The sequence below is a fragment of the Paenibacillus nitricinens genome (assembly GCF_052056485.1).
In the GTDB taxonomy this organism is placed as follows: Bacteria; Bacillota; Bacilli; order Paenibacillales; family Paenibacillaceae; genus Paenibacillus_AQ; species Paenibacillus_AQ nitricinens.
Window position 1 is genome coordinate 5,709,482 of the sequence record NZ_CP183948.1, and the last position, 57,671, is coordinate 5,767,152.

Annotated in this window: 55 protein-coding genes, 1 riboswitch and 1 other annotated feature (2 of these 57 running past the window's edge); of the genes, 23 read left to right on the plus strand and 32 right to left on the minus strand. The window is 44.4% G+C overall.

All coding sequences use genetic code 11. The features are described from left to right. On the plus strand, nucleotides 1-844 hold the 3' portion of the coding sequence (locus tag ACN6KS_RS25425) for an NAD(P)/FAD-dependent oxidoreductase (protein WP_094877850.1). It extends 131 nt beyond the left edge of the window; only the last 844 of its 975 coding nucleotides appear in the window; the start codon falls outside the window, past its left edge; it ends in the stop codon at nucleotides 842-844. 131 nt (nucleotides 845-975) lie between these two features. Here the strand turns inward: ACN6KS_RS25425 and ACN6KS_RS25430 are convergent, their stop codons facing one another. Both ACN6KS_RS25430 and ACN6KS_RS25435 read right to left on the minus strand, forming a co-directional pair. Next, on the minus strand, nucleotides 976-1,119 hold the full coding sequence (locus ACN6KS_RS25430; RefSeq protein ID WP_036685584.1) for a sporulation histidine kinase inhibitor Sda: 144 nt from the start codon (nucleotides 1,117-1,119) through the stop codon (nucleotides 976-978). 314 nt (nucleotides 1,120-1,433) lie between these two features. Next, nucleotides 1,434-2,096 carry a YheC/YheD family protein gene (locus ACN6KS_RS25435; RefSeq protein WP_042191569.1) on the minus strand — a complete coding sequence of 221 codons (663 nt, stop codon included), beginning with the start codon at nucleotides 2,094-2,096 and terminating at the stop codon, nucleotides 1,434-1,436. A gap of 332 nt (nucleotides 2,097-2,428) precedes the next feature. Here ACN6KS_RS25435 and ACN6KS_RS25440 point away from each other — a divergent pair, with 332 nt between their 5' ends. Further along, nucleotides 2,429-2,638, plus strand: coding sequence for a hypothetical protein (locus ACN6KS_RS25440; protein ID WP_094873338.1), 210 nt, complete (start codon nucleotides 2,429-2,431; stop codon nucleotides 2,636-2,638). Between the two features lie 67 nt (nucleotides 2,639-2,705). Here the strand turns inward: ACN6KS_RS25440 and ACN6KS_RS25445 are convergent, their stop codons facing one another. Then, complete coding sequence (locus ACN6KS_RS25445; protein WP_234539744.1) at nucleotides 2,706-3,158, minus strand: GNAT family N-acetyltransferase; 453 nt, start codon at nucleotides 3,156-3,158, stop codon at nucleotides 2,706-2,708. A gap of 102 nt (nucleotides 3,159-3,260) precedes the next feature. Next, nucleotides 3,261-3,620 carry a HesB/IscA family protein gene (locus tag ACN6KS_RS25450; RefSeq protein WP_042191575.1) on the minus strand — a complete coding sequence of 120 codons (360 nt, stop codon included), beginning with the start codon at nucleotides 3,618-3,620 and terminating at the stop codon, nucleotides 3,261-3,263. 374 nt (nucleotides 3,621-3,994) lie between these two features. Between ACN6KS_RS25450 and mqnE the strand changes: the two genes are divergently transcribed. Next, entirely contained in the window at nucleotides 3,995-5,101 is a 1,107-nt protein-coding gene (gene mqnE / locus ACN6KS_RS25455) for an aminofutalosine synthase MqnE (RefSeq protein WP_094873334.1), read from the plus strand. A 49-nt stretch (nucleotides 5,102-5,150) separates the two neighbouring features. Further along, the gene (locus ACN6KS_RS25460) at nucleotides 5,151-6,212 is read left to right on the plus strand and encodes an NAD(P)/FAD-dependent oxidoreductase (protein WP_094873332.1); all 1,062 of its coding nucleotides are present in this window, start codon (nucleotides 5,151-5,153) and stop codon (nucleotides 6,210-6,212) included. 68 nt (nucleotides 6,213-6,280) lie between these two features. Here ACN6KS_RS25460 and ACN6KS_RS25465 read toward each other — a convergent pair whose 3' ends face one another. Beyond that, a complete protein-coding gene (locus ACN6KS_RS25465; RefSeq protein ID WP_094873330.1) occupies nucleotides 6,281-6,535 on the minus strand; it encodes a YuzB family protein in 255 nt (84 codons plus the stop codon). Nucleotides 6,536-6,616: 81 nt separating this feature from the next. Between ACN6KS_RS25465 and ACN6KS_RS25470 the strand changes: the two genes are divergently transcribed. Next, the gene (locus ACN6KS_RS25470) at nucleotides 6,617-6,865 is read left to right on the plus strand and encodes a NifU family protein (protein ID WP_042130899.1); all 249 of its coding nucleotides are present in this window, start codon (nucleotides 6,617-6,619) and stop codon (nucleotides 6,863-6,865) included. Between the two features lie 154 nt (nucleotides 6,866-7,019). On the opposite strand, the gene ACN6KS_RS25475 is transcribed toward ACN6KS_RS25470, so the two are convergent. The 13 genes from ACN6KS_RS25475 to ACN6KS_RS25535 all read right to left on the minus strand — a co-directional run bounded on the left by ACN6KS_RS25475 (nucleotide 7,020) and on the right by ACN6KS_RS25535 (nucleotide 21,405). After that, complete coding sequence (locus ACN6KS_RS25475) at nucleotides 7,020-7,868, minus strand: MetQ/NlpA family ABC transporter substrate-binding protein (RefSeq protein ID WP_094873326.1); 849 nt, start codon at nucleotides 7,866-7,868, stop codon at nucleotides 7,020-7,022. 58 nt (nucleotides 7,869-7,926) lie between these two features. Then, nucleotides 7,927-8,586 (minus strand): methionine ABC transporter permease, encoded by a 660-nt coding sequence (locus ACN6KS_RS25480; protein WP_341135679.1) that lies wholly within the window; start codon nucleotides 8,584-8,586, stop codon nucleotides 7,927-7,929. Next, nucleotides 8,586-9,602 carry a methionine ABC transporter ATP-binding protein gene (locus ACN6KS_RS25485; protein WP_094877838.1) on the minus strand — a complete coding sequence of 339 codons (1,017 nt, stop codon included), beginning with the start codon at nucleotides 9,600-9,602 and terminating at the stop codon, nucleotides 8,586-8,588. The genes ACN6KS_RS25480 and ACN6KS_RS25485 overlap by 1 nt, the downstream gene beginning before the upstream one ends. A 100-nt stretch (nucleotides 9,603-9,702) precedes the next feature. Beyond that, a riboswitch (SAM riboswitch) is annotated at nucleotides 9,703-9,842 on the minus strand. Between the two features lie 101 nt (nucleotides 9,843-9,943). Further along, nucleotides 9,944-10,678, minus strand: coding sequence for a Cthe_2314 family HEPN domain-containing protein (locus tag ACN6KS_RS25490; protein ID WP_440960758.1), 735 nt, complete (start codon nucleotides 10,676-10,678; stop codon nucleotides 9,944-9,946). 109 nt (nucleotides 10,679-10,787) lie between these two features. Further along, nucleotides 10,788-11,765, minus strand: a complete 978-nt coding sequence (locus ACN6KS_RS25495) for a COX15/CtaA family protein (RefSeq protein ID WP_280787895.1) — start codon at nucleotides 11,763-11,765, stop codon at nucleotides 10,788-10,790. Nucleotides 11,766-11,855: 90 nt separating this feature from the next. Continuing rightward, nucleotides 11,856-12,200, minus strand: coding sequence for a thioredoxin family protein (locus ACN6KS_RS25500; RefSeq protein ID WP_042130904.1), 345 nt, complete (start codon nucleotides 12,198-12,200; stop codon nucleotides 11,856-11,858). A gap of 78 nt (nucleotides 12,201-12,278) precedes the next feature. Further along, nucleotides 12,279-13,907, minus strand: a complete 1,629-nt coding sequence (locus ACN6KS_RS25505) for a putative polysaccharide biosynthesis protein (RefSeq protein WP_440960759.1) — start codon at nucleotides 13,905-13,907, stop codon at nucleotides 12,279-12,281. Nucleotides 13,908-13,934: 27 nt separating this feature from the next. After that, nucleotides 13,935-14,420, minus strand: coding sequence for a DUF456 domain-containing protein (locus tag ACN6KS_RS25510; protein ID WP_076285251.1), 486 nt, complete (start codon nucleotides 14,418-14,420; stop codon nucleotides 13,935-13,937). Between the two features lie 36 nt (nucleotides 14,421-14,456). Then, entirely contained in the window at nucleotides 14,457-15,212 is a 756-nt protein-coding gene (locus ACN6KS_RS25515) for a Cof-type HAD-IIB family hydrolase (RefSeq protein WP_094873314.1), read from the minus strand. 77 nt (nucleotides 15,213-15,289) lie between these two features. Then, on the minus strand, nucleotides 15,290-17,395 hold the full coding sequence (locus ACN6KS_RS25520) for a peptidoglycan D,D-transpeptidase FtsI family protein (protein ID WP_094873312.1): 2,106 nt from the start codon (nucleotides 17,393-17,395) through the stop codon (nucleotides 15,290-15,292). Between the two features lie 26 nt (nucleotides 17,396-17,421). Next, on the minus strand, nucleotides 17,422-19,497 hold the full coding sequence (locus tag ACN6KS_RS25525) for a peptidoglycan D,D-transpeptidase FtsI family protein (RefSeq protein ID WP_440960760.1): 2,076 nt from the start codon (nucleotides 19,495-19,497) through the stop codon (nucleotides 17,422-17,424). A 263-nt stretch (nucleotides 19,498-19,760) separates the two neighbouring features. After that, nucleotides 19,761-20,906 (minus strand): transglutaminase domain-containing protein, encoded by a 1,146-nt coding sequence (locus ACN6KS_RS25530; RefSeq protein WP_440960761.1) that lies wholly within the window; start codon nucleotides 20,904-20,906, stop codon nucleotides 19,761-19,763. A gap of 61 nt (nucleotides 20,907-20,967) precedes the next feature. Then, nucleotides 20,968-21,405 (minus strand): hypothetical protein, encoded by a 438-nt coding sequence (locus tag ACN6KS_RS25535; RefSeq protein ID WP_042191604.1) that lies wholly within the window; start codon nucleotides 21,403-21,405, stop codon nucleotides 20,968-20,970. A gap of 270 nt (nucleotides 21,406-21,675) precedes the next feature. On the opposite strand from ACN6KS_RS25535, the gene ACN6KS_RS25540 reads away from it, so the two are divergent. Next, entirely contained in the window at nucleotides 21,676-22,863 is a 1,188-nt protein-coding gene (locus ACN6KS_RS25540) for an MFS transporter (RefSeq protein WP_440960762.1), read from the plus strand. Nucleotides 22,864-22,994: 131 nt separating this feature from the next. Beyond that, nucleotides 22,995-23,342, plus strand: coding sequence for a DNA primase (locus ACN6KS_RS25545; RefSeq protein WP_076285257.1), 348 nt, complete (start codon nucleotides 22,995-22,997; stop codon nucleotides 23,340-23,342). Between the two features lie 122 nt (nucleotides 23,343-23,464). Here the strand turns inward: ACN6KS_RS25545 and ACN6KS_RS25550 are convergent, their stop codons facing one another. Then, nucleotides 23,465-24,088 carry an SCO family protein gene (locus tag ACN6KS_RS25550; RefSeq protein ID WP_440960763.1) on the minus strand — a complete coding sequence of 208 codons (624 nt, stop codon included), beginning with the start codon at nucleotides 24,086-24,088 and terminating at the stop codon, nucleotides 23,465-23,467. Nucleotides 24,089-24,105: 17 nt separating this feature from the next. Beyond that, nucleotides 24,106-25,038: a heme o synthase gene (cyoE, locus tag ACN6KS_RS25555; RefSeq protein WP_094873303.1), complete on the minus strand. Its 933-nt coding sequence runs from the start codon at nucleotides 25,036-25,038 to the stop codon at nucleotides 24,106-24,108. A gap of 241 nt (nucleotides 25,039-25,279) precedes the next feature. On the opposite strand from cyoE, the gene ACN6KS_RS25560 reads away from it, so the two are divergent. Both ACN6KS_RS25560 and ACN6KS_RS25565 read left to right on the plus strand, forming a co-directional pair. After that, a complete protein-coding gene (locus ACN6KS_RS25560; RefSeq protein WP_094873301.1) occupies nucleotides 25,280-26,281 on the plus strand; it encodes a metal-dependent hydrolase in 1,002 nt (333 codons plus the stop codon). Nucleotides 26,282-26,389: 108 nt separating this feature from the next. Beyond that, nucleotides 26,390-26,578 carry a hypothetical protein gene (locus tag ACN6KS_RS25565; protein WP_042130914.1) on the plus strand — a complete coding sequence of 63 codons (189 nt, stop codon included), beginning with the start codon at nucleotides 26,390-26,392 and terminating at the stop codon, nucleotides 26,576-26,578. Between the two features lies 1 nt (nucleotide 26,579). Here the strand turns inward: ACN6KS_RS25565 and trpS are convergent, their stop codons facing one another. Next, complete coding sequence (gene trpS / locus ACN6KS_RS25570; RefSeq protein WP_094873300.1) at nucleotides 26,580-27,566, minus strand: tryptophan--tRNA ligase; 987 nt, start codon at nucleotides 27,564-27,566, stop codon at nucleotides 26,580-26,582. 61 nt (nucleotides 27,567-27,627) lie between these two features. Further along, nucleotides 27,628-27,867 (minus strand) — a binding site (T-box leader). A gap of 134 nt (nucleotides 27,868-28,001) precedes the next feature. Here trpS and ACN6KS_RS25575 point away from each other — a divergent pair. Then, nucleotides 28,002-28,976 (plus strand): aldose 1-epimerase, encoded by a 975-nt coding sequence (locus ACN6KS_RS25575; protein ID WP_094873299.1) that lies wholly within the window; start codon nucleotides 28,002-28,004, stop codon nucleotides 28,974-28,976. A gap of 202 nt (nucleotides 28,977-29,178) precedes the next feature. After that, nucleotides 29,179-29,409, plus strand: coding sequence for an alpha/beta-type small acid-soluble spore protein (locus tag ACN6KS_RS25580; protein ID WP_042130917.1), 231 nt, complete (start codon nucleotides 29,179-29,181; stop codon nucleotides 29,407-29,409). A gap of 139 nt (nucleotides 29,410-29,548) precedes the next feature. Here the strand turns inward: ACN6KS_RS25580 and ACN6KS_RS25585 are convergent, their stop codons facing one another. Then, a complete protein-coding gene (locus ACN6KS_RS25585; protein ID WP_094873297.1) occupies nucleotides 29,549-29,959 on the minus strand; it encodes an O-methyltransferase in 411 nt (136 codons plus the stop codon). A 426-nt stretch (nucleotides 29,960-30,385) separates the two neighbouring features. Next, on the minus strand, nucleotides 30,386-32,185 hold the full coding sequence (locus tag ACN6KS_RS25590; RefSeq protein ID WP_440960764.1) for a M3 family oligoendopeptidase: 1,800 nt from the start codon (nucleotides 32,183-32,185) through the stop codon (nucleotides 30,386-30,388). A 118-nt stretch (nucleotides 32,186-32,303) separates the two neighbouring features. On the opposite strand from ACN6KS_RS25590, the gene ACN6KS_RS25595 reads away from it, so the two are divergent. Both ACN6KS_RS25595 and ACN6KS_RS25600 read left to right on the plus strand, forming a co-directional pair. Then, complete coding sequence (locus ACN6KS_RS25595; RefSeq protein ID WP_042130920.1) at nucleotides 32,304-32,495, plus strand: YycC family protein; 192 nt, start codon at nucleotides 32,304-32,306, stop codon at nucleotides 32,493-32,495. Next, nucleotides 32,492-32,722, plus strand: a complete 231-nt coding sequence (locus tag ACN6KS_RS25600; protein ID WP_042130921.1) for a hypothetical protein — start codon at nucleotides 32,492-32,494, stop codon at nucleotides 32,720-32,722. Before ACN6KS_RS25595 ends, ACN6KS_RS25600 begins: the two co-directional genes overlap by 4 nt. Before the next feature lie 92 nt (nucleotides 32,723-32,814). Here ACN6KS_RS25600 and ACN6KS_RS25605 read toward each other — a convergent pair whose 3' ends face one another. Both ACN6KS_RS25605 and ACN6KS_RS25610 read right to left on the minus strand, forming a co-directional pair. Continuing rightward, nucleotides 32,815-33,525, minus strand: coding sequence for a DUF2225 domain-containing protein (locus tag ACN6KS_RS25605; RefSeq protein WP_094873295.1), 711 nt, complete (start codon nucleotides 33,523-33,525; stop codon nucleotides 32,815-32,817). Nucleotides 33,526-33,561: 36 nt separating this feature from the next. Beyond that, nucleotides 33,562-33,945, minus strand: coding sequence for a globin domain-containing protein (locus tag ACN6KS_RS25610; protein WP_042130923.1), 384 nt, complete (start codon nucleotides 33,943-33,945; stop codon nucleotides 33,562-33,564). A gap of 412 nt (nucleotides 33,946-34,357) precedes the next feature. On the opposite strand from ACN6KS_RS25610, the gene ylbJ reads away from it, so the two are divergent. The 4 genes from ylbJ to ACN6KS_RS25630 all read left to right on the plus strand — a co-directional run bounded on the left by ylbJ (nucleotide 34,358) and on the right by ACN6KS_RS25630 (nucleotide 39,299). Further along, nucleotides 34,358-35,620 (plus strand): sporulation integral membrane protein YlbJ, encoded by a 1,263-nt coding sequence (gene ylbJ / locus ACN6KS_RS25615; protein WP_440960765.1) that lies wholly within the window; start codon nucleotides 34,358-34,360, stop codon nucleotides 35,618-35,620. 76 nt (nucleotides 35,621-35,696) lie between these two features. After that, the gene (locus ACN6KS_RS25620; protein WP_042191633.1) at nucleotides 35,697-36,500 is read left to right on the plus strand and encodes an NAD kinase; all 804 of its coding nucleotides are present in this window, start codon (nucleotides 35,697-35,699) and stop codon (nucleotides 36,498-36,500) included. A gap of 157 nt (nucleotides 36,501-36,657) precedes the next feature. Then, nucleotides 36,658-37,839: a copper amine oxidase N-terminal domain-containing protein gene (locus ACN6KS_RS25625; RefSeq protein ID WP_179283728.1), complete on the plus strand. Its 1,182-nt coding sequence runs from the start codon at nucleotides 36,658-36,660 to the stop codon at nucleotides 37,837-37,839. A gap of 20 nt (nucleotides 37,840-37,859) precedes the next feature. Then, a complete protein-coding gene (locus ACN6KS_RS25630) occupies nucleotides 37,860-39,299 on the plus strand; it encodes a S41 family peptidase (RefSeq protein WP_094873290.1) in 1,440 nt (479 codons plus the stop codon). A gap of 123 nt (nucleotides 39,300-39,422) precedes the next feature. Here the strand turns inward: ACN6KS_RS25630 and ACN6KS_RS25635 are convergent, their stop codons facing one another. Together ACN6KS_RS25635 and lipA are read right to left on the minus strand one after the other, a co-directional pair. Then, the gene (locus tag ACN6KS_RS25635; RefSeq protein WP_280787903.1) at nucleotides 39,423-40,100 is read right to left on the minus strand and encodes a YutD family protein; all 678 of its coding nucleotides are present in this window, start codon (nucleotides 40,098-40,100) and stop codon (nucleotides 39,423-39,425) included. Nucleotides 40,101-40,415: 315 nt separating this feature from the next. After that, entirely contained in the window at nucleotides 40,416-41,321 is a 906-nt protein-coding gene (gene lipA / locus ACN6KS_RS25640; protein ID WP_094874781.1) for a lipoyl synthase, read from the minus strand. Between the two features lie 294 nt (nucleotides 41,322-41,615). Here lipA and ACN6KS_RS25645 point away from each other — a divergent pair, with 294 nt between their 5' ends. Next, on the plus strand, nucleotides 41,616-42,674 hold the full coding sequence (locus ACN6KS_RS25645; protein WP_440962445.1) for a M23 family metallopeptidase: 1,059 nt from the start codon (nucleotides 41,616-41,618) through the stop codon (nucleotides 42,672-42,674). Between the two features lie 46 nt (nucleotides 42,675-42,720). Here the strand turns inward: ACN6KS_RS25645 and ACN6KS_RS25650 are convergent, their stop codons facing one another. Next, nucleotides 42,721-44,421, minus strand: a complete 1,701-nt coding sequence (locus ACN6KS_RS25650; RefSeq protein ID WP_440960766.1) for an alpha amylase N-terminal ig-like domain-containing protein — start codon at nucleotides 44,419-44,421, stop codon at nucleotides 42,721-42,723. A 121-nt stretch (nucleotides 44,422-44,542) separates the two neighbouring features. On the opposite strand from ACN6KS_RS25650, the gene ACN6KS_RS25655 reads away from it, so the two are divergent. Next, entirely contained in the window at nucleotides 44,543-45,574 is a 1,032-nt protein-coding gene (locus ACN6KS_RS25655) for a LacI family DNA-binding transcriptional regulator (protein WP_094878967.1), read from the plus strand. Nucleotides 45,575-45,692: 118 nt separating this feature from the next. On the opposite strand, the gene ACN6KS_RS25660 is transcribed toward ACN6KS_RS25655, so the two are convergent. The 4 genes from ACN6KS_RS25660 to ACN6KS_RS25675 all read right to left on the minus strand — a co-directional run bounded on the left by ACN6KS_RS25660 (nucleotide 45,693) and on the right by ACN6KS_RS25675 (nucleotide 50,896). Continuing rightward, complete coding sequence (locus tag ACN6KS_RS25660; RefSeq protein ID WP_440960767.1) at nucleotides 45,693-48,680, minus strand: carbohydrate binding domain-containing protein; 2,988 nt, start codon at nucleotides 48,678-48,680, stop codon at nucleotides 45,693-45,695. Between the two features lie 263 nt (nucleotides 48,681-48,943). Next, on the minus strand, nucleotides 48,944-49,609 hold the full coding sequence (locus tag ACN6KS_RS25665; RefSeq protein ID WP_042191649.1) for an alpha/beta hydrolase: 666 nt from the start codon (nucleotides 49,607-49,609) through the stop codon (nucleotides 48,944-48,946). Nucleotides 49,610-49,760: 151 nt separating this feature from the next. Then, entirely contained in the window at nucleotides 49,761-50,342 is a 582-nt protein-coding gene (locus tag ACN6KS_RS25670; RefSeq protein WP_094874793.1) for a hypothetical protein, read from the minus strand. 17 nt (nucleotides 50,343-50,359) lie between these two features. Further along, complete coding sequence (locus ACN6KS_RS25675) at nucleotides 50,360-50,896, minus strand: hypothetical protein (RefSeq protein WP_440960768.1); 537 nt, start codon at nucleotides 50,894-50,896, stop codon at nucleotides 50,360-50,362. A gap of 576 nt (nucleotides 50,897-51,472) precedes the next feature. Here ACN6KS_RS25675 and ACN6KS_RS25680 point away from each other — a divergent pair. The 4 genes from ACN6KS_RS25680 to ACN6KS_RS25695 form a co-directional block, all read left to right on the plus strand. Next, complete coding sequence (locus tag ACN6KS_RS25680) at nucleotides 51,473-53,335, plus strand: beta strand repeat-containing protein (RefSeq protein WP_440960769.1); 1,863 nt, start codon at nucleotides 51,473-51,475, stop codon at nucleotides 53,333-53,335. Between the two features lie 153 nt (nucleotides 53,336-53,488). Continuing rightward, entirely contained in the window at nucleotides 53,489-55,534 is a 2,046-nt protein-coding gene (locus ACN6KS_RS25685) for a glycosyltransferase (RefSeq protein ID WP_440960770.1), read from the plus strand. Then, the gene (locus tag ACN6KS_RS25690; protein WP_341135697.1) at nucleotides 55,531-56,952 is read left to right on the plus strand and encodes a tetratricopeptide repeat-containing glycosyltransferase family 2 protein; all 1,422 of its coding nucleotides are present in this window, start codon (nucleotides 55,531-55,533) and stop codon (nucleotides 56,950-56,952) included. The genes ACN6KS_RS25685 and ACN6KS_RS25690 overlap by 4 nt, the downstream gene beginning before the upstream one ends. A gap of 14 nt (nucleotides 56,953-56,966) precedes the next feature. Beyond that, nucleotides 56,967-57,671 carry the start of a glycosyltransferase gene (locus tag ACN6KS_RS25695; protein ID WP_440960771.1) on the plus strand. Its footprint extends 1,245 nt past the window's final position, so 705 of the gene's 1,950 nt are visible here — the first part of the coding sequence; it begins with the start codon at nucleotides 56,967-56,969; its stop codon lies beyond the right edge, outside the window.

Genomic DNA, 57,671 nt, shown 5'->3' on the forward strand with positions numbered 1-57,671 from the left:
TCCTGAAAAATACATTTATGATGTAGCAGGTTTCCCAAAAGTAACTGCACAAGAACTGGTTGACAACCTGACACGGCAAATGGATATGTTTCAATCGAATATCCGGCTGGAGGAGAAAGTAATTTCTGTTCAGAAACGGGACGAACGCCATTTTGTAGTTACAACTGATGTAGCAGAATATCACAGTAAAGCTATTATCATTACAGCTGGCGTAGGCGCTTTTGAACCTCGTCGTTTAGAACTGCCAGACGCAGGACGGTTTGAAAAAGCCAACCTTCATTATTTTGTAAATGATTTAAATGCCTTTAAAGATAAAAAAGTTCTGATTAGCGGTGGTGGAGATTCCGCAGTAGACTGGGCACTAATGCTGGAACCGATCGCGGAGCAAGTAACCCTAATTCACCGCCGGGATAAATTCCGTGCGCATGAGCACAGCGTAGAGAATTTGATGGCTTCCAAAGTTAACGTAATTACACCTACTGAAATTACAGAACTGCATGGTGACGAGTTTATTACTAAGGTTACCTTATCCCATATCAAGACCAAGGAAACACAAGAAATCGAAGTCGACAGTGTAATCGTCAATTTCGGATTTGTTTCCTCTCTGGGACCCATTGCAGAGTGGGGTATCGATATTGAAGGAAACTCCATTGTCGTTGACTCACGTATGGAAACGAGTATTCCGGGAATCTTTGCAGCCGGCGATATCACCACATATCCAGGTAAGCTGAAGCTAATTGCTGTTGGATTCGGCGAAGCCCCAACGGCTGTGAATAACGCAAAAGTCTACATCGATCCGGAAGCCAAGCTTTCACCAGGACACAGTAGTAATATGAAACTCTAATTCTATCTACTACAATAAAAAAGGGTATTCTGACAGGCCTATCAATACCAGCCTATCAGGATACCCTTTTATGTTTGTGACTCGCGGTTTATTTATATGTAGCCTGCTACAAAGGTATACTTTGCGCTGTTTTAATGAAGAACCGCATGAACTGGAGAGTGTAAGTTTCGTTTGCGAATCTCAACGAGTAGAAGAGCGATGAAATCATGCTCTAGTTGCAGTTCTATCGCTCTATGGTAAGAGTCTAGAAGCATCTCATCGGACAATTCAACCATAACGTTCATCTACCTTTCCTGTATTTGGATCTGAATCTATCATATCAAACTATCATTTTTCGAACAAGCGTTCGCGTTATCCACAAGTACATGTGGAAATCCTGTGTATAATATGTGCGTAAGCGTTATAAAGGTGATAACTGCACAGTGGAATATGGGGATAATAGTTATACACAGGACTGAACCACTTGCATACAGCTAAAAATATATTTTTATTGTAAATAAATTACAATATAATTTACCCCAAAAGAACGCAACTAAACGCAATTTTATCTTACTACTCTATTATCGTCAATTCTAAAATTTTTGTTAATTTACTGAGGTCTTGTATTAACCTCCAGAATCCATATTTTACCTGAATAATCCACGGCGTAATCAAAACCCAGTTCGCCTATTCCCGGGAAATGCCGCTCCATCAGTTCGATACATACTAGCGTAAGCCTGCGCATTTCTGCTTTCTTCGCTGAGGCTTTAATTCGAGGCAACGATCTGCGAAGCCCTTCTCGACAAGAAAGCATCGTGCCTCCTTTACATAAATTAGTTACGAAAAGGCCAGGCCGGGCCAATCTTCCCACCATAGAGCGAAACTCCCAAACACCACCATTTCTCACTACTTTGACCCGATAATCAATAGGACGCCCACCAATTCTGGCGAGAGAAATCCCCTGTTGAATCAAATATTTACGTCTAACCTTGACGAAATGAAGCGCTCGTCTCATGGATCTAAAGTCCTTGTAAATTCGGGTTCTGTCCATATAAGTAAATCCATAACCTCGGCTATCCCGAAACACTTTAATTACACCGTAGCCTCCACCGCCAACTATTGGTTTAATAACAACATTTCCGTATCTCCGGAGCATGGCTAACAGTGAGTCAGCCGAATACACCCTCGTCATTGGTATATAATGAGAAACCCTCGCGTCACTGAGCAATGCTTCTGTCTTCAACCATTTGCTAGCCAGTTGTCTTCCCGACATCGTCCTTTCCCTCCTTTCACATTCCAGCCTACCCTATACATTACTCAGAAAAGGCCCCGCCCTCTTGTATGATTGTCCGTGTAGGAAGAAGCTCTTAGCAAAAAGGGCATAGAGCTTGTATCGACAACATTCTCAACCCCGCAGGGTATCATTGCAGATTTTGTAGAACCTTATCTCTGAACATTCGACATCTAAATCACAATGGATGAGTTCACTATAACTAGAATAATCTTCAAAATCGTTGTATTATTAATAGCGGTTACATTTTCAATTTCTACTATTATAATAATGAATTAAAGGCTTGCTAAAAAACAGCGCGGGGAGGGCTCGGAATGGCTCAGTTTTTTGAGGTATTATATTGGGTGGCCATGCTTGGGATGTCCATCGTATTGGCTGGAACGACTATACTGATCTGCGCTATCGGCTTAAAATTCATTAAAGACAGACGCAGAGCACTGGGTGCTGGCTGTATTGCCTTTTCCCTTGGAGCCGCAGCGCTCATCGTGTTTATGATTAATTACAAGTTTATTATTCCAGCCTAATTGTACGCAGGAACAAGCAAAAGCCCTCTCGAGGAATTCCATCGGAGGGCTTTTGCTTGTATGTCACTCATATATCTAACGAAAGACGAATCATATCCACTACCTTGATCCCATTTTCAACAATCTCTTCACTGTAGTGTCTGATAAAAAAGTCTCTATCGATTCCGGTAATTCTAAATCCACATTTCTGATAAAGAGCCAGTTGTCCTACACTAGAATTCCCCGTACCCACTTCTATTGTCTTCGCACCAAGTAATCTCGCATTCTGAATCGCATGATAGACCAACTGCTTACCTATCCCTTTACTTTGCTGATTCTCATCAACGGCTATATTCACTAGCTCCACTGTCTCAGGCCTCGTTTGTAGCAAAACATAGACACCTATAATGCAATTCTCCACTTCAGCTACAAAACATTGCCCTCTTTTTAAATACGCTTCAACAAGACTTAGGGAAGGATCGGCTAATAACAACAAATGTAAGGGAGGTTGTTCTTCTGCGTTTAATTTCCTAATTAGCATGCTTTGAGCTCCTTGTGATGACTTTTGTCATTGAGAATAAAAAAAAGCCTCCAAGCCCGTGTTGTAGAAATCAACATGGGGCTTGAAGGCGTAACGTCGCGATTAGCAAGGCTCTTCGTTCGGTTTCCCCGCATCCGTAGCTGTACGGAAGCTTGAGCCGCAGCCGCAGGTTGCCGTAGCGTTCGGGTTATTGATGGTGAAGCCGCCCGTCATGCCGGATTCTTCAAAATCGATTTCGAGACCATCCAGGTAACGAAGATTCTCTTTCTCCACGACAACCTTCATCTCTTGAATGTCCATATATACGTCCTGATCGGTTTCATTATCATCAAAGCCCATAGCGTAAGAGAATCCACTGCAACCGCCGGGCGTTACTCCAATACGGAGGAACATGTTCGGCACTTCTTGTTCAGCAAGCATCGCCTTTAATTGTTCTGCTGCCTTTTCGCTAATATTAATCATGATCATATCCTCCTATAGATTAGACTGACTTCACAAGAAAAAAACTTATGTTTAAGAGGCCATCCGGCCAAAAGTTACTTTCTTAAAAATATATACTTAATAAACTCAGTATAACCGACTATTCCATTCCCCTCAAGTCACAACTGCCTTATGCTTGACCTATCACACCAAATTAAGCCATCCATATCCAGCTGTTGATCCCCTTATAAGAGAGGTTTATAATAAGGAAGGCAAACATAAGTAAAAATTCGGAAATTTGTCACGGAGGCTAAACCTCTGATTTATTTTCATGAATGAACAGCTACCGTCTGGGTAAGTCTGGGAATTATCTGCGGGCAATGGACCCCGTAAAACTTTCAGGAGGAATTTATTATATGTCTACTCTCTTCACCCCCCAAACAGACGCCCGAATGATGAACATTATTGAAAAAGTTCGCGGCGGCGAAAGATTGAATTTAGAAGATGGCGTTTATTTATATCAAAGTAACGACCTGCTAACGATTGGCCAGTTAGCAAATGAAGTCAATGTCGCAAAGAACAACAACAGGGTATATTTTATCGAAAACATGAGTCTATATTTCACCAATGTTTGCGAATCTCACTGTGCATTCTGCAATTTCCGCAAAGATGATGGAGAAGAGGGTGCATATACCCTTTCTGGTCAGGAAATGGTGCAATATGTCGAACAGCATATTCATCCTGGTGTGCGCGAATTCCATATCGTAGGCGGTCATAATGACAAGGTTCCTTTCCAGTATTACGTGGATTCTTTAAAAGCCCTGAATGAACGTTTCCCTGAGGTAACCTTAAAAGCATACACTGCAGCCGAAATCGATTTTTTCACCCGAATTAGCGGATTGAGTATTCGTGAAGTACTGGAGCAGCTACGTGCAGCAGGACTTAAGACGCTTACTGGTGGTGGCGCAGAAATATTATCTGATCAATACCGTAAAAAAATGCGTGTAGATAAGGCTAATGTGGAAGAATATCTGGAAGTTCACCGGACAGCACATCAGCTTGGCATGAAGACACATACAACTATGCTCTACGGCTCGATTGAATCTCATGAAGATCGTATCCGGCACATGATGCAGATCCGCGATCTACAGGATGAAACCAATGGCTTTATGGTATTCATTCCATTATCTATGCAGCCTAAGAACAAGAATGCAGGGATTATGCGCCGCAACTCCGCTTATGAGGATCTGAAGACGATTGCGATCAGCAGATTGATGCTGGATAATTTCGACCACATCAAAGCGTACTTTATTAATATCGGTCCTCAGCTTACTCAAGTTGCACTGAACTTCGGTGCTTCTGACGTACATGGTACTATTCTTAAAGAACGCATTAGCCATGCGGCTGGTGCCTTAACACCTGAAGGCCTCACTCGCGATGAATTGATCTGGTTAGTAAAAGGTGCTGGACGAATTCCAGTAGAACGTGACACGTTCTACAATGCGATAAAGGTATACGAATAAAAGACTACCTAGATCCGTTACCCTATATTGGAAAGGAAGTTCGGTCAGCATGAGAACACTACTCGTTCTGGGCGGCGGCTATGGCGGCTTGGCCCTAATTCAAGAATTGCTCAATAATCACCTTCCTCAGGATATTGAAATTATCTTAATTGACCGAATGCCTTATCAAGGAATCAAAACGGAATATTATGCGCTTGCCGCGGGTACAGTAACTGACTATCACTTGCGGATCCAGTTTCCGGTTCATCCCCGTCTCACTATCCGTTACGGTGAGGTGAGTTCCATTGATTTGGAGAGTAGAATCATTACAATGGAGCCTGATGAGACTGTGTCTTATGACATACTTGCCATTGCACTAGGTTGTACCGACAATTACCATAACATCCCTGGAGCTGATCAATATACTTGCAGTATCCAGACCTTTGCAGGAACACGCGAAACTTACCAACGTTTAAACGATGTGAAGCCTTATGGAACAATTAACATTGTAGGCGGTGGACTAAGTGGAGTGGAATTGGCGGCAGAGCTTCGGGAGAGCCGGCCAGATCTTAATATTGCTATTCTGGATCGTGGTGAACGTGTCTTATCTGCCTTCCCTGCGAAGCTGTCACAGTACGTGGAGGAATGGTTTCACCACCACCAAGTACAGACACTTGGACGTGTCTCAGTATCCCATGTAGAGAAAGATGCGCTTTTTAACGGTACAGAGGAAATTCTTTCAGATGTTACGGTATGGACCGCAGGGATTCAACCGGTGAAGGTTGTTCAGGAATTAACAGTCCCGAAGGATCGCGGAGGACGGATCATTTTGGATGAATATTATCGTGTACCTGATTATCCAGAAGTGTATGTAATTGGCGACTGTGCCAGCCTGCCATTCGCTCCAAGCGCACAAGCAGCAGGAGCGCAGGGTGAGCAGGTTGCTCAGGTTATTCAAGCCATGTGGCGCGGCGAGACCCCTAAGCTTCATCCTATTCGTCTAAAGGGTACTTTAGGTTCACTAGGCAAGAAAGCTGGATTTGGTCTGATGGGCCAACGCTCCGTCAAAGGACGGGTTCCCCGTATCCTTAAGAGCGGGGTGCTCTGGATGTCAAAACGCACTTTAGGATAAACCTAAGGGCTGCTCTTTTCCGTTATAAATACGAAAAAGAGCAGCCCTTTATTTTCCACAAAAAGCATTTAATCAAGGTCCATATTGAACCAAGCCTCTAGCTCTTTGATTTTAGCATCAATTTTCTCTTCGAGCTCAGCAACCGTATCTGCTGCAACGATGTCTCCTTCAACCATTGCAAATGGAGTTAAATAACATTCCCCACAATTGTTCAGGCATCCGTATTCGATCACATCGTAATCTGGATTTCCTTCCAGCTTTTGCATTAGCTTGTCTGTTCCGTGACCCATGTTACTGGCACAAAATTCAATAATTGGTCTCATGATGATCTCCCTATTCCGCCTAACCATTTTATTTTTTAACTTTTTGTACTATAATGAACTTACGAAAGGAGTGATTGAGAAATGAGTGAGAATGCACAAAGCACCGAAATGTATGATGAAGTATTGGAAGTGCTTGATAAACTTCGTCCGTTCCTACAGCGCGATGGCGGTGACGTTGAACTAGTCGATGTAGAAGACGGCATTGTGAAGTTGAAACTTATGGGTGCCTGCGGCAGCTGCCCAAGCTCCACGATCACCTTGAAAGCCGGGATTGAACGCGCCCTTCTTGAAGAAGTAGAAGGCGTACAAGAAGTTATGCAAGTATTCTAATCCCATTCAATATCATTCCCGATCCTCCTCTTCAGGAGATCGGGATTTTCTTATTATAGAGGATTTACACTTTCCCTACAACATACAGCATAAAACCCGCATGCCATTAGGCAGCGGATTTTATGCTGTTTAGAGAATAAGTTATCTTTCTGTCTTAAAATGCTGGAATGATCGAGCCTTTATACTGCTCTTCAATGAATGCCTTCGCTTCCGGAGAATTCAGAGCAGCGACCAGCTTTTTGATTGCATCAGAATCTTTATTGTCAGGACGAGCTACCAGGATGTTAGCATAGGGGGAATCCGTACCTTCGATGAACAAAGCATCTTTAGTTGGCACTAGGTCAGCTTCCAGCGCATAGTTAGTGTTAATCAAGGCAAGATCCACTTCATCTAATTGACGGCCTAACATTGCTGCATCTAGCTCGATAATTTTAAGGTTTTTCTTATTTTCAGTAATATCCGCTTGAGTAGCTGTGATGTTGGTATCATCTTTTAATTTAATCAGTCCATTTTTGGCAAGCAGGATCAGTGCACGACCACCGTTTGTAGCATCATTAGGGATGGCTACTTTCGCACCATCAGCCAGCTCGTCGATGGATTTGATTTTCTTGGAATATGCACCAAAAGGTTCAACATGAACAGCTGTAACCGAAACTAGATCCGAACCGTTCTTTTGATTCTGGTCATCCAGGTAAGGCTGATGTTGGAAGAAGTTAGCATCCAGATTCTTCTCTGAAAGCTGAACGTTTGGTTGAACATAGTCAGTGAATTCTTTGATTTCCAATGTAATTCCTTGCGCTTCAAGCAATGGCTTAATAGCTTTTAAGATCTCAGCGTGTGGAACAGGTGAAGCACCAACCACCAATTTCACTGGTTCTGTAGTTGCAGCACCGTTTTCAGGTGCATTAGTGGCAGCCGAGTTAGAAGCATTATTGTTATTGCCGCAAGCAGCTAGCACCACAACCAATGTCAGACTAAAAAAAGTAAGTAGTAATTTTTTCATTTTAAATCCCCCTCTTATCCTTGGTATTTGTATGAATAAGGCTATATATAGACGTACCTTATTTCCGTGTAAAATGTCTTACTAGTCGATCACCGGCCATCTGTAGCAGTTGCACCAGTATGACCATCAAGACTACAGCGATAATCATAACTTCCTTCTCATAACGGTAATATCCATAACGGATCGCTAGATCACCTAGACCGCCGCCGCCTATCATCCCGGACATGGCCGTATAAGAGACCAGTGTAACCAGTGTGATCGTAACCCCGGCGAGCAGACCTGGACGAGCCTCTGGCAAAAGAACACGCATAACGATTTGATTCGTCGATGCCCCCATACCTTGTGCGGCTTCGATCACTCCGCGGTCTACCTCTCTTAGTGCCGTCTCTACCAGACGGGCAAAAAACGGAGCAGCACCAATCACAAGCGGTGGAATCGTGCCCAGTACACCAATGGCGGTACCAACAACGGCTTTACTAAAAGGAATCAATGCCACCATCAAAATGATAAATGGTACGGATCGTAGAATGTTTACAATGAACGATAAGACCGAGTAAGTTACTCTGATTACTATACTATTCGATCTTCCCCATAAATACAATAGAATTCCGAGTGGTAAACCAAGAATAATTGTGAATATTCCGGAAAATAGTAACATTTCCAAAGTAGCAACGGTAGCATCCATCATTTCTTGCCAGTTTAAATCTGCGAAATTCATTACGAAATCACCTCCACTTCAAGCCCTTGAGCGGTTAGTTCAGCTATCGTCACAGCAATCGCTTCAGCGGGTCCTTCGAACCGAACAATCATTTGCCCATAAGGTACGTCTTTAATCGTTGAGATGGTACCATGCAGAATGGCAAAGCTAACACCTGTCTCACGTACTACATTGGAAAGGGCAGAGCCGTAGGTCTTCTCTCCGAAAAAAGTAATTTTGACGGCCTGAGAGTTGTCCCCAGCAGCAGCGTCAAGCGCCGTACGAAGGGGGCCCTCATTCTGTGATTCACTGCGAATGAAATCGCGGGTGACCTCATGCTGCGGCTTCAGGAATACCTCCGTCACTTTACCCTGCTCAACGATACCACCACCATGAATGACCGCAACACGGTCGCAGATGCTCTGAATCACGTGCATTTCGTGAGTGATCAGCACAATGGTCAGATGGAATCGTTTATTAATATCGAGCAATAGCTTAAGAATAGAGTCTGTCGTTTGTGGGTCAAGCGCAGAGGTTGCCTCGTCACACAGCAGCACATCAGGGTCGCTGGCAAGTGCCCGTGCGATGCCGACCCGTTGCTTTTGCCCTCCTGATAATTGAGAGGGATACTTATCCTTGTGATCTTCAAGCCCCACTAGGGCAAGCAAGTCTTTTACTTTTGCATCAATACCTGTTCTCGAAACGCCTGTGAGTCGCAGAGGAAAAGCAATATTATCGTACACCGTCGCTGAAGATAGCAGATTGAAATGTTGAAAAATCATCCCAATTTTGCGCCGCTGTTCCTGCAGCTGAGCTTGGCTAAGACTGGTTAGCTCTACACCATCAACCCAAACCTCTCCTTCTGTCGGACGTTCCAACAGATTAATGCAACGGATCAATGTACTTTTCCCCGCGCCAGAATGGCCAATGACTCCGAATATTTCACCTTTTTCGATAGACAGATTCAATCCGGAAAGTGCTGTAGCCGCATGGCTGCCTTTTCCAAATACCTTTGTTATTCCTTTTAGATTAATCAACGCTCGTCGCCCCCTTTATATTTCACTTATTCCATACAAAAAAACCTCCGACGATCGATGCAGATCGCAAGAGGCTCTGTGTGTTTATTTAGACAATGCCTTCTCATCTGCCAACGACCACAAACCTTGCGTCATTGTAGGAATTAGCACCATGACATTTGTATATAACGCTAATCGCGTTGTATACAAATCGGTTGCCGGGCTTCATCGGGCCTATCCCTCCGCCACTCTCGATAAGATATAGAGTATGAAATTTTTATGTTTGAATTCGTACAGACTTTAATGCAAGCATAAGTATAGTAAGTTTCTTGTTTTTTGTCAAAAGGAAATATCTTGAACGCTTAGGATTGTATGCTCTTTGCCTTGCTGATTTCCTTACGCATTTGTTCATTGCTGTAGCTGAATGCCGCGATTAATGTTTTACAGTTCATTTCAAGGGACTGCTTTAAATCCTCAAGATGGCTATCTAAATCCTCAAGCTGAATTTTGTCATGCAAGCCTTGATGTCGCTGCCATAAATCATCCTGCATTTCGGAATTCATATAATGAATTTCAGCATTTCTGCGCTTGCGTAGATTCTCCAGTGGATCACGATAAGAGTTCTTGATCTGTTCGAGTTGATCCGCTAACGCAGGATGCACATTCAATAACTGAAGTTGACGCAGCACTGTAAAATAAGAAAAATGCGTTTTTAATTTGGAGGTTTTGAGGTCATAAAAATGATTCAGCACCGTTCCAAGCTTGTCCAGAAGAGAGAATACACGAATAAATCCATCTTTATAAAAATAAACATAACGCGCATAATCGCCTTGTTCCACTGGTGACATATCGTCCATATAACCAGCGATTACCGATTTCCGGTAAAAAGCGGCCGCGAACCAGCTTTGCTCCAATTCATCCAGTGACGAGATCAGTCCACGTGTCCAAATCTCCAGCTTGCGGTATTCATGGTCATTATCCTCATGAGCGTTCATTTCCTTGCGCAGTAAGGCTGCAAATGTGGCCATGTTCTCCATCGCGTCAGCCAATACACCGCTGTTCTTTCGAGGCGGCTCTCCAAGTATAACCCGCAGCATAACCCAGTCCTCCTAAAGTTTTATCCAGCACCACGATATACCGATTTCCACTTTATTATTCCGCAGGTAAAGCGACTCTATCCACGGTGGGAACTTTCTACTAAGGGCGTTACAACGGTGTCATTGGATTTGCTCTATTTTTTTCAACAACAACATTTCTCGCGCGATTCAGCTGCCAGACTCTTACACTCATATAACATAGAACACCAAACAAACAGGCAATCAACAAAATATGAGCCAAGGCGGCAAATATGTACAATCTTTCATTATCAAGCGTGTAAACAACAGCAGCTCCACTAAACACCTGCATCAAGCATAGCAGAACAGCAGCTACGCCAAGAGCTCTTAGCTCTGGGTAATCCTTATGTTTCCAAAAAGCTAAATGACCAAGCACCGCAGTAAGAATGAATAAGATCAAAGCCGCAATCCGATGCGTAAAAACAATACCTACTCCCCCGGAAAGCTCGGGAACCCATTCACCGTTACATAGCGGCCAGCCCGAACATCCACCACGTGAATCCGTATGACTAACAAAGGCTCCAATATAAACAACAACATAGGAATATAAGGCCGTTAAGCAGGTTAAATTGCGGAAAGCCTTGCTGACGGGTTTCTTCTGTAGCTCCACCTTAGGATCGTACTCACCTGCTTCATGTCTCCTTTTAGCTCCGAGAGCCAGCATCAGAGAACTTGAAAAAGCGATTAAGGAGAAGCCCATATGCAGTGCCATCACAGCAGCTGATTGGGATTTAATTACTGCAAGCGCTCCCATACCACCTTGAACAATTACAAACAGTAAAGTCATGAATGCATATGCTAACAAGTCCTTCCGATTTCGGGCATAACGCCAAAAAGCAAACATCGAGGCAAGTGACAATAACCCAGCCAAGCCGCTAAACAAGCGATGGGTGTATTCAATCATCGAACCTACAGTATAAGCCGGAATTAATTTCCCATGACAGAGCGGCCATTCATTTCCGCATTCCAATCCCGATCCAGTCTTCGTTACTACCGCTCCCCCTAGTACAGCGAGGAACATGATAAGGCAAGTAAGATAACTAAGCCATTTCAACTGATTTGTCGTCAAAAAATATCACCCGCAGTTTTTAGGAATGAAGAAGCATCTTAAAAAACCACCGCTTTTGCTCAAACAGGCGAAAGCGGTGGTTTTCCGGAATTACTGTTGAAGGCTTTGATGCACTTGAACCGCTTTATCCAGGAAATTCTCAATTTCCTCGCGGGATTTACGTAATTTATTAACGAATCTAACCAATTCACGTCCATCGGAATACGCTACAAAGCTTGGAATACCCATAATATTTTGTTCCTGACTAACGTCACCTACAGCATCAACGTCAACCTCAACCAGCGTTAGACGATCTGCATAGGCTTGCTCTACCTCAGGAATAAAGGGATCGATAAATTTACAATCCGAGCACCAGTCCGCCTTGAAGATGGCTACAGTTAATCGAGGAGATTGAATGGCTACTTGAAATTCACCAGGAGAACTAATTTTGTCCATTGTTAATTCAGTCCTTTCTTCCATATCTGTCAAATTTCTATTCTTTAAGTGAAGCAAAATGTCATGCAGAAGTCAAACTTATTCTCGCATACGAACACGCGCAGGCTGTAATTTCATCAGCGGATTCAACAATTTTTGCAATGCACGCGGATAACTGGAGATTTCCTGTTTAGTAAGCACACCCAGTACAATTAGCATGACCAGATAAATAATAACAACTGCTGCCCCTACAACAAGACAAGTGATCAGAAACGCCAGACGTGCAGGCATTAGATCTGTTAACAGAATTCCAGCTTGGTTCAAACCAAAACCAATAACACCGGACACCAGAACTGCAATTGCGAAGCCGCCCCACCGTTTACCCATAATTTCGAAAGGTACAATGGATTTCAGCATCCGTAAGTTAAGAATAGTAATGACTACGAAACAAAGTGCTGTTGCGCCGATAATCCCGTAGATCCCAAATACCTTACTTAGTAAGAAGCTCGCGGCTAATTTAACAATAATACCCACTAGCACATAATACATTGAAATACGTGATTTGCCCATACCGAGCAAGATGGAGTTCGTTGTCATCATGGTGATCTGAAAGATCGTTCCAATCGTAAGCATCGCCACAATTCCGCTTCCGTCCAAGCTGCTGAACAGTAACCCATTCACAGAATAAGCCGCTGCCACAAGCGCCAATACAATTGGCATCCCTGTCAGGATAGAAATCCGCAAAGCAAGTGTAATTTGCTTCTTCAAGTGTCCCTCATCACGACGGGCATAGGCAGCTGATATGATCGGAATCAGCGAGGTACCTAGCGCAATGGCTAGTACCGGTGGAATTCCGGCCACACTTTGTGCACGCGTGGTTAGTATACCCAAAGCTGCTGTTGCACTCTCTCTCCCCATCTGATCGATAAGCAGTGGAACAGCCAAAGAAGTATCAATCACATTCACTACGGGAATCGTAAGTGAAGAGAGCACGATCGGAATTGATAGTGTGAAAATATCCTTGTAAATTCCCCAAATCGGCAATTTTTGAGTGGTATTGTAATTTAATCCTTGCTGTTTATCCTCTCGGCGCAGCTTGATTGCAAAATAAATCATGACACCAAATGCTGCAATACTACCAATTACGCTACCAAAGGATGCTCCTGCTGCTATAGTTGTATTGTTATATCCCTGCTGTAATAGAATATAAGCTAATAAAATAGCGACTAGTACGCGAGCAAACTGCTCTACAATCTGTGAAATACCACCGGCCATCATATTGTTGCGCCCTTGAAAATAACCGCGCATCATGGCAATTGCCGGAAAAAGTAAAAGTGCAGGTGCAATAGCCCTAACTGCCATCGCTGACTCAGGTACGTCAGCAATATGTGTCGCATAGAACGGAGCGCCGAAGTACAGCAAGGCAGTCATGATTACCCCTGCTGCTACTGAAAATATTAATGCTGCATGATATACTTGTCTCGCTTCTTCAGGACGATTCAGAGCGTACCGCTCGGAGACCATTTTACTGAGCGTACTTGGAATACCTGCTGTAGCCACGGTGAGCAGCATTAAATAGATATTGTTCGATACCCCAAATGATGCTCTCCCCACATCATCAAAAATATGATCCAGCGGCACCCGCTGAACAAGCCCGAGTACCCTTGCCACCAAAGCTGCAGCAGCAAGGATAAGCGTGCCTTTTACGAAAGACTCTTTCTTGGACAAACCATTTCCCCTTCTTCACTGTTAAAATTAAAACCGGACGACCCATATAAAAAAGAGGACGACCATAATAATTTGTAGCACAATTTTGACAACAGTACTACTAAACAACCCAAGTATGGATCCTACACTTACTTTGGCAGCTTTAGCTGGTGAAGAACCCACGATCAATTCTCCTATAAAGGCACCCAGAAACGGACCAATAATAAGTCCGAAGGCTGGGATTACAAAAGGACCAATGATTAGCCCAATCGTACTCCCGATAATCGATGAACGTGAGCCGCCAAATTTCTTAACGCCCCACGCCCCTACAACGTAATCAGCAATAAATAGAACTACAACGATCAGCGTTTGAATGATCCAGAACCAAACACCAAAAGGCTCGAAAGAAAAGAACCAGCCATATACGAAAAAAGCAAGATAAATCGCAAGTGCACCCGGCAGTATAGGATACACTGCCCCGGCTAGCCCTACGGCAAATAAAGCAATAATAAGAATCCAACCCAGGATCGTCAATACTTAACCTCCTAATAGCAAATATGCTCTATGGATTCACTTCGCAATAGCTTCATTAAAAATATATTTTTGAATGACTTCTGCAATTCCATCATTATTATTAGAAGCCACCACAGCGTCAGCCTCTTCTTTAACCGTCTCCTGAGCGTTGCCCATGGCAACCCCAAGCCCTGACTGCTGAATCGCTGCAAGGTCGTTGAGACTATCACCAACCGCTATAACTTGGGACATGTCTAGTCCTAGGAGCTTACAGACTTCCATGATTCCGGCTGCTTTATTCACTCCAAGAGGGTTAATCTCCAGGTTATGCGGAGAGGAGTTCGTAATCTCCAGCCCACCCATATCTTGAAGACGAAGCAGCAGCTTATGACGAAGCTCATCATCTTCGGTGTGATAACCGAATTTAAGCCATTCTCTGCCCGTTACATCCCCATCCCAGTTATCCTGTTTGTGGACCTTTTCCGTAGAATAGGCCCAGAACCAGATGTCATCTTCTTTAGCAAGTTCATACATTTGTTGTACCAGCATAGGGTCCATCAAGGATCGCCGATAAATTTCGTGCGGTGCTCGCCATACCTCACTACCGTTCACAGTAATCATAGGTGTTTCTAGTCCAAGCTGCTCAGCATATGGAAATGCACTTGTAAAAGCCCGGCCTGTCGATAGACAGACATGAACGCCTGCGTCGACCGCCTTTTGAAGCCATTTCACCGTTGTAGGTGTAATAATCTGTTCATCATTCAGTAGGGTTCCATCCATATCCAAAGCAAGCAGGCGGTATTTGGCAGTCATTGCCACCCCTCCATTCTTTTATGCTCTCAATAGAGCAGCTGTTTATTTTTTAATCATTATTCACCTTAGAGTCGAAGTTACTGAGTACCTGTAGTCGTTCCTTCATTCGCAGGATCATTCGTATTATTACCGGACTGTAGACTCTTCTTCGGAACGCCATCAAGTCCATATTCCCAATCATAAGCATCAAAAATTTTGCGTGCGACCGGCGCAGCACTCTGGGAACCAAAGCCCCCTTCTGGAATAACTACGGCTACGGCCAGCTTAGGATTATTTCGTGGGGCATAGGCAATAAATACACCGTTATCGCGAATTTGACCCTTTGCCACTTGTTGCGATGTTCCCGTCTTACGAGCAAAATCATAAGGGAAATTAGAAAAAGCACTCACTTCACTTCGCATACCCTGTTGGATTTCTTTCCAGTAGGATTTATCGAAGGCGGTTACCTCATCTAGCACTTCACGACCGAACTCCTTAATTACTTTTCCGTCAGCATCTGTAATCTTGCTAACTAGCTGAGGTTTGATCCGCTGTCCTTCATTAGCAAGTGTAGCTACGTATTGCGCAAGCTGCAACACTGTATAACTACCTTGTTGCCCGAAAGAAGCATATACAAGTGCCGCTTGGGCACTACCTGCCGCCTCTATATTGGTATAGTTAATCTGTCCTAAGAATTCATTGGGCAGACCACTTCCCGTGGATACACCAAGACCAAACTCTTTCATATACCTATCCCAGATATCTACGCCTTTGCTTTTGTATTTGTCATACAATCGTTTACCGATCATATCAACCATGAACGCATTCGACGATTTCTCAATCGCTCTTGCAGGGTCCATAGAACCGTACACATGTCCTCCAGAGTTTCTTACCTTGGTTTCATGACCAGCTTTACCAAAAGTCGCGAAACCTCTATCTGAATAGTAAGTTGAAGGTGTAAAGAGGCCTTCATTCAGACCGACGAGAACGCTTAAAGGTTTAATCGTTGAACCTAATAGCAATACAGACCTAAGCCCATTCCCTGAAGTTCCTGAAGAAATCGGATTAATGGTTCCGTTCTGGTAGTTATTCATAATACTGTTCCAGACATCTGTTGATAAGGAGCCTGATGTCCAAATGTTCGTATCGTAGTCCGGCATACTTGCCATACTGACGATATTCCCCGTATCAACTTCCATCGCTACAGCATAACCAGTTAAAGCATTAGGATGCGTTTTTCCCTGTACAGGATTGGAATGCAGCCACTTAATCTGATCCATAATCGCCTGCTCTGTCTTCATCTGAATGCTCTTATTAATGGTTGTCCAGACGTCATTACCTTTTACAGGAGGAACTACACGTTCGACTTTTTCTGCCATGTTCTGTGGATTGACGGAGATTTCCTGATAGCCGTTTTGTCCCCGAAGCTCTCTCTGATACTGCAGCTCCAGGCCGTCAAATCCGACAAATTCGTCGTCTTTATAAGTTAGTCCTGGCTCCGGATTGTTCTTCATTGCATTTAAGATATTCTTATAAATATTAAGGCTGTTTGCTGATTTAAAAGGCTTGATATAACCTACCGTCTGTACGGCAACCGTATCTTTGTCGTAATGACGAATGCTTTCCTCGACAATCTCAAGGCCTGGGTATTCATCCTTATGTTCCATGAAATAGGCTACTTCCTGAGTCGTTAGATCAGCCTTAATTCGCCGTGCCATAAAGCCTAGTGATTTCCGGAAATATAAATCCAGTGCCTCAATAACATCTTTTTCTGTCATTTTCTCAGCTTTTGGATCACCGTATTTATTGAAATCAGCTACCAGCTTAGCCGCCAATGCATCTGATTTAGCTTTCGCTTCAGGGGTCAGAGTAGTTTTACCGGAAATTTTATCTGTTTGCTTGGCGGTAAACTCCTTATTAAGCGTAATATACAGCGATTGAACCGGCGTAGAGTACGCTAACTTCTCACCTTCAGCAGCATAAATTACACCTCTCATGGAAGCTAGCGGTACATTTTTGGTATCTCTGCTTGTCTCCACTTCAGTTAAAGTGGGTCCTTCCACGAATTGCAACACAGCCAGGCGTATAATAATTACGCAAAATATAACAAACGTGCTAAAGAAAAACACGTTGAGTCGCAGGCCTATGGAACTTTTACTGTTGGTCTCATCTGGAGGTGAGGCCTGCTTACGGAAAAAACTCACAGTTTATTTCTCTCCTTTTTCTCTAATTATTCTTGAACGGGGCCTGACGCAGGAGCAACATTCTTTTTCGGCACACCATCGAGCCCGTACTCCCAATCATAGGCGTCAAAAATTTTACGAGCCACCGGAGCAGCGCTGTTGGAGCCAAAGCCCCCTTCTGGTATAACAACCGCTACGGCCAGCTTCGGATTATCTCGCGGAGCAAAAGCAATAAATACCCCATTATCGCGGTTAATATTTTTTCTATCTGTTTTTTCAGAGGTACCTGTCTTACGTGCAAAATCATAAGGAAAATCATCAAAAGCACTAACTTTACTGCTCATCCCCTGTTTGATCTCTTTCCAGTAGGATTTGTCAAATGTTACTGTATTAAGCACTTCTCGTTTAAATTCCTTAACCAACTTCCCTTGTGCATCCGTGATCTTACTAACAAGTTGAGGCTTAATACGCACCCCTTCATTAGCAAGCGTAGAAGCATACTGGGCAAGCTGCAATGTAGTATAACTGCCCTGTTGGCCAAAAGAAGCATAGATAAGTGCGGCCTGCGAGCTGCCTGCGGCCTTAAGATCAGTATAGTTAATCTGGCCCGGTGATTCGCCTGGGAGACCACTTTTCGTTGATACTCCCAGCCCGAATTCTTTCATATATCTGTCCCAGACCTCTATGCCTTTATCCCCCGGATATTTCTTGTAAAGCTGCTTACCCACCATATCAATCATAAATACGTTAGAAGAGTCTCTAATAGCTTTAGCTGGATCTAGTGGACCATATACGTGACCCGATGAATTTCGTACGGATGATTTATTATCCTTACCGAAATAAGTAATGCCCACATCTGAATAGGTTGTTGAGGTATTAAAAAAACCTTCATTTAAACCAATTAACACACTTAATGGTTTGATCGTAGATCCCATAAACACAAGTGAACTAAAATCATGACCTGATCTACCAGATGAATTCGAAGTAATCGTACCATTTAGATGATTATTCATAATTTTATTCCAGACAGGTGTCGGTAAGGAGTCTTTGGTCCATACATTTGAATCGTAATCCGGCATGCTTGCCATGGCGACAATATTTCCAGTCTCCACTTCCATGGCTACGGCATATCCTGTTAAAGCATCTGGATGCGTCTCACCTTGAACAGCATTGGTATGCAGCCATTTAATCTGATCCAATATGGCCTGTTCTGTCTTCATCTGAATCTTCTTATTAAGGGTCATCCAAATATTATTCCCCTTTACAGGAGCAACGTTCTGTTCAACCTTCTCAGCCATATTCTGAGGAGTCACCGAAATGACCTGATAACCATTTTCTCCTCGTAGCTCTCGTTGATACTGCATTTCCAGACCATCAAACCCCACATATTCTTCTGCTTTATACATAAGTCCAGGGGGAGAATCTTTTTTCATTTCACTACGGACATTCTTATACATCGCTATATCTTCAGTCGATTTAAATGGCTTTCCAAAGCCGACTGTCTGCACCGCTACCGTATCTTTATCGTAGTGACGAACGCTCTCCTCCACGATCGTTAGCCCCGGATAATTGTCTTTATGCTCCATGAAATAGGCTATTTCCTTTGGAATTAATCCAGTCTTGATCCGTCGCGGCACATAACCTAAATACTTTTTGAAATCTAAATCTAATGAATCCAAGATATCTTGCTGCGTCAGCTTCGGTGCATTCGGATCTCCATATTTAGCAAAATCAGCTGCAAGCCTTACTGCAAGCATATCGGAGTTGTACTTCGCCTTCTCCGTAAGTGAGGTCTCACCTGTTACTTTATCTGTCGTTCTAGCTGTGTAATCTTTAGTTAATGTAAGGTAAAGCGACTCCGTAGGTGTTGAATAGGCAATCTGCTCTCCTTCGGCAGCAAAAATAATCCCACGCATCGCTGCGAGCGGAACAATTTTCGTTTCCCGGCTCGTTTCTTCTTCACTCAACAGAGCTCCCTCAGTAAACTGTAAACCTGCAAGACGTACGATAATAATACAAAAAATAAAAAAAGTGCCAAAGAAAAAAACATTCAGTCTCAGACCTACAGAATTTCTTGAAGATATCCCGTCCTTAGGCGGGGGCTGCTTACCAAACAAACTCACCAGCTTTCTCCCCTTCTACAAGCATAAACGCCTTGACTGTCCTTATAAGGACGGTAAGTGTTTATGCGAGAAATATAAGACATAAAGTATAGTGCTTATACTTTCTTATATTTGAAAATGTCTGACATCCCTTTGCCTGTGACATTACTCTTATGATGAAGGTGAGTTCTTAGCTGCTTATTGTGAGCATGCCCTCGCATTTAAGTTAGAACTGACGTTACTTGAGTTTATTGTACCACACCCCAGGAGTTCAGCGCCCTCACTCAGAGGGCGTTCTCCCTAATATGCGTTTCATCAAAATCCTTCGGATTGAACCAATCTCCGCTGCTAGCCCAAGTCGGATCCAGCGGGATCCAAGCTTGCCGATCACTTATATATACTTCATTCCAAGCATGTGCACCATACCCGCCACGCCCATCATAACCCTGACCTGTTACAACCCGAACCTGCAAGCCCTGTGAACGAGCCATCACAGCGTACAGTCGGGCATAGTCTATACATACCCCTTGCCGAGTGTCGAATGTATCCTGTGGTGTTTGTTCATGCCAGACCCTGTTTTGCAAATAATTATCAGCTTTAGCATAATCATAAGTCACGCGTGTACCTACCCAATCATAGAGAAGTCTCGCTTTTTTCTCTTCATCTTGCGCTTGTCCAACAATGTCTTCTGCTGCTCCTATAATATCCTGAGGAATTTCATGATCGATAACCTCATATTTCCTGCGAAGGATATCATTCATCTCTGCTGCAACGGTCTTCGTCAGAATAGGGAGTTTCTTCTGCACAGTCTCACCAACAATAGGTTCAAATACAGCTGCAGCGCTCTGACTATAGATTGGAGAGGACTCCACATAACGGCTAAATCCACTCTCCGGATTTAATCCAACACAGATGAAAAGAGCGAGAACAATTACCAGACTACGCATTAAACCGATAATTAATCCAACGATTGCTCCTCCCATACGGCTAACCTGCGTAATCTTTCTGTCTTTAAACTTCTTAGCACGCCGCAATTGTGGAAAAGGAACCAACATGGATAACAACCCTAAGAGCATACGGATTAACAGATAAGAAATCAGGAGTAATAACAGAAATCTAACTAGCGGTGATTCTGATAACACAGACACCGCCGTATAATAAATTTGCTGCCACTGTGTAAGCTTCGTGTCAGGAAGACTAATCCCCGACGCCCAAGTCTCTACATAGGGATTGAGGAAGGCTGCAGCTGGGATAGCTAATACCAAAGATGCTATAGTAAATAATCCTGTTCCCAGCAGCCCAAATAATCTTCCGGTAGCACTTGAGAAACCTCTGCTCCAGCCTTGCAATAGAGAGAAGACTACAACCAGCAGGAGGGCGATCGAGATGATATTAGCATCACTCACACTAGTCATCCATCCGTTTATCATATTCGCTCTCTCCTTTCAGTCGCGCGCTTGCTCGCTTGTTATATTTTTGAGCCCAAGCCTGTTATTGATGTTTGCGGGCTTCCTCGATAAATGTTTTTGTCGTATCAGTAACACTCCACTTCCCAAGACTAACACCACGGAAAGTAACCTCTACTTTATCTTCACCCGCTGCGCCCTTCACTTCAATATTCGGCGTTGTAATCGTAAAGGTCCCGTCTCCATTTGAAGTGTACTTCGCATCCTGCGCTTCTTTAAGCATAACCTCTTGCGCTTCCTTCTTTAGCGTGCTTACCGTTCCATCTGCCACCTTATTCACAGCGTTACCAATTTGGTCCATTGTAACACCACTATAGATGAACAAACCTACAACGATCACAATGACAATCGCCCATTTCAGAACGGTTTTAACCAAATTAACAACCGCAAACAGCAGGACAAGCGCAATTACAATAACTAGCCAATTTTCCCTTATAAACTGTGACCATACCTCTGGATCCATCAATCTCACAACACCCCTATCGCCTAGTTTCGTCCCAAGGATTCTCTCTTCCCATAGACATAACGCCAATATTAATTATTATACATGAATACCCATCATAATTCATGGTTCCACCCTCCGTAAAAGGTATACCTACGAGTGGAATTAAAAAAGCGGTATAAGCCCTCTCTGTCCCACGTAAAGTACAAGTAGTGCTTAAGAATTGGTTCTTCATTATTACGCCGTCCTGCATTCACTTGTGCTGTAGGTGGCTCTCGGAGGTGTTCCCCTGTGAAAACTGCGCTGTGGCTATACTTATTTCTCTTTTTGGCGTTCTTCGATTTACATGCTCAGTATCCCGTCCTTACGCCCTTTGCCATCTCTCTTGGCGCGGGACCCACCTTTATTGGCTGGATGATGGGCATGTACTCGTTGACCCACCTTCCCGGCAATCTGCTTGCAGGCGTACTCGTCGATCGTAATGGCTCCCGCCGTTACATCGTCTTCAGCCTTGTCGCAGCGGGAGCTATCCTACTGCTGCAAGCTCATGTACAGCTTCCATGGCATCTGCTAATGCTAAGAGCAGCAAGTGGATTCGTGCTCGCTTTTCTCTCTCCAGCCTGTATGACGTTACTAGCTTCTTTATCATCGGATGCCACAGAGCAGGGTAAATATATGTCAGGACATGGTATCGTTCATACGTTAGCTTCCGTTGTATCGCCTGCTGCGGGAGCTTTTATCGTAGCAAAAGCCGGCTACTCTGGTACCTTCACCACACTTGGATGGCTCCTTATCGCAACAGGAATCATGGCTTTTTTTAGTGTACCTGCACCTTCGAGACATATCTTAAAGCCGCTAAGCTCAGCGCAATCCTCATTAAAAGTTCCAGATAAACCTTCTATTCCAGCGAAAGATGACGATCAGGTATCCAAACGGTATTACCTTTTACCTTTTTTCGTTTCCTGTTCACAAGGCGTTCTCTTTTTCGAGCTCCCACTATCTCAAACAGGGAGTAATAGTATCCTTTCCACAGGTATACTCCTGTCACTCCTCAGTTTAGGTGCTTTGGTAACGCTCAGCATGCTCTTCCTGAACCGTCTATCACCAGGAGGAAGAATAGCAGCGGCATTACTGGGAATGGCTATCTGCTTCTTTGGACTCGCCTCATTCGACAGTATCCCGACTGCTGCGATTCTTTTTGTGCTCGGTGCAGCCAAAGGAGTGCTATTTCCTGCAATGGCCTCACTCTTCATTAGTCTAGGTGGTCCTGGGCGAATGGGTCGGACTTTCTCCATGCAATCGATAGCCATGTCACTTGGTGCATTCGCTGGTCCCGTGGCTGCCGGACAGCTAAGGTCCTTTGTTTCTCCTTACTTCATAGCCTTTTTAGTTCTAATGGTAGCATTGCTTCTTCTTCCACCTAAAAACACAGGGAAACTATCGAACCTTACTTCCAAATGGAAAGGGCGAGCCGCATGATTCTTGGCTTTTACGACATTTCCCGGGGAATGAAGACTTTCCTGCCGAAACAGTTGTTAAAAATGACGATCCTTCGGTAAACTATAATGAGCCTGATGCTTGGACCCATTCCCGGAGGTGATTGTCAGCTAATGTCCATAACGATTATTGTCGAAGGTAAGAACGACCGCAGCAGATTACGACGCGTGCTGGTACCGGAAGTAGAGATCCTATGTACCTTTGGTACATTAAATACACTAAAATTAGAATCCCTCCGGCAACAAGTAGGAGATGGAGAAGTATACCTTTATTTGGATAACGACAGCTCTGGCAAAAAAATACGCAGTGTGCTCCGGGATGCCTTCCCAGATGCCGATCATATTTATACTCGCCGCGGATATGCAGGTGTGGAAGGTACGCCTGATGAATACAACATCACTCAGCTCGAAAAAGCTGGATTGGAAGATTTTATCATATACCCTGAACCACTTCCATTTTAGCTGAAGCAAGTATAAGGATAATGTATAGCAGGAAACTTATACTATCGTATATAAAAAAACGCCTTTTTCGTTATCCCCCAATAAAAAGGGATTCGAAAAAGGCGTTTTTAAGATTTGATGTTCTATTCCCGAGCCAATTCCTTCAGCTGGTCGGCAAGAAATTCAGGCGTTACATTCTCCGTATCTCCTGCGTCATACAATGCACGAAGTCGATTATCTCGGTCAACTAGCGCTATACGGTTGGCATGTACGAAATTTTCTTTGGAATTCCCTGCGATTAATACTTTAAAAGAATCCGTTGCTAACTTACGAACTTCTTCCTGATCCCCCCGCAAGAAATACCATCCATCATAATTCGCCTGAAAACGGTCTGCAAAAGTCTTAATAGCTTCCCGAGTATCATTCTTCGGATCAAAAGAGATAGAAACAAACTCCGTATCTTTACCAAAACTGCCATCCTCGACCAGAATCTTCTGTGTCTGAGATAACAAAAACGTAGTTATGGGACATACATCCGGACACTGTGTAAAAAAGAAGTATACCAGCCGTGCTTTACCTTGTGTATCAGCCAGAGTAACCTGGTCTCCATTCACATTTTCAAGAGAAAAGTCCTGTACTTCTCCGATTACTGGCAATTTTTCTTTTCCTAAATTTAAAGCGTTAATTGCCAGATAACCAGCCATAATCAAAGCAAGTATTAGCAGAAGCCAAGTCCATTTATAACGCTTAAAGGTCTGCACGGACACGTATACCCTCCCTCTTCTTAACCGTGAATCGTATTTAATACAAGTACGATCAAACTAACCGTCAGGTAGTTAATGGAGAAGAGGAAGTTCTTCTTCGCCCAAACTTCATCATCCTTTGCCTTAAAACCCATCAAGGTCAATATTAACCAAGCCAAGGACAACGCTGATGAAATGATTAGAAAAAATATGCCTGCGTAATCGTAGGCGTACATTAACACTGGAATAGGCAGCAAAAGGGCTACATAAGGAATCATCTGAAATTTCGTACGTCGTGTTCCTTTAACTACAGGTAGTAATGGAAATCCTGCCGCTCTATATTCTTCTTTACGTCTAATGCCCAACGCCCAGAAGTGAGGGGGTTGCCATAGAAACAACATGGCAAAGATCAGCCAAGCGCCTAGATCAACCGTTCCTGAAACCGCAACATAACCAATTACCGGGGGCATTGCTCCAGAAATCGCACCTACAGAGGTGCTCCATGTGGATGTCCGCTTCAACCAAAGCGTGTATACTACTACGTAAACGAACATGCCAACAATTCCAAACAAACCGGCAAGCATACCTGAAAAAGCAAACAGCACGATCAAACCTGCAATACCAAGCCCAATGGCGTATAATAATACAGTGTTTGGTTTCAGTCGTCCTGTAGGAAGCCCCCGTTCACGGGTTCTTTCCATCTTCATGTCCAGATCCCGGTCGAAATAGTTATTAAAAACACAGGCCGAAGCCATAACCAGCATTGTACCGAGCAGAGTCAGAACTAATCTGCCGTAATGAACATCCCAACCCGAGGCCAACCAATATCCCGCAAACGCCGCAATAAGGTTAGATCGGATAATACCGGGTTTTGTTACAGCAATGAAATCACGCCAGCTAGCACCTTCCGGTGGAGATTTTGCAGACATGGCTGCAGAATCGGAAGAAGCTTGAAATGTTATATGATTGTCCACACCTAATGATCCTCCTTCTAAACGAAAATCTAACGTTCTAACCGAAGTATTCACTACTTCGCTGTTAACTTTATCATAACAAACCCGTGAAGACTTTGACAGTCATGGGGCAGTAAGTTCATGAATTCGACAATTACGTGACAATATTTATTTAATTTTTCTTTCAATCCCCCTAATAACCAGAGCTGTATTTGGGTAATTATTAATAGAGAACTTCCGAACAACAAAGGAGAACTGACCAATGGATACTGCTACACATTTAGTTATGGGCCTAGGCTTAGCCGGGCTTTCCTTCGTTGATCCCATCGTTGCTTCTGATCCGAAACTGGCCGGGGCTGTTATGCTGGCAACAGTGCTCGCCTCTCAGGCTCCTGATGCCGATACTGCGCTACGACTGAAGGATAATGCGTTGTATATTCGTAATCACCGAGGAATCACACATTCCCTACCCTTTCTAATTCTGTGGCCCGCCCTGATTTCCTTCGTGTTGGGGCCTTTATTTGGCTTTACTGATTTACAAGCCCTAAGCCACATCGCACTCTGGAGCTTCATTGGCGTAGGTGTTCACGTATTTTCTGATCTATTTAATACCTATGGCACTCAGGCTGCACGTCCATTCACAGAGAAATGGATTGCCTGGAACATCATCCACATTTTTGACCCGTTTATATTTGGTAGCCATATCGCAGCCATCCTTCTCTGGATCACCGGTATCGTTCCGCCGCAACCTTTATTTATTACGCTGTATGCCTGTACAATTCTTTATTATATTTGGAGAACCGTCGTTCACGCACGCCTTACGCGTAATATCAAACTCAAGGATTTACATCATAATGCCGGCGAACGTTATATTGTAATCCCTACAATTTCTCTAAAGCGCTGGAACGTAGTAAAAGTGAAAAAAGATGGTAGCTATGATGTTGGGCAGTTAGTCAATCATCGATTGGAATGGTTCAAACATGCTGTATGCTCGAATCATCCCGCTGTGGAAATATCCAAGTCGCACCCTGATATTCAGTCCTTTCTATACTTCACCTCTTATGCAGTAGCCGAAGTCGAAGAACTTCCTTCAGGATATATGGTGCGCTGGGGGGACGTACGTTATTTACATCGTAAACAATACCCATTTGTGGCTGTATTAGTGATGGACAATCAATATCGACCTTTAAATACTTATGTAGGTTGGCTTAGCAGCGAGAAGCTCGACAAACGATTTTCCATTGACCCTGGATCTTTACGATGAAACTGTAGACTTACGCAGAGATCTATTCTATAATCACAAAAAATCCCGGAGTATTATTATCATACTCCGGGATTCATTTTAGCAGACATAGAAAGGAAGGCTCTCTTAATGGGTAAAGGACTTTCACTTTGGTTCGCTTGTTCTTCTATTCTTATTCTTACTGCCGCTTCAATCGCGATCAGTTATAGCTTTTGGTTGGCACTTCTGCTCGGATTTCTCTGTGTCATGAATATCGGCTGGGGATTTATTCTTAAGGCCAAGATCAGACGCAAGCAGGAAAGCCTAAGCGCTGATTAGATTAACGGGCTGGCAGAAATCCCATCCGCTCTTTAACTCCATTCAGCGTCTCTGTGGCAACAATGCGGGCACGACCAGCACCTTCTGCAAGAATATCTGTGATCGCACCCGAGCTACGAATTTCATTATATCGTTGTTGTATAGGCTCAAGCGTAGCTACAACCACTTCAGCAAGATCCTTCTTAAAGCCGCCATACATTTGCCCTTCATAACGATCGGCGATTTGCCCCAGTGTCATTCCAGAACATTCGGAATAAATACTCATCAAATTACTGATCTCTGGTTTATTAGCCGGATCAAAAATCACTTCACGTCCTGAATCAGTCGTTGCACGGCTGATTTTTTTACGGATTATGTCCGGTGAATCTAACAGAGCAATGTAGCTGCCTGCGTTAGGACTGCTCTTGCTCATTTTTTTGGTGCCATCATCCAGAGACATTATACGTGCACCCACCTCTGGAATGTACGGCTCCGGAATGGTAAAGAATTCGCCAAAACGATTATTAAAGCGGCCAGCTAAATCACGAGTCAGTTCCAAATGTTGTTTCTGATCTTCTCCAACTGGTACAAGATCCGCATTATAAACAAGAATATCTGCTGCCATCAAGGAAGGATAGACGAATAAACCAGCGCCAACAGAATCTTTACCTGATGATTTATCTTTAAACTGGGTCATACGCTCCAGCTCGCCCATTGCTGTAAGTGTCGTCATGATCCAGCCCAGTTCAGCGTGTTGTGGCACATGAGACTGCATATAGACATTAGAACGTGCAGGATCAATTCCTGCTGCAATAAAGAGGGCCGCTACGGACTCTGACTGTTCACGCAGTGCCGCAGGATCTTGTGCTACAGTGATTGCATGCATATCGACTACCATAAAGAAACATTGATGATCCTCTTGCAGCTTCACAAAATTTTTCAGTGCTCCAATGTAGTTCCCCAGTGTAAGTGAACCGCTCGGCTGAATACCTGACATTACTTTTTTCATAATATAGACCTCCGTTTGATTTCGTTTCTAAGTTTCCGAGAACGCAAAAAAAGCCTCATCCGCAAGGGACGTGAGACCGTGGTGCCACCCTTATTCGCTGCTTAATCTTGTTTGGACAAGAAAAAAACAGCCTTAGTCTTCCGTTAACGGGGAAGATCCGGCCGGTCTACTAGGGCATCTAGCTCCCGTTCAAGCTCGGCGCTCAGGGGTCCATTCATCAGGTTTGTCCTACCGGTTCGCATCAACCACCGGCTTTCTGAAGGTGCAATGCCTGCCTACTTGTCCCCGTCATCACATTATCATCATGAATTAATGCCTTCATCATAGAACCATAAAGAGAAGTTGTCAAATCACTTAACCACTACCGTATAAATCTGTTATGATAAGGTTATCCATGTTCTATTCGATTACAGTTACGATAAAGGAGCATATCTCATGAAACAGGTGACCAAAGGGCAGTGGGGCGGTTATGATACTTATATTTTGCACAGCCGTGAACTGGAAGTCACGCTTTTGCCGCGACTAGGAAATAACGTGATTTCATTGTTTGATGTAAAGAAACAACGAGAAATTCTACGGCGCCCTGATGAAAGCGATCAAGCTTTCTTTATGCAAAAACCTTACCATTTTGGCATGCCGCTATTAATTCCACCCGGAAGAATTCGTAAGGGCCAATTTCAGTTCGAGGGTACAAGTTATCAATTTGACCAGAACACCGCTAATGACAATCATATTCATGGTCTACACCGAACTCAGGCCTGGTGTGTCAGCGATATTGAAGAAGATGAGGATGGTTGCGCGGTCACTACTGAATTTCTAACGGAAGATGATCCCCACTGGATGGAGCAATTTCCTATCCCGCTTAAATTCGAAATGACGTTTAGGCTTCAGGAAGCCCGATTTACCCAAACTTTAAAGGTTACAAATCTTGGAGATCACCGAATTCCTTTTGGAATCGGTTATCACACCTGGTTTATGATTGATGGAGAACCTGAGCGCTGGAATCTTAAGCTCCCGGTAAATAGTATTTATGAACTGAATGATGAATTGCTCCCTAGCGGCAATCTAATTCCACTTGGTGATCTGGAAGCCTTGAACACCGGAATGAACATGCAGGGAACTAATTTTGATACTGCTCTACGTATTGGAGAAAAACAACCTGTAGAAGCCTTATTATTACGCGATGATGGTTATGGCCTTCGTTATACTGCTGACGAGAATCTATTCCGTCACTGGGTGCTATATACCAAAGGACCCGCCGAACAATTTCTGTGCATTGAGCCCTATACTTGGCTCGCGAATGCACCGAATGTATCCGAGGATGCTTCCTTCACAGGTCTTTTAACGATAGAACCTGGTCAGAGTCAGAATCTATCCACCGTGCTGGAAATGATCTATCCTGAGATTTAAAGCACATATACACTATATCGGTCTTGCCTTGCGATTACGTAAGGGAAGACCGATTTTTTTGTATAATCCCTAGCAATAAAGGATTCCTATCCTCACTTTTATTTCACTAATAATTACCATCCTTAAAACCTTTCGAAGTGATGCATGAATTAACCTCTTAGCGCTCATACTATCTTCACAACGGGCGAAGGAGGTGACACACATGGGTCAAGCAGGTCAAGGTCGTAGCAGCCGTTCCAATAACCTGGTCGTTCCTCAAGCAACTGCAGCATTGCAACAGTTGAAATATGAAGCAGCACAGGAGCTTGGAGTAACGATCCCAGCTGACGGTTATTACGGGAACTACACTTCTCGCGAAACTGGTTCTCTGGGCGGTTACATCACTAAACGTCTAGTACAACTGGCAGAACAACAACTGTCTGGTCGTCAGTAACAACGTTATCTTAAGTGTTTTATCCGGCTAGGTATAAAGCCTAAAGCCGAGTAGCTTTTGAGCCCTCTCACACTTCTTTCTGAAGCTGTGGGAGGGTTTTTGATTTTCACAATATATTGAAATTTTATGTAAACAACGCTTAACCGAAAAATTGTTCAGAGCTTTCAGCATAGGCATTACGAGGCGATCGAATCATTAGATTTGCCATATTATAATTGGACTCCAATGTAGCATCTACAATCACCATTCCCTGTCTAATGGCGAATTCATAAGAAATTTCGCCATGCGTCCAACGCCGCTTGTATTTCAGGCTTTCCAGCGCCATTAGTCGAAAAGAAGACTGCTGTCCATCTGTCATCCCTTCTTTTGCATCAGTGAATCCCCCACTTCGCCCAGAAAGAGGATTATGTCGTATCCCGAATTTTCCGATCATGTTATTTCGTATTTGCACAAAAACCGTACCAGAAGTTAATCCCGATAATTCTTCCTGTAGCTCCTTAAACACCATGTCCATCTGTCTCGCTAATGATAGTTGTTCCGTCTTAAGCATTACTTTTCCTCCTAAAAGTTTTGTGAGCATAGCTTCATTCGAATTCACTTCGTACAAAACTTGCTTCGAAAGCATTTACTTCGTTTTGTGAGCATAGCTTCATTCGAATTCACTTCGCAGAACTGACTTCGTAAGCGCTTGCTTAATTTTGTGAGCTTAGCCAAGTGGTATTCTAGCGCGCCTTATATAAGTCTTAAGACTCATTATAGGTTACTGACAAATGGCAAACAACATTATTCGGCAAAATTGGGTTATTATCCCTATGTATGCGCAAAATCCATAGATTAATCGCATATTTCTTTTTATAAATCGTGATTTTTCGACATTTTATCATTAAAAAAAGCCCCTGTTTCAGGGGCTTTTGCGTGTTCATGCTGAAAAATTATTGTTTTTTCTACCGTTAAATTTGTCTTAGTTTAGACTTTTTCAAACTAATTGCTCCGTCATCTCCAAGAACTCATTAATGTCAGCTACAATCAGATCTGTAGCACCTTGCCAGAAGTCCGGCTTCGTAAGATCCACACCCAGATGCTTAAGTACCAAATCCTCTAAAGTCATCACACCAGTATCTTGCAACAAGCTATCGTATTTGTCTGCAAAGGACGCTCCTTCTTGCAGAGCCAGTCGATACAAGCCTGTGCTGAACATGTAGCCAACGGTGTAAGGGAAGTTATAGAACGGCACATCGGTGATATAAAAATGCAGTTTAGAAGCCCAGAAATGGGGATGGTATTCCGAAAGCACCCCACAGAAGGCTTCCTTCTGTGCTTCCACCATCAATTCAGACAGCTCTTCAGCATTTACAAGGCCTTCCTTACGTTTTTCATAAAAACGAGTCTCGAATAAGAATCGGGCGTGAATGTTCATAAAGAAGGCTACGCTGTTTTGAATTTTCGTTTCAAGCAGCGCCAGTTTCTCTTCAGCGTTGCTAGCCGCTTTAACCTGAGCGTCAGACACAATGACCTCTGCGAAGGTTGAAGCAGTCTCTGCAACATTCATAGCGTAGTTCTGATTAAATACAGGTTGATCATCCAGTAAATAAGAATGATAAGCATGTCCCAGCTCATGCGCCAAGGTTGAAACATTGGAAGTTGTACCGCTATAAGTCATGAAAATCCGCGATTCCTTACTCTCAGGGAAGGAAGTACAGAATCCTCCAGGACGTTTCCCCGGACGATCCTCCACCTCAATCCAGTTATGATCAAAAGCACGCTCTGCAAACTCTGCCATCTTTGGACTAAATTTGCGGAACTGGGTAACGATATCTTTAGCAGCCTGATCATATGGGATTTTACCTGAAGATTTACCCACTGGCGCTTCGACATCTACCCAGGAAAGAGCATCCAGTCCAAGCAGCTTAGCTTTACGTTGAAGATAGGTCACGAGTGCAGGCTTGCTATTCGTAATCACGTCCCACATCGCGTTCAAAGTATCTTGTGACATACGATTGATGCTCAGCGGATCTTTCAGAATATCTTCCCAACCTCTTCCTTTATAGAGCTTCAGACGGAAGCCGGCTAAGTGATTCAAGGTATCCGCACAGTTATCTGCTGCTTCGGTCCATGCTTCTTCCCATTTATGGAACATGGATTGACGTACTTTCGGATCTGGATCATCCAGCTTGTTAAAAGCTTGACCTGCGGAGAGCAGCTTTGTTCCTTCTTCATCCTCAAATGGGATCTTAATCGAGCTTACAATCGTATCATAGTGCCCGCTCCATCCATGATATCCGTCAACGGCTAGTTCAAGCGCTAAGCTTTCTAACTCTGGACTCATCTTCTCACGGGCCAAGTCACGGCTCTCGCTCAGCACGAACGTTAATGGAGCAATCTCAGGACGTGACATCCACTCTGCCCATACCTTGTCCGTAGTCTGACGAAGCACGTTACTGAATTGTGAGTTAATGCCTTCGAATCCGGCACGCATACTTGTCACTCGAGCCGACAGTCTTACCGCACCTTTGTCCATTTGATTCTGAGCGCCCAGACAGTCTGCGAAGGAAGAGACCTCCACAAGTCTTCCTGAACAGCTCTGAAGCAGTTCTATAACCTTGTCCAGCGCCTTTGTAGACTCAACATCCGTTGGAGCTACGGCATTCTTCACCAGACCCTGTAAGGCTGCAATATCTTGTTCAAGATTCTTTAAAAAGCTTTCTAACTCAGTAGAGGATGATCCTCCAGCAAATATGGAATCAAGTTCCCAAGTCAGTGATAATGGTTGTTTCATGTCTTCTCACCATTCCTTTGCTCTCATTTGGTTTTCTTTGTAATTGACTTAACACCATGGTAAAGTGAATAACGATACCGGAACATTCATAGCCGATAAACTTTAGGAGGGCATCCATATGAAGCCACTACAAATTTCACCGGAAACAGCCATAACGTTATCCAAGCAACTAGGCGTTCCACTGGAACACTTGATGCATATGCCCCAACATATTTTACTGCAAAAAATAGCTGAGCTATCCAAAAAGCAGAATTCACCGCAAGCTGAGGATGGAAATGAAGAGTCTCCTTCTGGAAAGGATTCACAATGATTCCTTTTAGTCATACCTGGCCTTATGACATTATTTTAGGCGATATGTATGTGCAGTATTGCCCTTTCTGCAACTCGGAGAATGTTCTTCTCCCTATGAAGCCAAAAGAATTGCAAATCGTTCGTGACGGCAAGAAAAAACTACTTGTCTTCCCATGTTGCAGCGCCAGCCCTACAGTTGTAGATAACGACGGAGATTACCTCCTATTCGATCGGGCAGTTCGATAAAGAGAAGTTCATCTAAATCCCAATCTTACCATTTTTATAAAGCGCAGACGAGAGCATTACTCTCTTCTGCGCTTTTTGTTGTTTGTAAAGCTTTAAGAACCTGAAGGCAATCCATCGGCATCCATATCTACAGCTTCGCCGCGCATTTGCTCTCTTAGCACAACCCACTGCTCCCTGGCAGCTCGAATCATCGCAGCATCCATAATCTTCTGATCATTAATCAGGCGGGAGAACCACATTACAGCCACAGAGAACTCTCCAATGCGCCGGTTAAGTTCGCCAATAAGATACATGAGCCGGGCATCATTGCCAGCTATTCCGTCTTTTTCGTATACCTTCACATATTCAGCTAATGAATAGCGCAAAAAGCGTTGTTCCTGTTCCGTATTCCCTTGATACCGGTACAACCAGGCAATGTGATGAAGCAGACTTGCAATAATTCGATCCTTATCGTTAATACTTTGAGCACATAAAAGCGCCAGTTTATAGGTCTCAAGTGCAGTTTCCCAGCTTCGTTTATCCCCAAAGTCACGGCTCTTCCATCGTTTTCCTACCTGTTCATTGAATGCTTTTCGCTGCAGATCCGTCAGCTTGTCCGCTGAATTTTCTGTAGAGGCAAACCCACAACTTGGGCAGACACGTACAACATAATAATCCGGATTCTCGTTTTTGTAATATGCACAAAAATCAGCATCGCGGCGAATAGCCTTTTTTAGACTAGGGCGTACGCGAGAGGTTGAAAATTCATGTTCACAATTGCAACATTTGACCTTAATAGAATATAGGGGTATTAAGTCTGGCAAGTACTCTCATTCCTTTCAGGATCAACCTGTCCCTTATTATTCCTGGGGCATGTTAACAAAATGATGTGCGGGACCTGCAAGGCGGCTAAGCACGAAGGAACGCAGCGGCTCTTCTACGCCGGTCTCCACAAGCGCCTCTTTCATACACTGCAACCATTCTTCAGCACGTTCTGGAGTAATGGGAATATGCATATGCCTTGCTCTCATCATGGGATGTCCATGCAGTTCTGAATACAATGGGCCACCGCCAAAAAACTGTGTCAGGAATTGATACTGCTTCTCCAGAACAGGAGAAATGTCTTCAGGAAATAACGGACCCAGCTGCGGATGAAGCTGCACTTTGGCATAGAACACTTCCACCAATCGATGTAGCGCTTCAGCTCCTCCTAAGTTCTCATATATACTCTCATTTGGATTCATTGAGGTTACCAGCTCTCTTCCATATTAATGAAACGTTTCTTATTTTATTATACCAAAAAAAAGCACGGCTCGGATATCCGTCGAAAGTGCCCCTAAACGGCAGAAAAAAGACGCTAAACTATAGTTTAGCGCCTGGAGGTTATTGTCAGTAGGTCCGAAATTCTTCATCACCTGCAGGGACGAGAGAGACCCGGATCACATATACAAAAGCACAAACGAGAACTCCGGCTACCACGCTCATCGCCATCACTCCATCCCATTTATTCTTGTAACAGAGGGTGCATTTCTTATTTACATAATATCATATTTCGAGCGAAAAAGCACCGATTTATGTAACCGCTTCCTTTATTTTTTTTGTGCTGTTTGTCCTTCTTTTCGCATACATCTAACCATAGATCAGGAGGCGTTAATTATGACTTTTAAAAAGATTGGCGGCCCACTGCTGGGATTAATATTGGCGGGCTGTATGCTGCTGATGTTGCTTCATCCGGAGGCATCCCTTGGCGCAGCCTTACGAGGCCTGGCCATCTGGTGGGATGTGTTATTCCCCTCCCTATTTCCATTCTTCGTCATATCCGAAATCATGCTAGGCCTAGGGATCGTTCATCTCTTCGGTGCACTGCTAGATCCATTGATGCGCCCTCTTTTTGGTATACCGGGAAGCGGCGGTTTTGTCGCTGCGATGGGATATGTATCAGGATATCCTGTTGGCGCTAAATTAACCGCTAAGCTGCGGGAACAGAATCTGATTAGCAGAGTAGAGGGAGAACGATTAGTCGCTTTCACAACCTCCTCTGATCCAATCTTTCTGTTAGGCGCAGTGTCTGTAGGCTTTTTTCGAGACGCATCGTTGGGGCTCATCCTAGCCCTCGCTCACTATGGAAGCGGTTTGATTGTTGGCTTGCTAATGTCGTTCCATGGACGCAAAGAACAGAGATCCCCCTCCCAAGACCCATCCATAACTAGTTCTACTGCCCCCTCTGTTCCAGCCAAAAAAGGTTTTGGAAGAATCCATGCAGCACTTCTTGCCATGGAGGAGGCTCGGCGTAAAGATGGACGGAGCTTTGGGGAGCTCTTAAAGGGAGCAATCCAGTCCTCGCTAAAGCTTATTATTGTCGTAGGCGGTTTGGTTGTATTCTTCAATGTGCTAATGGAACTGCTGGCCCGTGCCGGTATCCTATCCTCCCTCTTTAACATGACAGGACATCTTGTGTCCCTTGTAGGTGGTCCTCCAGAACTAGCTCAGGCTCTCATTAGCGGATTCTTTGAGGTGACGATCGGTGCCCGTTCAGCAGGTGAAGCCGCAGCTTCCATCCCGCTTCAGTTCAAGGTAGCTGCTGCTGCCTTCATCCTCTCCTGGGGCGGATTATCTGTACATGCCCAGGTGGCAAGTATTCTGAACGGTACGGGACTTCGGTATCTGCCATTTTTGACTGCACGGCTAATTCACGCCATACTCGCATCAGGATTGGTCTTGCTGCTCTGGAAGCCTGTGATGAACACAGGACTGTCTACCGCATGGTTATCATTACCAGCCTCTACTGCCTTTACTCCTTCTGCCTCAGGGATCACGGCAAGCCTCGCCCTGCTGAGCCTATTATTAACAGCTGCAATTCTAGTCTCACTGCTTATCCCTGTATTCATTACAATGATTCGATGGGTACGGCGAAGTTGATTAACATATTGTGTTCCGGGTCAAGATTGATTATGATCGGTGTATGACTGAATTATACAAAAGGAGCCTGTACATCTTGAGATATTATGTTCTGGACCGCGGTGATGAACTATCAATCAAACTTGCCGAGCAGTTCCACAAGCTGGCGGCGGAGCGGGACCTGCAACTGGATGCCGAGTCTCCCGAAATCGTCATCTCTATTGGCGGAGACGGCACAATGCTGCACGCTTTTCATACCTTTATCGATCAAATTCCCAATCTAGCCTTCGTAGGTGTGCACACAGGACACTTAGGCTTCTATGCGGACTGGCAAGCCGAAGAGCTTCCCACGTTAATCGACTACATGTGCGGAACCGAAGATTCTGAGCCTCAGAAACCTCGTATCGTGAAATATCCGTTACTTGAGCTGGAAATTCACAAGAAATCCGGTTCTTCGTCCCACATTGCCCTAAATGAATTCACCCTTAAAGGGGTAGATGGAACTATAATGATTCAAGTTGACATCAATGATGTTACCTTCGAAATGTTCCGGGGTGATGGACTTTGTATTTCTACTCCTTCTGGTAGCACGGCCTATAACAAAAGCCTTGGGGGAGCCATGGTTCACCCATCTATAGAAGCGCTGCAGATTGCCGAAATCGCCTCCATTAACAACCGTGTATTTCGAACAATGGGGTCGCCATTACTACTGCCGAAGCATCACCATTGCGATATTCTTTCATGTAAGGATCAGCGCTTACTACTCACGATAGATCATAATAATATCCCGGTAGATGATCTGATTTCAGTACGCTGCCAAGTATCGGACAAGAAGGTCAGTTTCGCCCGGTACCGTCCTTTTCCGTTCTGGAACCGTGTACGTGAAGCTTTTTTGGTTTAAGATTAACCTTCGATCCAACGATTTTCAGTGGCTGGAGATATCCATTTCTCCGGCTTTTTTGTGTGACAAAACTAACACCAACTGATAGACTGAGAGAGAAGCCAAATGGTATAATGAGGCTATTTTACAAAGAGTTACATAAAAGGAGAGAGTACTGTTGAAAAAATTTTTATCCCTCATTAGCATAAGTCTACTGGCCCTTATACTTGCAGTCCCGGCTTTTGCAGCTTCGAAACCCATTGATGTTTATATTAACGGAAGTAAGGTTTCCTTCACCGCTGGATCCCCATACTTAGCGAACAATTCTGTACTTGTACCTTTCCGGGTTGTCTTTGAGAAGCTTGGACTTCAAGTGCTCTGGGATGCTAAGACTGGAACAGTAACAGGTAAAGGCTCAAATCTTGCGATTACCCTCAAAATTGGCAGTAATCGTGCTACTGTTAATGGAACCGTTAAAAAACTAACCACTGCACCAGTTTCCTCTGCTGGCACTACATACATCCCTTTGCGTTTTATTGCTGAGGCAACCGGGGGTACGGCCGTCTGGAATTCCACCAATAGAAGTGTACAGATTACTACTCCTGTCTCCAAAGATAAGGACGAAGCAGCCATTACAGCATTAGTTCGTTTGGCTAATAAATATTTCAATGAAGAAAATGCGACTAGCTTCTATTCCCTTATGGAGGAATCCTCTGACGCAGCATCAGTGGCCGAGCTCAAGGAATCTTTTAAAGCTTTCGACATAAAGAATACGATTGATAGCTTGGAAATCCTCGACATAAAGGCTGACGAAGCCACTGTGTATACACTTGAAAGTTCTCGCAGAATAGGTGGGGCTTATACTCCAGATACAGAGAATGAATACGTATATACCCTGGTCCGCAAGAACGGAAGCTGGAAGATCTCATCCGTGGAATCCCAAAGTTCGACCATTCTCCTTACGCATGAACAAGGTATAAAACCAGCAGCCAACATCCCTCAAAACGATGCGGATGCCATCAAAGGTACTGTTAACAAGTATTATCAAGCAATGAACGAACAGAATCCTACAGCAGTTCTTTCCACGATGACTTCCTATGGAGAAGAATATGATTCCTCTCTTAAGGCAGATTTGGATGATTTCTTTGCTTCGTATGATATTACCTATACTCCAGGCATTTCAAATATTTATTATTACAGTGCCAAAGAAGCTGCTATATATGTAGAAAGCAAAGACAAGGAAGCTAGTGAAGAAGAGACTTATGAGCAAGGCCTTATCTATATTCTATCCAAGTCGGATGCCGGTATATGGACAATCGATGACACATATAACGTCTACAATAAACTTGTGAAATCCTAATAAAAAGGGTGTTTGATTCCATGAAATCAAAAAAAATAATAAGTGCACTGTTAACGAGCTGTCTAGCTTTATCTATTACATTTGCTCCACTGGCTTCCGCCGCAGATGCCGCTAAAGCTTCCACAGACAACAGTGATCTTATTAATGAAGTAATGAAGCTATTGGAGAACTATAACCTTTCAGATGTAGATAAAGATATTTTGATTCGCGGAGCAATTGACGGCATGGTGAACACATTGGATGATCCATACAGCCAATACTTCAATTCCGAGGAAGCGGCGCAATTTGAACATGCGGTTGATCTCGAATACGTTGGAATCGGTGTTAAACTTCAATATACGCCGATAGAGCTCTACATCGAAGAAATCTCTCCAGGTTCTCCTGCTGAAAAGGCAGGCTTGAAACGCGGCGATACGATTCTCAAAATCAACGGAATACCTGTTGACGAAACGGATGATTCGGAACTGAGTGGAGCCGCGGGCACTAAGGTCACCCTGCTGATCCTCAGAAATGGGGTCACAAAATCTTATATTGTCACCCGAAATGAATTGAACTCGACTTCCGTTTTTGGAACCCTCATTGGTCCGAAGATTGCCTATATTTCACTAAGTGGTTTCACACAGAATTCTGATGAAGAATTCGCCGCTATGCTGAAGAAGATGCGTGCAGCGGGCATGAAATCCATGGTGCTTGATTTACGTGATAACTTGGGTGGCTACATGGATTCGGCATACAACATTGCCTCTAGTTTTATGGATAAAGGCATCATGATGTATACCTCTGATCAAAGTGGCGCGTTAACTCCTGTTACGATTACTAGTGGCAGCAAAATTGGTGTGCCCGTCGTAATTATAACCAACGAATACACTGCAAGTGCGTCGGAAGCTCTTACGGGGGCCCTGCGCGACAACAAGCTGGCTACTGTTGTAGGCACTCGTTCTTACGGCAAAGCGCGTATTCAAAGCCTACTTCCAGTGTCTAATGGCGACATGCTGAAATTGACCACGCAGAAATATCTAACACCTAAAAAAGAAGACTTTAATCACATCGGTCTCGCACCGGATATTGAGGTAAAGGGAAAAACTGCACAGCTGATTACCGCCCTGCAGATTGCTGGAATGAAGACTTTAGAAGTCACCGGAGATCATCATATCTTAAATATCAATGGCGTTCCTTTTGCTGGTAATGTTGGTCTTGTGAAACAGGGTGATAAAACTTATGCTTCATCGCTTGTGCTGGCTGCACTTGTCGAGGGCGAAATCACCTGGGATGCCAAGAACAAGAAGGTCATCGTAAAGAGCGGAACAGGCGCGTCCACCGGCTTTACGCTTTCCTCCAAAGAGGCGCTATCTCAGAATGGTGAGACCTACATTGAATTAAATGCCTTTAAGAAGAAGTTTCCGGCACTCGTATGGAGTTACAATGCTACACAGAAGCAATTGAAATTATCTATAAAATAATCCATAAGAAAAGGCAACAATTCTCCGGAGATGGAGGTTTGCTGCCTTTTTTGTACCTGTCTATTCAAAAGAAAAAAGCTGTCTCATTCGTAGAAGGACTCTACTTATGGTCAGCTTTAATCATTAAGATTGTGGATTTTCTATGTTTTGTGTGTTTTGTGTGTTTTGTGTGTTTTCTGTGTTCTGTGTGTTCTGATTATTTTGAGGCTTTTGTGTATGTTGGGGCTTTTGGGATTGACCTTGGGGTGGTCTGCTTTGAAATTCCTTTTTGGATTTCTTCCCTTGCGAATCTTTCCCCCGGTGATTTCGGCTTTGATGTTCTCTCAAAGGTCGTTCCTTAGCAGAAGTCATTTCTTTAAATGCAGCAGATGAATTCGAGCCTTGCTTAGATGATGGTTCTTTAGAGGAAAGCTCCTTATCTATAGCCGCTCCATCATTATCTTCAGCTTCTAGCTCCGAATCTTCTTCCTCACTCGGCTCTGGTATTTCTTTGATCAGAATATCCTTGAACAAACCTTCTTGTGGTACCTCTTTTAACTTATGCAACACAAAATATGCGCAGCCAAAATTGCAATATTCATTAATATAATCGACCATACCAGAAATCGCTGTATCCCGATTCACCTTTGGGTGGTTGTCCCGATAAAAGCCTTTCAAACGCAGCTGACTGTAACCCCAGTCACCAATAATGTAGTCGTATCTTTCCAGCACTTCGCTATATCTTCCGCGAAACGCCTCCGGATTCCAACCATCCTTATGATCTAACATTAGTTCGTAGCCTTTTCCGCCTATAACGATCAAACCTTTTGTCGCCTGCCTTTCTGTGGGGAGGGTGCGTTGATTATACCGTCATTTCCGAGAAATATTGGGCTTTCGGTCGCTGTTGTTGATTCATTTCTTTTATTTGAACCGCATCAGCGGTTGAAATCAATCAACAGTGTATGCTTACGATGCTAGCTTTCCTTCGGAAAGCTTTCAGGCGAACGCTACCGCTCCTACAGCTCCAACATTTCTCTCCAATGACTCAAATCAACGATTTTTTATGTGTAACCTAGGGGTGGGAGACTCAGATCGCTTCGCTCCTTCAGCCCCCTGCTACCTTGAAAAATAAAAAAATTAACTAGAAGAAACCACGCGCTCCTCACGAGCTTGAGCGGCGGATTTCACCTGCTCATGCGCACGATAAGAGCTGCGAACAAGCGGGGCTGATTCCACATGGCTAAAGCCGCGCTTCAATCCCTCTTCCTTAAGCAGCGCAAATTCCTCTGGTGGATAATATTTCTCCACATTCAAATGCTTTGGAGAAGGCTGCAAGTATTGTCCTAAAGTCAATATATCACAATTTACGGCTCGTAAATCATCCATTGCTTGTAAAATCTCATCCCACTCTTCACCGACCCCAAGCATAATGCTTGATTTGGTAGGAATATCCGGTTTCATTTCCTTGGCTCTACGCAGAAGTTCCATTGAACGGCGATACTTCGCTTTAGCCCGTACACGGTCTGACATACGTTCCACCGTCTCGATATTATGGTTAAGAATGTCCGGATTACTGTTCATGACAATCTCCAGACTATTCCGTTCTCCCAGGAAATCTGGAATCAATACTTCAACACTACATAACGGAAGGCGTTTACGAATTGCCGCTACCGTCTCAGCAAAAATCTGGGCGCCACCATCCGCAAGATCATCACGGGCCACACTGGTCACCACGCAATGGCGAAGGTTCATTCCCTCTGCAGCTTCTGCTACACGTTCAGGCTCCTGCAGGTCCAGCTCTGTTGGCAGTCCTGTATTTACAGCGCAGAAACGGCATGCGCGAGTACATATATCTCCAAGAATCATAAAGGTAGCCGTTCGATTGGCCCAGCATTCATAAATATTCGGACACCTAGCTTCTTCACATACGGTATGTAAAGTTTTAGAACGCATCATGCTCTTGATTTCCTGATAGTTATCACCGGTAGTTAGCTTGATTCTAATCCAATCCGGCTTAGGCTGCTTTGCTGTTTTATTCGTCAAAATAATAAACCCCGCTTCCTCCTGAATGTGATGCTGCAGATGAAAGATGCTGCCTCATATTATAACATGTGCGCTTTACAATTGCCTGTTTTTGTGAAATATGCAGGGTCTGCCATCTTCGATTCCGGCGAAGAATTTACTGGTACCTTTAGACAAGAACGGATAAAAAGTAGCCTTTTGCTTCAATCTATAATAAAAGCTTCATCCGAAGTGCCTACATTCAATTCTACGCCCGGACAAAAGGAGGCTGTTATCTTGCTGGCCCTATTTAAGAATACTAATCACCGGAGAACTATGTTATGTCTGTCCGCGGCCGCTATCCTTTGGGGTGGTTTAGGCCTTCCCGTTCCAGCAGCTGCAGTACAGGCTACAGTCCAACCGGTGGAAAGCAGCGGCAATCCTGTTAATGCTAGCAAAGAATCCATATGGTCTGCCCGTAGGGGAATTTATGATCAACTGAGCGCAGCCACTGGAATCCCTTGGTTTAGATTCGCAGCCATTGATCAATATGAACGCACCATCGCCAAAAAAGGGGCCTCAGACAAACCAGCCACTAACCGTCTTACTGGAATCATGATTCCAGCACCCGTATGGTCCGGTCCACTCAACCCGGATCAAGAGGATACTTCTCCTGAATCCATCACCTTCTTTAACGGCTTCGGCCGTGATGGCTCAGGAGATGGAATCGCCGATCCAGAGAATGATGCTGATGTTCTATATAGTATGGCTAGACACTTGCAGAAATATGGTGATTCAGCTAATGATTTTAGCATTGGCATTTGGGAGTATTATCACAATGGTCGTGCCTCTCAGCGCATAGCTCAGTTCGCCAAGCTATATGAACATTTTGGGCGGCTTGACCTATCAGGTAATGCTTTTCCACTTCCCTTAAGTAATTCTTATTCTTATCGTAGCACCTGGGGAACCGGCAGAAGCTGGGGTGGGGCACGTATCCACGAAGGAACTGACCTCTTTGCACCGCAAGGTATGCCGGTACGCAGTACCTGCATTGGCTTAGTGGAAACTAAAGGCTGGAACCGCTATGGAGGCTGGAGAATTGGAATTCGCGATATCGAGAACCGTTACCATTATTACGCCCACTTATCCGGGTATAACAAATCCATTTCACGTGGAGATATCGTCTCACCAGGTGAGATCATTGGCTGGGTCGGCAGCTCCGGTTACGGTAATCCAGGAACACAAGGGAAATTCCCGCCACATCTACATTTTGGCATCTATCGTGACCGAGGGATTACGGAATGGGCTTTTGACCCCTTCCCACTACTAAAACAATGGGAGAATCAGGAGTATAGAGACAGAAAGAACAAAAATAAAAAAAGTGCTACGAATTAAGAACAACAATAAGGCCCCTTTCTTCAGAGAGAGGCCTTATACCCTTTTAGTACAACATCAAGCAACCAAACGGTTCAATGCTCAATATAAGCTTGTTATTATTTTTAAAAGTAGCTCCTGACATTAAATCGGTTAGCAAATTCTTATCTGAACGATATGCATTAAGCTCAAGCTCGTACGCGTTCGGAGAATTATTGATAATTAAACCTATTTTCTCTTGACCCGTCCCCCGTATATAACCGAAGACATTACGGACTTCATCCGTGAACCAAGGACGAAACTTACCTTTTCGTAGAATATCACAGCTTTTTCTCAGGAAAATCAGCTCTTGATACCACTTCAGCAGCGCAGTATTTTGAGCTTGCTCTTGCCATACCATAGCTTTTCTACAGTGAGGGTCCGTAGCTCCTTCCATCCCAACCTCATCCCCATAATAGATCATCGGAATACCGATATAAGTCATCTGAAAAAAAACGGCCAACCTCATGCGCTGTATTGCCGTACTCTCACGGTCCCAGCCACGTCCCCCTTCCTTACATGCTGTAAGAAAACGCAGCGTATCATGACTGCCAATCAATTGAAACATCGCCGAATTGGCCTGGTCATTATACAACGCCTCCTGATGGAGTACTTGCTCCATAAAGCGATCTGGCCCTGTTGACTGCTCTGCAAAGAATTCCAGCACAGCATCCCGAAGCACATAATTCATGCCACCATCGAATTGATCCCCTCTAAGCCAAGGCCCAGAAGCGTGCATTATCTCCCCAATAAGTAGAATTTCAGGAAATTCAGACTTGAGCTCTTGCCGAAACCGGGACCAAAAATCCGGGTTGACCTCATTCGCTACATCAAGACGCCAGCCATCGATCGCAGTTTCACGAATCCAATACTTCGCAACCTCTATCATATATTTAGCCGTGTCAGGATGATCCATATTCAGCTTAGGCATATGCGCTTCAGCTTTAGCGAATGTTTCATAATTCGGGGCAGGCGTCTGTGTAATGGGAAAAGAACGAATAAAAAACCAATCTTTATATGGAGACTGTTCGCCCTTTTCCATTACATCTTTAAACGCAAAGAATTGATCTCCCGAATGATTAAACACGGCATCCAAAATGACCTTAATTCCATGACGATGTGCCTCACTGACTAGCGTCTTCAACCCATCTACATCGCCAAACGCAGGATCGATCTTATAATAATCGGAGGTGTTATATTTATGCTCAGAAGGAGACGCAAATACAGGCGTCATGTAAATAGTGTTCACACCAAGCTGCTGTAGATAAGGTATTTTGTCCGTAATGCCTTTTAGAGTTCCACCATTGTAGCTGCTAGGATAAATTTGATAGGTCACCGCATCCTGGCTCCATAAAGGTAACTTCATAGCCTCAGAATGGTGAATGTATGCATATTGAAAAGAACCTGCACGTTCCCGATTCTCCGACGCGCCCCTCTCTCCATACCAGACATATTGCCCCGCAGCATTCGCTACATGGAATAGATACCTGCTCCTTCTAGTGCTGGTCTGAATAATTGCTTCGTGAATCTCATAAATACCGGCCGACCCGATCCGCTCCATCTGCAAAGGAACTTCTTGCCCCGGAGAATCATAACGATCCGAGTGGATTACGGTACAGGATAATTGCTGTCCAGCTTGTGTAAATAATCTTAGCTTCAGGGTCCCTGTACCTACAGGATAGGCAAATGGATCTTCACTTGTATGATAGACAAACCATGATTGAGGCATAACTTATGGACTCCTTCTATACTTTTATCGTTCTATCTATCTGTTCATACATCATTAGAGAGACTGCTAAATTTGTGTTATTATGGTTACAAATACCGTTTTCAAGTTATGAGGGACGAAGATGAAAGTAACAATTTCTGATATTGCTAAAGCAGCCAATGTGGCTAAATCCACTGTATCTAAAGTACTAAATGATTCCCCAAAAATATCACAGGAAACGAAACAAAAGGTTCGAGAGATTATGAAGCAAATGAATTACACGCCAAGCAGTATCGCTACTGGGTTAGCTAGACAAAGCAGCTGCAATATTGGCTTACTGGTCGATATGTCTAAAGAAAGTGAGTTTCTGAACCAATTCTTTTACAACATTATTGGTGGAATCGAGAGCGTAATTGCACCTTTAAAATACGAGCTGACCATTTCCAATGTGCAACATAGCAGTCCAGAAGGCCATTTTCTAAATAGGCTTGTGTTTAGCAAACGTGTCGACGGTATTATTGCCAACAACTCCGTGCTGACTGAAGAACTTTCTGAAGAACTAAATCAACTGGAGTTTCCTTACATCTCCATTGGAGAGATTATGGCCCCCGGAAGTTGGGTTGATTTCGATAATGAAGCAGGCGGCAGCATGCTAACCGAGCATCTCATCGAACAAGGTTATTCAAAGATAGCCTTCATAGGCGGGCAGCAGCAGGAAAAAATTTATACACATCGCCTAAGTGGATACTTAAGCGCATTACAGCAGGCTGACCTTATCGTTCCTCAGCAATGGATCATTAACTGCAAGGCTGATGAACATGATAGCTATCATGCAGCACTTGAGCTTCTGCAGCGTGAAGAACGTCCAGACTCTGTAGTGTGTATGAACAGTTATGTAGCCTTTGGGGTACTTCAAGCCGCAAAAGCACTCGGAATTGATGTTCCATCAGAACTCGGCATCGCCGCTTTTGATGAATATCCGTTGTCTCGTTACACAACACCTCCTTTAACTTCGCTTAATATCGATACGTTCAAGCTGGGTGTATCTTCAGGGCAGCTACTGATGGAACGCATTCGTGGCAATGATGCGCCCCACAAACATTTGCTACTAGAGCCAGAACTAATTCCTCGTGAATCTACGATGAGAACTAAATTCTCTGGAGTAACTTCGTAATTGGACTACTCTGTATCTTCTGCAATGAAAATGCTTCATACTACTTACCAAGGAGCGGCCCCACACGGGGGCCGCTCCTTGTCATGTGAAAGGTATTATGATCCACTTGAGTAGCAACTCATAGATCTTTCCAACGCTGAACGGTCAGATTCACTGTTTGTGCGCCGCCTGCTGGTGTAAGCGTTCGATTGGAAATATCCGATCCGTTCGAGTTTACCTCCACATTAGTCCAAGCGCCCCGCGTAACTTTATATTGCACCGCTGTTCCTGCTGGTAAGCTCAGTGTGATGGAATATACCCCATCACTACCTTTAGTCAGTTGATAGACTGGATCCGCTGCATTCCAGCTGTTGAAGGTACCGGTGAGATACAGAGGTCCGCTCGCCGGAGTAGACGCTGGAACATTTACACGAAACGTCACACTGTCTGCTTGAGGTTCCCCTGCGCTAATACTTCCGTTCACCAGACTCCAGGTTCCAGCATCAAAATGGTAATTACTGCTGCCGTTGTTATCCCATGTACCACTGCCATTATTAAAGGCTGCGGTCAGTCCGGCAGCAGTGCCCAGCTGAATTGTAATCGACTTATATCCTGGGAAAGAAGAAGCTTGAAGCTGTTCACCAGGAGCCGTCGTCCAGACTGTCGCCCCATCCAGCTTGTAATGAATATAAGAGCTACTGTAAGCCGTATTCTTATAATAGATCGTTGCAGTGTTGCCAGTCGGTGTAGTCGTCGGTGTTACTGTTGGCGTTACTGTTGGTGTTACTGTTGGCGTTGGTGTCGGTGTTACTGTTGGTGTTGGTGTCGGTGTTACTGTTGGTGTTGGCGTTGGTGTCGGTGTCGGTGTTACTGTCGGTGTCGGTGTTACTGTTGGTGTTGGTGTCACTGGCCCACCCGATGTAATACTTCCTGTTGGCGTATAAGTCCAGGTTCCAGTACCGAATAGATAGTTGCTCCCCCCGTTACTGTCCCATGTGCCACTGCCGTTGTTAAAGCATGCTTCAAGCTGGCTGGCGGAGCCGATATTAATCGTTATTTTGTTGTATCCGGCTACATCAGATACAGGTATAGCCACACCCGGAGATGTCGTCCATGTACCTCCTACTGGGCGATAATGAATATAAGGCGAGGTATAACCTTGCTTATAGTAAATCGTGACACTGTTCCCTGCTGGTGTTGTAATAGACGCAATCGCACTAAGAAGAGATAGATTGCCTGCGGCATCAAATGCTTTTACCGTGTAGTTATAGGTAGTACTAGCGGATAAACCATTGTCCGTATAGGAAGTAGTCGCCGTTGTGCCTACCTTAACACCATTACGATAAACTTCATAACCAGTTACACCTACGTTGTCGGTAGATGCCGTCCAGCTGATCAAAGCGCTAGATGCATTCTGAACAGTTGCCGTTACATTGGTCGGAGTAGTTGGAGGAACTGTTTCTGAAGGTTGTTGTTGTTTTGCATAGATTTTGGCTGAATTTGCTCCTACAGTTACAGTAATTTGCTTTCCAGTTACTCCGCCTGATTGTACAGTCACTGTATCTGCAGTATTCAGCTGATTATATAAAACTGTCCCTGCGGTCAAACTACTCTCGGCGCGCAGCGGGATGGTTACCGTTTGCGAACCACTAGATTGATTACTAAATACAGAAATAGCTTCTTGACCTTGATTAGTTCCAGTGTCGATACGACGTGAGAAGGCATATAAGTTCTGCGCAGCCCACATTTCACGTTGAGTACCTGTACGTAGTGCTGGGTTATTTTTACGAATCTCATTAAGTTTGGCTACGTGCTTGTAGGTGCTGGCATTTTCATTAAAATAGTTCTCAATTACGTTTCCGCTTGCATCCCGTTTCACCATAGACCAACGGTTCCAAGTATCAGCAATACCGCCTGTCATGATCTGACTGTTGCCGTTGCCTTTGTTCTGCTCTGTTCCTTGGAAGACCACTGGTGTTCCACGAACTGTAAAAATAAAGGTTAAAGCATTCTGCAGCTTATCAACGCTTCCCCCGGCTTCCGTTAGAAAACGGTTGCGGTCATGATTGTCGATAAAGGTAACCATGTGATTGGCATTCCCATTGTAGTAGGAATCCTGTGCCAAGGTGCTTTTGATATTGGACTCAAAAGACTGCCCATAAGCAAAGCTGTTAAGTACGGAGAAGAACATTGGGAAATCGAGCATGCCCCATTCCTTGTTGTTTCCGACCCAACGTGAGACAAATTCAACATTTCCGTCGAAATTCTCGCCAAATGTATTAACGCCCAGATAATTTTGTAGTTCACCGATATCTGTTGGCTTCATCAGCTTGGCAGCATCCACACGCGCACCGTCAGCGCCTGTATAATCAAACCAGCCTTTGATGGAATCGAATATCGCCTGCTTAGCCGCAGGAACATCGAAATCAATGTCATCTAGCCCGCCCAAATCATGATTCTCTAAGTAATCCTGCGCCCACTGATCATATCTTCCATCCGCCAGAGACCAGTTAATATCTCCATTATGGTGGTACCATGCTGGATTATTGAACGGAGCCACTGGCTGCAATGATGGGATATCATAATAGGCTTGGGAACCTAGCATATAATCACCGACGTGGTTTGGCACAACGTCAATCACTACTTTGATGCCAAGTGCATGTGCGGAGTCCACAAGCTCCTTCAGCTTCTCCTTCGTTCCGAAGTATGGATTGGCAGCGTTAGGGTTCTTAACGTTGTATCCGTGATAGGCTGTATTTTTACCGGAACCGTTGTTTTCCCGGTTAGTCATTTGTGGCTCAGCCACTGGGGAAATCCAAATCGCGGTATAGCCCATATTTTTAATATATGATAGCTTATCGATAATCCCCTGCCAGTCTCCGCCTTTCATATAACGGAAATCTTCCTCAGAGTTTTCTCCATAGCGAATTGCCGCACCCGTAGCATTGTTGGAAGTATCTCCATCATTAAATCGGTCAACCATAATCTGATAAATAGTGTCGCTCTCATTAATCGTGCCGATGCTTGCCGCTTCAGCTTTTTGCGGTGTTAAGACAAACAAATTAATCACGGTAGAAAGAAGAATAGATGTAATTAGAACGGGTACATACCATAACCTACGTTTCATTGCGTGCATCTCCCTCTCTTATTAAAGCGTATTCAAAACATTCTAAAACCTACTTCCTTGATTAAAAACCAAGCCCGCCCAGTGATGTCTCTAATGTTTTTAATATCTTTAACACAAAAAACAAATAATTTTAGGGAAACCGGTTTCCCTACTAAAAATTACCATGATTATGAATACGTTGTCAAGCTATAAAAAATAAAATCCCCAAGAAAAAGAGCCTCCTTATTAGGGGCTCTTTGGAGTTCATTATTCACCTTATATGCTTAGCTTCCTACACTCTGAATAAAATGCAATACTTCATTCATTATCCGGTCCTTATCTTCACAATGACAAACCATATGACCACTGTTATCCACCATTATCACTTGTTTTTGGGCTGTAGGAATCGTATGTTGCAGGAAGTCAGCGCTTCGAGTCTTCACCAGATGATCTCGCTTCCCCTGCACGATCAAGGTTGGAGTCTCAATATGAGGATAGATTGAAAAACTCTCCCGGACCAATCGTTGAAACTCTCTCGTCGCCCTTGGGGGCGTTGAAGTGAATTTATTAATATACGTTTTTAGCATGGAAAAGCTCCCAAGAGTCTTAAGAATCTCCACAGGATTCAGCGGAAATACGGGAGTGGACAATAAAGTAAGGGATTTGATCCAGGGTTTATACCGTACAGAAAGATGTGAAGCAATAAGGGCACCGGTAGAAAAGCCAATCAGATGAACACCTTCATCCGTCTTTAACAGCTCTGTCAATTCATCTTCAGCACTCTGTTGCCAATCATGTCGATCCGAATGCAATAAATCATTCCTGCTCCCCCCATGCCCTTTCAGGGTAAACGTTCTGGAACGGTAATTATGCTGCTCCATAAACTGGGACAAGGGAGAGATCTCATGCTCACCTCCGGTAAAGCCATGAATAAATAAACAACTTTCCATAATTGTCCCTCTTTTCACATACCAATCTGATATACAACTTTATTGTATAATGCCAATCCCCTTTATTTTCTATACATTCCATCCTTTTATGTAAAACCTCAACCCAAGTGATGTTAAGGTTCAGCTCTGTGAATGGTTCGCAGCAAGAACGCTATTGCTCCCACCAAAGAAGACCCAACGCTGAGGTAATCGTTAAACCTACGGCGGAGCTGGATGAGGTTACGTTAGCACAAATAGCAGTCCCCGGCGGGACAATGATGCTGCCCGTAAAGTTCTGTGAGAATGCCCCCGGTGCCAATTGATAATTGAAAAGCGTCGTTCCCCCGCTAATGGCTGCTGTGGAAGACTGAACGGTCATCGCACTCGTCGCCGAGCTGCCCAAATTATTATTCGTTGGCGTTAATGTTGTAGGTGAAGTTACCGTCCCTCCTTTTACAATTGTAAAGCTACCCGACATTGCGGATAGTAGGGAAGAACCGCCAATACTGCCGCTTATACGTGAGATATACACAGTTTTTCCACTGCCTGAAGCATTACTAATCCGAATAGAAGCGATTGCGGAGATTAGACTAAGTACGACCAAACTAGACGCAGATGTGTTAGTTGAATATAAGACTGCAGCCTGCGAAGCGCTTATTTCAGGCGGTGCGCTAATATCTGGCGCTTGGAAGGTATTCACCATATCCACATAAAGAGGCTGATCGTTGTCATTAAATACAAATTGATTAGGCATATTTATCCCTCCTGCTTCTAATATTCCCACCAGCTGATAGACGTTGTTGCCGCCGAGGACCCCGATGCAATCGTAATGGAGGTAGTAATGGAATTTCCGGGGGGAACTACAATTTGCCCTGTAAAATCAACAATGATCGGACCGACCGCCAACAATAGAGATACTAGCGTGGCTGGACTTCCAGTAGGGGCTGCAGTTGAGGTTCTAGCCGTCATAACACTAGTTAACGCACTTCCAAAATTATAATTAATCGGTGTGACGGTAGTCCCGGCGACCGTAGCGTTCCGAAGTAATGATAAAGTAACAGCCGCCGTCGCTGAGCTGGCAGTCACACGGGATACATACAAGGTGCGTCCGCTTCCTGCCGGATTACTAATCTGAATTACTAAGGGGGCAGTCGTCGTTACCGTAGAAGTAAAGGCGAATCCAAACAATAGCCCCGCCTTGGCTGCTCCCCCCTCAGGAGCTGAATCTATACCAGGTGCAACATACGTGTTAACTTGCTCTGTAAAAAGTGGCTGGCTGCTCTGATTGAATACTGAGTCGTTAGGCATGAGATATCCTCCCCGTACTTATGCTTCTTCTCATTTTATGCCGATCTCAGTAACAGGTTGTGGGAATGTGCGTAATTTTGCTTTTCCTGCCCAGTCACCCCCTTTTTCCCACCATATATTAATATCACACCATTCGAATGGCTAAGGATTGTCCCTATCGGTTTGCGGCTTATTGGACTGCGGTTTATTTAGGCACAGGGCTCAAACGACGGTTTGGGCCTTTTCATGGATTGAGCACCAGAAATTCCGTAGGAAGTGAATGAAATCCGTATTGGCCTGGAGCTTAAAAAGCGCAGCAAGAGAAAACATAAAAAAGCGGAACTAAAACGATTCTCTCTTATTCAGTTAAGAATGAGGGAGCTCACTCTGTTAGTCTCCGCTTGAAGATCAGCCAGAATCGATTTGATTGTTTTATAGATTCAGAAGAGATTGTTGCTTTAAAAGAAATGAGAATGCTAGTGGACTCGAACCACCGCCTCCACGCTACATTCAACGGGTGTAGGCAAGATTGTGTATACGTCCAAGCCCAGTATTTAAGTATCACTTGATCATTTTATAAGGAAGGGACGAGGAACTTTGCCTAACTATAGCTCTTTTCAAGCGAATCCTGATAATCTACGAACACTTATATTTGGCCGGGATGCTACCCTGGTTGATCATCCGCTCACTACAGATCCCAGCGGAAATCTAACGACGATTATCCTAGATGGTACGATTTCCAGCGTGCTTGGCGCTACGATCACTGCGGGTACTTTGTCCTCAGCAGGTACAGTCACCAACATTCTTAACGGCACTATTACCAGCGTGCTTGGCGCTACGATCACTGCGGGTACTTTGTCCTCAGCAGGTACAGTCACCAACATTCTTAACGGCACCATTACTAGCGTGCTTGGCGCTACAATCACTGCGGGTACTCTCTCTTCCGCAGGTACCATTACCAACATTCTTAACGGCACCATTACTAGCGTGCTTGGCGCTACAATCACTGCGGGTACTCTCTCTTCCGCAGGTACCATTACCAACATTCTTGAGGGTACCATCACCAGCGTGCTCGGCGCTACAATCACTGCGGGTACTTTGTCCTCAGCAGGTACAGTCACCAACATTCTTAACGGCACCATCACCAGCGTGCTTGGCGCTACGATCACTGCGGGTACTTTGTCCTCAGCAGGTACAGTCACCAACATTCTTAACGGCACCATTACTAGCGTGCTTGGCGCTACAATCACTGCGGGTACTTTGTCCTCAGCAGGTACAGTCACCAACATTCTTAACGGCACTATTACCAGCGTGCTTGGCGCTACGATCACTGCGGGCACTCTCTCTTCCGCAGGTACCATTACCAACATTCTTGAGGGTACCATCACCAGCGTGCTTGGCGCTACAATCACAGCCGGTACAATCACTAGTGTGCTTGGGGCAACCATAACAGCAGGTACATTATCATCCGCAGGAACAGTTACAAACATCTTAAACGGCACCATTACTAGCGTGCTTGGCGCTACAATCACAGCGGGTACTCTCTCTTCCGCAGGTACCATTACTAACATCCTTGAGGGCACCATTACCAGCGTGCTCGGCGCTACGATCACCGCAGGTACATTATCATCCGCCGGTACAGTTACAAACATCTTAAACGGCACCATTACCAGCGTACTCGGTGCTACAATTACTGCCGGTACTCTCTCTTCCGCAGGTACGGTCACCAACATCTTAAACGGCACCATTACCAGCGTACTTGGCGCTACGATCACCGCAGGTACATTATCATCCGCCGGTACAGTTACAAACATCTTAAACGGCACTATCACCAGCGTACTCGGCGCTACAATTACTGCCGGTACTCTCTCTTCCGCAGGTACGGTCACCAACATCCTTAACGGAACTATCACCAGCGTACTCGGCGCTACAATTACTGCCGGTACTCTCTCTTCCGCAGGTACGGTCACCAACATCCTTAACGGGACTATCACCAGCGTACTCGGCGCTACAATTACTGCCGGTACTCTCTCTTCCGCAGGTACGGTCACCAACATCCTTAACGGAACTATCACCAGCGTACTCGGCGCTACAATTACTGCCGGTACACTAAGTAGTGTGACTTCTATATCCCAACGCAGCTTTATTGAACAGACGACTACAGGCATTGCGACCGCTAATACCTATACCCCTCTACCGGCCGTTACTACGAGCGTGCTGGGAACGTATTCCTTCTTCATTAACAATACTGGGGCAAATCCAGTCAACACACGTGTGGAAATCAGTGCTGATGGAGCGAACTATTTTGTCGATACCACGGGGGATAATCCTTTAGCAGCAGGTTCTATCGATGTCATAGTGCCAGCCAGATTCCTGAAATATACCCGCCTATCCTACCAATCAGCCAATTCAGGCTCTGCATCCACGATCAATGTAAGTTTCAATGCTCAGGGCACGTAATCCAGATGACCATCATATGTTGTAACAAGAAAGAGTACATGGATATCCATGTGCTTTTTCTTTAACTATAAGGACACCGAAGGCGTTTATGCTTGTGTCAGCAGCTATACATATGAGCATCAACCACATAATGCCTTCCAAGGAGGAACAACCGTGAATAATATTACGCTTGGCGTCCACCTCATCGTAAAAGATGAAGCTGATCTCCTGCCTCACTGTCTCGCAAGCGTAGCTGGTGCTGATGAAATTGTGATGATCGATACGGGTTCTACTGACGAATCCATAGCTATTGCCGAAGCACACGGGGCTAGAGTCTTCCAACGGGAATGGACAGACGATTTCGCAGCTGCTCGTAATGAAGGGCTCGTTCATGCCTCAACGAATTGGATTCTTATCCTCGATGCCGATGAGTGCTTACTAACCCCACTTACAGAACTCCGCAGCCTTCTACAGAATACACAAGCTCAGGCTTTTACAGTAAACATTGATAATTGGGTAGGTGTACGACCTGAAGATAAGGTAAAACACAGTGCAGTTCGCTTATTCCGAAATGGACAGGGTTATCAATATAGCGGAAGAATTCATGAGGGAATTGACACTTCAATCCTTAGCAAACATAACCTCTCGGCAATTGAGCACAGTCCACTTGAGATTATACACTTTGGATATTTACCTGAAATCATGACACAAAAAGATAAAATCAATCGAAATAGGCACCTGCTGCTCCTCGCTTTAACCGAATATCCGGACGATCCTTTCCACTCCTATAATTTGGCAGTAAACTGCTGTCAGGAAGGTCGTCTTCAGGAAGCTGAGACGTTGCTTCGCCAAGGCCTTCACCATGTAGCACTTGAAGCCTCCTATCGTCCTACGATGATTAGGGATCTTTGCAAAATCTATCATGCGCAAGGAAAAATGAATGCGATTGACCCCTTGCTGATGATTGAACTGGAGCGTTATGGTGACTACCCTGATCTACATTTTTTATTAGGCCAATCTTTAGAGAGCCAAGGACTTTGGGAACGAGCGCTATTAGCTTATCAACATGCAGAGTCCATTCCTGCACATGAGATACTTAGCGGAAAATATGTCTGTGAGCAAGGAATGAGCACCTTTCGCCCCCTATACCGGATGGGTTTAATCTCACAGCGGCTTGGTCTTCTTGAGGATGCTGCAAGATTTTTTCATCGTGCACTTCAACACCATTCTTTATATACGCCCGCCTTGCAGGGAATTGCTGCTGCTTTTCAACGTCTAGCTGTACCCGATGAGGAAATCGCCACTTTACTGATCCAACTTGTTCCCCCAACTACTTCAGTCCGTAGATCCGCGATCATTGACAGTTTATATGAGATAAATGCTTATGAAACCATAACCACCTTATCCCGAGATATTTTTCCATTGGAATTGGATACTGCATATGCAATCATCTCTTCACTCATCATCACCGGCAAATTAGAAGACGCGAGTACAGCTATTGGGCAGATGACCTCACTAGTTTCCCAAGATCACCTTGGTTTAGAGCATCAAAAGCAGTGGTATACCCTCTATGCCATTTGCCAATGGGAGTTATACGGGGAATTCAAGAACGACCTGCTCACGTTTACATCCAACGAACTTCGTTCTGGTCTGGAATACATCGAGCGATGCCAACGACAACAAGAGGAGTCATGTCCATCAGAAATAGAAGCAGATCACTTATATGCACCATTCCTTTCAGACCTCATTGGGTTATCCGTAAAGCTACATCAGCTCACACTTAGTCATACTTTAGTAGACCTGTTCCCTGCTTATCGATCTGAATTTGCCACAGCATTATATAAAGAAGGAGATTGGCAGGCCGCAGGAGAGGAATTTATTGTACTTGTTCGTGATAAGATCGCCGATGCAAACGTGCTTTTTTATATTGGTGAGATGATCTTTGACAAAGGGCATTATTCCGAGGCCAGTGAATGGTTTCAGCAAGCGCTGGAACAAGAGCCTGAGCATGAATCCGCAAGGATCGGCTTATCCCTCTGTTATCTTCAGCAAGCGAAGCTGAGTATGGAAGATGCTCTACAAAATTTAAATGATGCCCATGCTCATGGCCCATTGCAAGAGGATATCGGAGCTATCCGTAAATCCATTACCTTGCTGAATCGTACATCTTGGCACACTCAGTGGAGCTTACGTCAGAGCGAAGGGAGATCTTCCCTATGAACCATTCAAGAAGAAAGCCGCTAATTTCCTTATGCATGATCGTTAAGAACGAAGGAGATAGCTTGAGCCAATGTTTAAAAAGCGTACGGGGAGTCGTCGATGAGATCATTGTAGTCGATACTGGATCCACCGACGCTTCGGTTCAAATTGCCCTAAACTTCGGGGCTAAAATCATACAGCACCCTTGGAGCGGCGACTTTGCTGCTGCCCGCAACGCAGGTCTCCAGCAGGCCCATGGACAATGGATTCTCGTTCTAGATGGAGATGAGGAATTAAGTGAGGAGAGCAAGGGAGAATTACTGCTATGTGCTGAGCATATGGAGTACGAGGCATTTTTCCTACGCATTCATAATCATAAAGGGCTAACCCCCACTTCACAAACGATCACCGTCAATCCGATTATTCGGATGTTTCGTAATCGTCCTAAGTACCGGTTTAGCGGTATCATCCACGAACAGATTGCTGAGGCTATCATAACAGCTACACCCCAGGCACCGATGCATCTGACCACTGTTGTCATCCATCATTATGGTTACGCAGAAGGGGTAGTGATCAAGAAAGATAAAATCAAACGAAATGTCGAGCTGCTGAAAGAACAGCTAAGGTTAAATCCTAAAGATCCTTTTCACCATTTTAATATGGCTGTTGAGTATATGCGTCTTGGGGAGTATCACCCTGCTCTAAATCATATCCAACAATCACTAGAAGAGGCACCGCCTGATACAAGTTACATCCACCTGCTGCACAAATATGAAATTCGCTCGCTTGCAGAATTAAAAGATTACCCTGGGGCGCTTGCAGCTTGTGACCGCGGGATTAGCTCACATCCGGATTACCCAGACTTAGCTCATATCAAAGGAGCCCTACTCTTACAGTTAGGTATATTTGCAGAAGCCAAAGTAGCATTGCTGCAAGCGCTGGTCATCGGAGCTGCTCCTCCCGGCTACCATACTGAGGCTGGATTTGGTTCATATTTAACCTATTATATGCTGGGTCAATTATGTGAAGAGATAGGTGATGAGACCGAAGCTATTGCTTGTTACACCAAAACCGCACAGCTTCATCCCGAACCGACTCCCGTCATTACCCGGCTACTACGAGCCCTGAAATGTGCAGGCCGCGAGAGTGAAATTTACGGTTGGTTCCTCGCTCATCTGCCAGACTACACAGTGACTAAGAACAGGATTCTCCTAGAATTATTACAGAGTGAGGGATGTAATGAAGCAGCTGCACAGCTGATAAATGCCACAGAGCAGCCCATTTCTATAGAAGCGGCATTTAATCAAGCATCTGAGCAGGGGCGTTCACAGATTTTGTTAGCGGATCGTCTGCTTGCTTCCTTGTCCTCTTCTGCTACCTATTCTCCAGCAGTCAAAAGAGCACGCCTATCGCTTCCGCTACACAAAGTTTCAGAATAGGAGGGACGTTTCCTATGACTATACCCGAGATCACACTTTGTATGATCGTTAAGAATGAGGCGAACCACTTGGAGAAATGCCTGTCCTCTGTGCAAGGAATCGTATCAGAAATCATCATTGTAGATACCGGGTCTGAGGATAATAGCAGAGACATAGCACTTAAGTTCGGTGCAAAGATCATCGATATGACTTGGGAGAATGATTTCTCGAAAGCACGAAACCTAAGTCTGAAGCATGCAACTTCCCCTTGGATTCTGGTACTTGATGCCGATGAGGCTGTAGATCATTGGAGGAAGGAGCAGCTCCAGCACCTGCTGGACGCAGCGCATATCCATGGATATTGGCTACCCATTATCCACTATACCGGTGACGCCCCTGAAGCGGATTTTGTTACCGATCATGTCTGCCGCCTGTTCAGAAACGATAGAAGAATCATCTTTCGTGGAATCATTCATGAGGAGACGGCCAGCAGCATTTGGGAGCTTCCTGCAGGGGAGATTGCTTACGCTGAATTGCGTATTTATCACTATGGTTATTTAGAAGATGAACTGCAGCGCAAAAATAAATATCAGCGCAATTTAGCTCTCATCAATAGTGGTCTGCAGCTTCAACCGAACCATCTAATTCTTCGTTATGCGCTAGGGGTAGAGCATTATCAACAGGAACAATATCATACAGCTGCAGATGTACTTCTTCCATTACTCGCTGATGTTTCAACC

Excerpts from the sequence above, each read along its gene's own strand:
- ACN6KS_RS25430 (WP_036685584.1), bottom strand. The coding sequence starts at position 1,119 with ATGGTTGAATTGTCCGATGAGATGCTTCTAGACTCTTACCATAGAGCG.
- ACN6KS_RS25435 (WP_042191569.1), bottom strand. The coding sequence starts at position 2,096 with ATGTCGGGAAGACAACTGGCTAGCAAATGGTTGAAGACAGAAGCATTG.
- ACN6KS_RS25440 (WP_094873338.1), top strand. The coding sequence starts at position 2,429 with ATGGCTCAGTTTTTTGAGGTATTATATTGGGTGGCCATGCTTGGGATG.
- ACN6KS_RS25445 (WP_234539744.1), bottom strand. The coding sequence starts at position 3,158 with ATGCTAATTAGGAAATTAAACGCAGAAGAACAACCTCCCTTACATTTG.
- ACN6KS_RS25450 (WP_042191575.1), bottom strand. The coding sequence starts at position 3,620 with ATGATTAATATTAGCGAAAAGGCAGCAGAACAATTAAAGGCGATGCTT.
- mqnE (WP_094873334.1), top strand. The coding sequence starts at position 3,995 with ATGTCTACTCTCTTCACCCCCCAAACAGACGCCCGAATGATGAACATT.
- ACN6KS_RS25460 (WP_094873332.1), top strand. The coding sequence starts at position 5,151 with ATGAGAACACTACTCGTTCTGGGCGGCGGCTATGGCGGCTTGGCCCTA.
- ACN6KS_RS25465 (WP_094873330.1), bottom strand. The coding sequence starts at position 6,535 with ATGAGACCAATTATTGAATTTTGTGCCAGTAACATGGGTCACGGAACA.
- ACN6KS_RS25470 (WP_042130899.1), top strand. The coding sequence starts at position 6,617 with ATGAGTGAGAATGCACAAAGCACCGAAATGTATGATGAAGTATTGGAA.
- ACN6KS_RS25475 (WP_094873326.1), bottom strand. The coding sequence starts at position 7,868 with ATGAAAAAATTACTACTTACTTTTTTTAGTCTGACATTGGTTGTGGTG.
- ACN6KS_RS25480 (WP_341135679.1), bottom strand. The coding sequence starts at position 8,586 with ATGAATTTCGCAGATTTAAACTGGCAAGAAATGATGGATGCTACCGTT.
- ACN6KS_RS25490 (WP_440960758.1), bottom strand. The coding sequence starts at position 10,678 with ATGCTGCGGGTTATACTTGGAGAGCCGCCTCGAAAGAACAGCGGTGTA.
- ACN6KS_RS25500 (WP_042130904.1), bottom strand. The coding sequence starts at position 12,200 with ATGGACAAAATTAGTTCTCCTGGTGAATTTCAAGTAGCCATTCAATCT.
- ACN6KS_RS25515 (WP_094873314.1), bottom strand. The coding sequence starts at position 15,212 with ATGACTGCCAAATACCGCCTGCTTGCTTTGGATATGGATGGAACCCTA.
- ACN6KS_RS25530 (WP_440960761.1), bottom strand. The coding sequence starts at position 20,906 with ATGATAAACGGATGGATGACTAGTGTGAGTGATGCTAATATCATCTCG.
- ACN6KS_RS25535 (WP_042191604.1), bottom strand. The coding sequence starts at position 21,405 with ATGGATCCAGAGGTATGGTCACAGTTTATAAGGGAAAATTGGCTAGTT.
- ACN6KS_RS25545 (WP_076285257.1), top strand. The coding sequence starts at position 22,995 with ATGTCCATAACGATTATTGTCGAAGGTAAGAACGACCGCAGCAGATTA.
- ACN6KS_RS25560 (WP_094873301.1), top strand. The coding sequence starts at position 25,280 with ATGGATACTGCTACACATTTAGTTATGGGCCTAGGCTTAGCCGGGCTT.
- ACN6KS_RS25565 (WP_042130914.1), top strand. The coding sequence starts at position 26,390 with ATGGGTAAAGGACTTTCACTTTGGTTCGCTTGTTCTTCTATTCTTATT.
- trpS (WP_094873300.1), bottom strand. The coding sequence starts at position 27,566 with ATGAAAAAAGTAATGTCAGGTATTCAGCCGAGCGGTTCACTTACACTG.
- ACN6KS_RS25575 (WP_094873299.1), top strand. The coding sequence starts at position 28,002 with ATGAAACAGGTGACCAAAGGGCAGTGGGGCGGTTATGATACTTATATT.
- ACN6KS_RS25580 (WP_042130917.1), top strand. The coding sequence starts at position 29,179 with ATGGGTCAAGCAGGTCAAGGTCGTAGCAGCCGTTCCAATAACCTGGTC.
- ACN6KS_RS25585 (WP_094873297.1), bottom strand. The coding sequence starts at position 29,959 with ATGCTTAAGACGGAACAACTATCATTAGCGAGACAGATGGACATGGTG.
- ACN6KS_RS25590 (WP_440960764.1), bottom strand. The coding sequence starts at position 32,185 with ATGAAACAACCATTATCACTGACTTGGGAACTTGATTCCATATTTGCT.
- ACN6KS_RS25595 (WP_042130920.1), top strand. The coding sequence starts at position 32,304 with ATGAAGCCACTACAAATTTCACCGGAAACAGCCATAACGTTATCCAAG.
- ACN6KS_RS25600 (WP_042130921.1), top strand. The coding sequence starts at position 32,492 with ATGATTCCTTTTAGTCATACCTGGCCTTATGACATTATTTTAGGCGAT.
- ACN6KS_RS25610 (WP_042130923.1), bottom strand. The coding sequence starts at position 33,945 with ATGAATCCAAATGAGAGTATATATGAGAACTTAGGAGGAGCTGAAGCG.
- ylbJ (WP_440960765.1), top strand. The coding sequence starts at position 34,358 with ATGACTTTTAAAAAGATTGGCGGCCCACTGCTGGGATTAATATTGGCG.
- ACN6KS_RS25630 (WP_094873290.1), top strand. The coding sequence starts at position 37,860 with ATGAAATCAAAAAAAATAATAAGTGCACTGTTAACGAGCTGTCTAGCT.
- ACN6KS_RS25645 (WP_440962445.1), top strand. The coding sequence starts at position 41,616 with ATGTTATGTCTGTCCGCGGCCGCTATCCTTTGGGGTGGTTTAGGCCTT.
- ACN6KS_RS25650 (WP_440960766.1), bottom strand. The coding sequence starts at position 44,421 with ATGCCTCAATCATGGTTTGTCTATCATACAAGTGAAGATCCATTTGCC.
- ACN6KS_RS25655 (WP_094878967.1), top strand. The coding sequence starts at position 44,543 with ATGAAAGTAACAATTTCTGATATTGCTAAAGCAGCCAATGTGGCTAAA.
- ACN6KS_RS25660 (WP_440960767.1), bottom strand. The coding sequence starts at position 48,680 with ATGAAACGTAGGTTATGGTATGTACCCGTTCTAATTACATCTATTCTT.
- ACN6KS_RS25665 (WP_042191649.1), bottom strand. The coding sequence starts at position 49,609 with ATGGAAAGTTGTTTATTTATTCATGGCTTTACCGGAGGTGAGCATGAG.
- ACN6KS_RS25670 (WP_094874793.1), bottom strand. The coding sequence starts at position 50,342 with ATGCCTAATCAATTTGTATTTAATGACAACGATCAGCCTCTTTATGTG.
- ACN6KS_RS25675 (WP_440960768.1), bottom strand. The coding sequence starts at position 50,896 with ATGCCTAACGACTCAGTATTCAATCAGAGCAGCCAGCCACTTTTTACA.
- ACN6KS_RS25690 (WP_341135697.1), top strand. The coding sequence starts at position 55,531 with ATGAACCATTCAAGAAGAAAGCCGCTAATTTCCTTATGCATGATCGTT.